The organism is Brevundimonas sp., from assembly GCF_041688735.1.
In the GTDB taxonomy this organism is placed as follows: domain Bacteria; phylum Pseudomonadota; class Alphaproteobacteria; order Caulobacterales; family Caulobacteraceae; genus Brevundimonas.
In genome coordinates this window covers 1-56,409 of the sequence record NZ_JBDNHO010000054.1, presented here as the reverse complement: position 1 = coordinate 56,409, position 56,409 = coordinate 1, and the positions used below count along the sequence as shown (strand labels likewise).

The 56,409-nt window shown below is 66.2% G+C and carries 55 protein-coding genes, 1 tRNA gene and 1 pseudogene; 12 read left to right on the top strand and 45 right to left on the bottom strand.

What is annotated here, in order from left to right:
- Positions 1-256 precede the first annotated feature (256 nt).
- The 5 genes from ACESMO_RS06145 to tpiA form a co-directional block, all read right to left on the bottom strand.
- A complete protein-coding gene (locus ACESMO_RS06145; RefSeq protein ID WP_372707283.1) occupies positions 257-1,390 on the bottom strand; it encodes an alpha/beta hydrolase family protein in 1,134 nt (377 codons plus the stop codon).
- 463 nt (positions 1,391-1,853) lie between these two features.
- Positions 1,854-3,278 carry an aldehyde dehydrogenase family protein gene (locus tag ACESMO_RS06140; protein ID WP_372707289.1) on the bottom strand — a complete coding sequence of 475 codons (1,425 nt, stop codon included), beginning with the start codon at positions 3,276-3,278 and terminating at the stop codon, positions 1,854-1,856.
- A 402-nt stretch (positions 3,279-3,680) separates the two neighbouring features.
- A complete protein-coding gene (locus ACESMO_RS06135) occupies positions 3,681-5,333 on the bottom strand; it encodes a CTP synthase (protein ID WP_372707282.1) in 1,653 nt (550 codons plus the stop codon).
- Between the two features lie 89 nt (positions 5,334-5,422).
- A complete protein-coding gene (secG, locus tag ACESMO_RS06130; RefSeq protein ID WP_372707281.1) occupies positions 5,423-5,842 on the bottom strand; it encodes a preprotein translocase subunit SecG in 420 nt (139 codons plus the stop codon).
- Positions 5,843-5,967: 125 nt separating this feature from the next.
- A complete protein-coding gene (gene tpiA / locus ACESMO_RS06125) occupies positions 5,968-6,720 on the bottom strand; it encodes a triose-phosphate isomerase (RefSeq protein ID WP_372707280.1) in 753 nt (250 codons plus the stop codon).
- Between the two features lie 141 nt (positions 6,721-6,861).
- Between tpiA and ACESMO_RS06120 the strand changes: the two genes are divergently transcribed.
- Together ACESMO_RS06120 and trpE are read left to right on the top strand one after the other, a co-directional pair.
- Positions 6,862-8,805: a peptidyl-prolyl cis-trans isomerase gene (locus ACESMO_RS06120; RefSeq protein ID WP_372707279.1), complete on the top strand. Its 1,944-nt coding sequence runs from the start codon at positions 6,862-6,864 to the stop codon at positions 8,803-8,805.
- The gene (trpE, locus tag ACESMO_RS06115; protein WP_372707278.1) at positions 8,802-10,319 is read left to right on the top strand and encodes an anthranilate synthase component I; all 1,518 of its coding nucleotides are present in this window, start codon (positions 8,802-8,804) and stop codon (positions 10,317-10,319) included. The genes ACESMO_RS06120 and trpE overlap by 4 nt, the downstream gene beginning before the upstream one ends.
- A gap of 62 nt (positions 10,320-10,381) precedes the next feature.
- Here trpE and ACESMO_RS06110 read toward each other — a convergent pair whose 3' ends face one another.
- On the bottom strand, positions 10,382-10,567 hold the full coding sequence (locus ACESMO_RS06110) for a hypothetical protein (RefSeq protein WP_372707277.1): 186 nt from the start codon (positions 10,565-10,567) through the stop codon (positions 10,382-10,384).
- A gap of 104 nt (positions 10,568-10,671) precedes the next feature.
- Here ACESMO_RS06110 and ACESMO_RS06105 point away from each other — a divergent pair, with 104 nt between their 5' ends.
- The 4 genes from ACESMO_RS06105 to lexA all read left to right on the top strand — a co-directional run bounded on the left by ACESMO_RS06105 (position 10,672) and on the right by lexA (position 14,205).
- Positions 10,672-11,262 (top strand): aminodeoxychorismate/anthranilate synthase component II, encoded by a 591-nt coding sequence (locus ACESMO_RS06105; RefSeq protein WP_372707276.1) that lies wholly within the window; start codon positions 10,672-10,674, stop codon positions 11,260-11,262.
- Between the two features lie 184 nt (positions 11,263-11,446).
- Positions 11,447-12,481 carry an anthranilate phosphoribosyltransferase gene (trpD, locus tag ACESMO_RS06100; protein WP_372707275.1) on the top strand — a complete coding sequence of 345 codons (1,035 nt, stop codon included), beginning with the start codon at positions 11,447-11,449 and terminating at the stop codon, positions 12,479-12,481.
- Positions 12,478-13,266, top strand: a complete 789-nt coding sequence (trpC, locus tag ACESMO_RS06095; RefSeq protein WP_372707274.1) for an indole-3-glycerol phosphate synthase TrpC — start codon at positions 12,478-12,480, stop codon at positions 13,264-13,266. The genes trpD and trpC overlap by 4 nt, the downstream gene beginning before the upstream one ends.
- Positions 13,267-13,512: 246 nt before the next feature.
- Entirely contained in the window at positions 13,513-14,205 is a 693-nt protein-coding gene (lexA, locus tag ACESMO_RS06090; protein WP_372707273.1) for a transcriptional repressor LexA, read from the top strand.
- A 65-nt stretch (positions 14,206-14,270) separates the two neighbouring features.
- Here the strand turns inward: lexA and ACESMO_RS06085 are convergent, their stop codons facing one another.
- Together ACESMO_RS06085 and ACESMO_RS06080 are read right to left on the bottom strand one after the other, a co-directional pair.
- A complete protein-coding gene (locus ACESMO_RS06085) occupies positions 14,271-15,083 on the bottom strand; it encodes a ComEC/Rec2 family competence protein (protein WP_372707272.1) in 813 nt (270 codons plus the stop codon).
- The gene (locus ACESMO_RS06080) at positions 15,008-16,408 is read right to left on the bottom strand and encodes a ComEC/Rec2 family competence protein (RefSeq protein ID WP_372707271.1); all 1,401 of its coding nucleotides are present in this window, start codon (positions 16,406-16,408) and stop codon (positions 15,008-15,010) included. The genes ACESMO_RS06085 and ACESMO_RS06080 overlap by 76 nt, the downstream gene beginning before the upstream one ends.
- Between ACESMO_RS06080 and gltX the strand changes: the two genes are divergently transcribed.
- The 3 genes from gltX (at position 16,407) to ACESMO_RS06065 (ending at position 21,798) form a co-directional block, all read left to right on the top strand.
- Positions 16,407-17,831 (top strand): glutamate--tRNA ligase, encoded by a 1,425-nt coding sequence (gene gltX / locus ACESMO_RS06075; protein ID WP_372707270.1) that lies wholly within the window; start codon positions 16,407-16,409, stop codon positions 17,829-17,831. The two genes, ACESMO_RS06080 and gltX, sit on opposite strands and share 2 nt — an antisense overlap.
- Positions 17,832-17,891: 60 nt before the next feature.
- Positions 17,892-19,193, top strand: coding sequence for a citrate synthase (gene gltA, locus ACESMO_RS06070; RefSeq protein ID WP_372707269.1), 1,302 nt, complete (start codon positions 17,892-17,894; stop codon positions 19,191-19,193).
- Positions 19,194-19,347: 154 nt separating this feature from the next.
- The gene (locus ACESMO_RS06065; protein WP_372707268.1) at positions 19,348-21,798 is read left to right on the top strand and encodes a DUF305 domain-containing protein; all 2,451 of its coding nucleotides are present in this window, start codon (positions 19,348-19,350) and stop codon (positions 21,796-21,798) included.
- Positions 21,799-21,842: 44 nt separating this feature from the next.
- On the opposite strand, the gene lpxB is transcribed toward ACESMO_RS06065, so the two are convergent.
- The 36 genes from lpxB to ACESMO_RS05885 form a co-directional block, all read right to left on the bottom strand.
- Positions 21,843-23,009 (bottom strand): lipid-A-disaccharide synthase, encoded by a 1,167-nt coding sequence (gene lpxB, locus ACESMO_RS06060; protein WP_372707267.1) that lies wholly within the window; start codon positions 23,007-23,009, stop codon positions 21,843-21,845.
- Positions 23,006-23,836 (bottom strand): LpxI family protein, encoded by an 831-nt coding sequence (locus ACESMO_RS06055; RefSeq protein WP_372707266.1) that lies wholly within the window; start codon positions 23,834-23,836, stop codon positions 23,006-23,008. Before ACESMO_RS06055 ends, lpxB begins: the two co-directional genes overlap by 4 nt.
- Entirely contained in the window at positions 23,833-24,618 is a 786-nt protein-coding gene (lpxA, locus tag ACESMO_RS06050; protein WP_372707265.1) for an acyl-ACP--UDP-N-acetylglucosamine O-acyltransferase, read from the bottom strand. Before lpxA ends, ACESMO_RS06055 begins: the two co-directional genes overlap by 4 nt.
- Positions 24,618-25,094 (bottom strand): 3-hydroxyacyl-ACP dehydratase FabZ, encoded by a 477-nt coding sequence (gene fabZ, locus ACESMO_RS06045; protein ID WP_372707264.1) that lies wholly within the window; start codon positions 25,092-25,094, stop codon positions 24,618-24,620. The genes lpxA and fabZ overlap by 1 nt, the downstream gene beginning before the upstream one ends.
- Positions 25,091-26,110 carry a UDP-3-O-(3-hydroxymyristoyl)glucosamine N-acyltransferase gene (gene lpxD / locus ACESMO_RS06040; protein WP_372707263.1) on the bottom strand — a complete coding sequence of 340 codons (1,020 nt, stop codon included), beginning with the start codon at positions 26,108-26,110 and terminating at the stop codon, positions 25,091-25,093. Before lpxD ends, fabZ begins: the two co-directional genes overlap by 4 nt.
- 3 nt (positions 26,111-26,113) lie before the next feature.
- Complete coding sequence (locus tag ACESMO_RS06035; protein ID WP_372707262.1) at positions 26,114-26,692, bottom strand: OmpH family outer membrane protein; 579 nt, start codon at positions 26,690-26,692, stop codon at positions 26,114-26,116.
- Between the two features lie 35 nt (positions 26,693-26,727).
- Positions 26,728-29,151, bottom strand: a complete 2,424-nt coding sequence (gene bamA / locus ACESMO_RS06030; RefSeq protein WP_372707261.1) for an outer membrane protein assembly factor BamA — start codon at positions 29,149-29,151, stop codon at positions 26,728-26,730.
- A 32-nt stretch (positions 29,152-29,183) separates the two neighbouring features.
- Complete coding sequence (locus ACESMO_RS06025; protein WP_372707260.1) at positions 29,184-30,398, bottom strand: RIP metalloprotease; 1,215 nt, start codon at positions 30,396-30,398, stop codon at positions 29,184-29,186.
- A gap of 21 nt (positions 30,399-30,419) precedes the next feature.
- A complete protein-coding gene (gene dxr / locus ACESMO_RS06020; RefSeq protein WP_372707259.1) occupies positions 30,420-31,616 on the bottom strand; it encodes a 1-deoxy-D-xylulose-5-phosphate reductoisomerase in 1,197 nt (398 codons plus the stop codon).
- A complete protein-coding gene (locus ACESMO_RS06015; RefSeq protein ID WP_372707258.1) occupies positions 31,613-32,428 on the bottom strand; it encodes a phosphatidate cytidylyltransferase in 816 nt (271 codons plus the stop codon). Before ACESMO_RS06015 ends, dxr begins: the two co-directional genes overlap by 4 nt.
- The gene (uppS, locus tag ACESMO_RS06010) at positions 32,428-33,186 is read right to left on the bottom strand and encodes a polyprenyl diphosphate synthase (RefSeq protein ID WP_372707257.1); all 759 of its coding nucleotides are present in this window, start codon (positions 33,184-33,186) and stop codon (positions 32,428-32,430) included. The genes ACESMO_RS06015 and uppS overlap by 1 nt, the downstream gene beginning before the upstream one ends.
- 32 nt (positions 33,187-33,218) lie before the next feature.
- The gene (gene frr / locus ACESMO_RS06005; protein WP_372707256.1) at positions 33,219-33,776 is read right to left on the bottom strand and encodes a ribosome recycling factor; all 558 of its coding nucleotides are present in this window, start codon (positions 33,774-33,776) and stop codon (positions 33,219-33,221) included.
- Positions 33,777-33,806: 30 nt separating this feature from the next.
- Complete coding sequence (pyrH, locus tag ACESMO_RS06000; protein ID WP_372707255.1) at positions 33,807-34,550, bottom strand: UMP kinase; 744 nt, start codon at positions 34,548-34,550, stop codon at positions 33,807-33,809.
- A gap of 60 nt (positions 34,551-34,610) precedes the next feature.
- Positions 34,611-35,537 carry a hypothetical protein gene (locus tag ACESMO_RS05995; RefSeq protein WP_372707254.1) on the bottom strand — a complete coding sequence of 309 codons (927 nt, stop codon included), beginning with the start codon at positions 35,535-35,537 and terminating at the stop codon, positions 34,611-34,613.
- A gap of 17 nt (positions 35,538-35,554) precedes the next feature.
- The gene (locus ACESMO_RS05990) at positions 35,555-37,228 is read right to left on the bottom strand and encodes a ribonuclease J (protein WP_372707253.1); all 1,674 of its coding nucleotides are present in this window, start codon (positions 37,226-37,228) and stop codon (positions 35,555-35,557) included.
- Positions 37,225-38,007 carry a type III pantothenate kinase gene (locus ACESMO_RS05985; RefSeq protein WP_372707252.1) on the bottom strand — a complete coding sequence of 261 codons (783 nt, stop codon included), beginning with the start codon at positions 38,005-38,007 and terminating at the stop codon, positions 37,225-37,227. Before ACESMO_RS05985 ends, ACESMO_RS05990 begins: the two co-directional genes overlap by 4 nt.
- Positions 38,004-38,753 carry a biotin--[acetyl-CoA-carboxylase] ligase gene (locus tag ACESMO_RS05980; protein ID WP_372707251.1) on the bottom strand — a complete coding sequence of 250 codons (750 nt, stop codon included), beginning with the start codon at positions 38,751-38,753 and terminating at the stop codon, positions 38,004-38,006. Before ACESMO_RS05980 ends, ACESMO_RS05985 begins: the two co-directional genes overlap by 4 nt.
- Before the next feature lie 7 nt (positions 38,754-38,760).
- Entirely contained in the window at positions 38,761-40,206 is a 1,446-nt protein-coding gene (nuoN, locus tag ACESMO_RS05975) for an NADH-quinone oxidoreductase subunit NuoN (protein ID WP_372707250.1), read from the bottom strand.
- A 7-nt stretch (positions 40,207-40,213) separates the two neighbouring features.
- Complete coding sequence (locus ACESMO_RS05970; protein WP_372707288.1) at positions 40,214-41,692, bottom strand: NADH-quinone oxidoreductase subunit M; 1,479 nt, start codon at positions 41,690-41,692, stop codon at positions 40,214-40,216.
- A gap of 11 nt (positions 41,693-41,703) precedes the next feature.
- The gene (gene nuoL, locus ACESMO_RS05965) at positions 41,704-43,794 is read right to left on the bottom strand and encodes an NADH-quinone oxidoreductase subunit L (protein WP_372707287.1); all 2,091 of its coding nucleotides are present in this window, start codon (positions 43,792-43,794) and stop codon (positions 41,704-41,706) included.
- Between the two features lie 8 nt (positions 43,795-43,802).
- On the bottom strand, positions 43,803-44,111 hold the full coding sequence (gene nuoK / locus ACESMO_RS05960; protein ID WP_372707249.1) for an NADH-quinone oxidoreductase subunit NuoK: 309 nt from the start codon (positions 44,109-44,111) through the stop codon (positions 43,803-43,805).
- Positions 44,111-44,737 (bottom strand): NADH-quinone oxidoreductase subunit J, encoded by a 627-nt coding sequence (locus tag ACESMO_RS05955; RefSeq protein ID WP_372707248.1) that lies wholly within the window; start codon positions 44,735-44,737, stop codon positions 44,111-44,113. Before ACESMO_RS05955 ends, nuoK begins: the two co-directional genes overlap by 1 nt.
- Before the next feature lie 73 nt (positions 44,738-44,810).
- Positions 44,811-45,302 (bottom strand): NADH-quinone oxidoreductase subunit NuoI, encoded by a 492-nt coding sequence (gene nuoI / locus ACESMO_RS05950; protein ID WP_372707247.1) that lies wholly within the window; start codon positions 45,300-45,302, stop codon positions 44,811-44,813.
- Positions 45,302-45,517, bottom strand: a complete 216-nt coding sequence (locus ACESMO_RS05945) for a hypothetical protein (protein WP_372707246.1) — start codon at positions 45,515-45,517, stop codon at positions 45,302-45,304. The genes nuoI and ACESMO_RS05945 overlap by 1 nt, the downstream gene beginning before the upstream one ends.
- The gene (gene nuoH, locus ACESMO_RS05940) at positions 45,514-46,584 is read right to left on the bottom strand and encodes an NADH-quinone oxidoreductase subunit NuoH (RefSeq protein ID WP_372707286.1); all 1,071 of its coding nucleotides are present in this window, start codon (positions 46,582-46,584) and stop codon (positions 45,514-45,516) included. Before nuoH ends, ACESMO_RS05945 begins: the two co-directional genes overlap by 4 nt.
- 118 nt (positions 46,585-46,702) lie before the next feature.
- Positions 46,703-48,748, bottom strand: coding sequence for an NADH-quinone oxidoreductase subunit NuoG (gene nuoG, locus ACESMO_RS05935; protein ID WP_372707245.1), 2,046 nt, complete (start codon positions 48,746-48,748; stop codon positions 46,703-46,705).
- On the bottom strand, positions 48,748-49,245 hold the full coding sequence (locus ACESMO_RS05930; RefSeq protein ID WP_372707244.1) for a hypothetical protein: 498 nt from the start codon (positions 49,243-49,245) through the stop codon (positions 48,748-48,750). The genes nuoG and ACESMO_RS05930 overlap by 1 nt, the downstream gene beginning before the upstream one ends.
- Positions 49,246-49,247: 2 nt before the next feature.
- Positions 49,248-50,561, bottom strand: a complete 1,314-nt coding sequence (gene nuoF / locus ACESMO_RS05925; RefSeq protein ID WP_372707243.1) for an NADH-quinone oxidoreductase subunit NuoF — start codon at positions 50,559-50,561, stop codon at positions 49,248-49,250.
- Between the two features lie 3 nt (positions 50,562-50,564).
- Complete coding sequence (locus ACESMO_RS05920; protein ID WP_372707242.1) at positions 50,565-50,831, bottom strand: hypothetical protein; 267 nt, start codon at positions 50,829-50,831, stop codon at positions 50,565-50,567.
- A complete protein-coding gene (gene nuoE / locus ACESMO_RS05915; RefSeq protein ID WP_372707241.1) occupies positions 50,828-51,490 on the bottom strand; it encodes an NADH-quinone oxidoreductase subunit NuoE in 663 nt (220 codons plus the stop codon). The genes ACESMO_RS05920 and nuoE overlap by 4 nt, the downstream gene beginning before the upstream one ends.
- Entirely contained in the window at positions 51,487-51,861 is a 375-nt protein-coding gene (locus ACESMO_RS05910; protein ID WP_372707240.1) for a hypothetical protein, read from the bottom strand. Before ACESMO_RS05910 ends, nuoE begins: the two co-directional genes overlap by 4 nt.
- The gene (locus tag ACESMO_RS05905; RefSeq protein WP_372707239.1) at positions 51,861-52,049 is read right to left on the bottom strand and encodes a hypothetical protein; all 189 of its coding nucleotides are present in this window, start codon (positions 52,047-52,049) and stop codon (positions 51,861-51,863) included. The genes ACESMO_RS05910 and ACESMO_RS05905 overlap by 1 nt, the downstream gene beginning before the upstream one ends.
- On the bottom strand, positions 52,046-53,305 hold the full coding sequence (locus ACESMO_RS05900) for an NADH-quinone oxidoreductase subunit D (protein WP_372707238.1): 1,260 nt from the start codon (positions 53,303-53,305) through the stop codon (positions 52,046-52,048). The genes ACESMO_RS05905 and ACESMO_RS05900 overlap by 4 nt, the downstream gene beginning before the upstream one ends.
- Positions 53,305-53,919 carry an NADH-quinone oxidoreductase subunit C gene (locus tag ACESMO_RS05895; protein ID WP_372707285.1) on the bottom strand — a complete coding sequence of 205 codons (615 nt, stop codon included), beginning with the start codon at positions 53,917-53,919 and terminating at the stop codon, positions 53,305-53,307. Before ACESMO_RS05895 ends, ACESMO_RS05900 begins: the two co-directional genes overlap by 1 nt.
- A 38-nt stretch (positions 53,920-53,957) precedes the next feature.
- Positions 53,958-54,515, bottom strand: coding sequence for an NADH-quinone oxidoreductase subunit B family protein (locus ACESMO_RS05890; protein ID WP_372707284.1), 558 nt, complete (start codon positions 54,513-54,515; stop codon positions 53,958-53,960).
- An 86-nt stretch (positions 54,516-54,601) separates the two neighbouring features.
- Positions 54,602-54,979: an NADH-quinone oxidoreductase subunit A gene (locus ACESMO_RS05885; protein WP_372707237.1), complete on the bottom strand. Its 378-nt coding sequence runs from the start codon at positions 54,977-54,979 to the stop codon at positions 54,602-54,604.
- Positions 54,980-55,145: 166 nt separating this feature from the next.
- On the opposite strand from ACESMO_RS05885, the pseudogene ACESMO_RS05880 reads away from it, so the two are divergent.
- The 3 genes and pseudogenes from ACESMO_RS05880 to ACESMO_RS05870 all read left to right on the top strand — a co-directional run bounded on the left by ACESMO_RS05880 (position 55,146) and on the right by ACESMO_RS05870 (position 56,174).
- Positions 55,146-55,745 (top strand): annotated as a pseudogene (locus ACESMO_RS05880) (AbgT family transporter).
- A complete protein-coding gene (locus ACESMO_RS05875; RefSeq protein WP_372707236.1) occupies positions 55,685-56,002 on the top strand; it encodes an AbgT family transporter in 318 nt (105 codons plus the stop codon). Before ACESMO_RS05880 ends, ACESMO_RS05875 begins: the two are co-directional and overlap by 61 nt.
- Before the next feature lie 95 nt (positions 56,003-56,097).
- A tRNA-Asp gene (locus ACESMO_RS05870) sits at positions 56,098-56,174 on the top strand.
- A gap of 117 nt (positions 56,175-56,291) precedes the next feature.
- Here the strand turns inward: ACESMO_RS05870 and ACESMO_RS05865 are convergent.
- On the bottom strand, positions 56,292-56,409 hold a 118-nt coding region (locus ACESMO_RS05865; RefSeq protein WP_372707189.1), incomplete at its 5' end, for a transposase.

Here is a 56,409-nt window from a genome sequence, read left to right as displayed (position 1 = left end):
CTAGAAGCCAGAAATGTCGGTTCCGAACCCATTCCTCGGGTGTCCAGCGCCGGATTACCGAGGTGGCGCCGGAGTTTCGGACAGCAGGCTAAGGTGGGCTCTACCTTTTTGAAGGACGGACCTCATGACTGGGAAGCGGAACCGATGACGCTTGAACTTGACCGGATTCACCTCGCCTCCTGGCCATCAGGCCCAAACCGGAGACGATTTAGAGTTTGCCTGACAGCACCGCCATCGTTCTGAATAAGGGGGGTCTTTATTTCGGGGGTCGCCCCCGTATCGACGCGCCGGTCAAGACCGCGTTACCATACGCCCCCGCGACCAGCGGGCGATCGAGGGCGAAATCCAGAATCATCGGGAAGTAGCCCGACGCATAGCCGGTCTGAACGCGCTCGCCTTTGGCCCCGGGACGAAAGGTGATGATGCCATGGTCCGTTTCGGGGAAGTCGGCCAGGGTGATGCGGCGGCCCTCGCTAATCAAGCGGGTGAGGAGCCCGCGCGTCGTCGCCGGCGGCGCCGACCGATCGGCCCCCGCAAGCATCCATAACAGCGGCACCTCAAGCGCCCTCAGCGGCGGTTCTGACTGGTGGTCCCAACTCGTTCCGACATCGCGCGATGGTCCAAAAATGCGGAGGACCCACGGGGGATAGCGGACCAATTCGCCTGTGAACTCGCCCTTTACATGGGCGAACCACGGTTCATCGCCATACCGGCGCTTGAGTCGGCCCAGTTCCGCATAACCGGATCGATAGCGGGACGCGATCACCACGCCTGCGGCGTCTGCCAGTTCTCCGGCCTTGCGCTGGGCTTCCGCGTCGAACCCGGCCTCGGCGACGTCCTGTATGGTTTCGGCCCGGTTCTCCTCGAGAGGGCTCTCGGTCAGGCCGAAGCCGACGATCACGAATTCGACTGGCGTGAGGCCCGCCGCCAAGGGCGCGACCCAGCCGCCCTGACTGCCCGCGTGCAGCCCCACTCGTCCCGCCCGCCTTCCCGCCAAGCGGCGCGCCTCGTGCACCGCCGCCGCCGCGTCGTCGGCCAGCACCGAAAAATCCTGCGTGTATTCGCCTGTCGAGCCACCCGTACCACGCTTGTCGTAGACGAAGACCCCGACGCCGGAGGCCGGTCCGAGCTGCTGCATGGCGTTGTAGGTCAGGGCGCTGCTCCGCTCGGAGCCATGAACCTCGACCAGAATCGGCACGGCCAGACCGCCGCGTGGCAGGACGAGCCGACCGGCCAGGGTTTCCCCGGCACTTTCGAACCGTGTTTCGACGATGTCGAGTTCCAGCCGGGTCGCGCTTTGCCGGTCGAAGCTGACGAGTCCGCGCGCGCCGTCGCCGAACGTCAACGGCGTGGCGTCGGCCTCGGCGGTCCAGCCGCTGGTCGCGGTCACGGAGCCGCCGTCACCTTCCAGACGCGCAGTCCGGCCATCCAGGGGTCGCCAGCGCAGGGTTCCTTCGGAGGACGGCGAGATCGCCACGATCCGCCCGTCCGCGAGTGACCATGCGCCGGTTCTGGGTCCGAAGGGCGGCTGCTGAGATCCGGGCGCGGCACAGGCCGTGAGACATAGACCAATCGCCAGTGACAGCGCCGCCAGACCTGTATGATTCAGACCCATTGCACCTCCCAAAGCCCACTGAATTTGGCGAACTACCCTGTGTCGGGAGCGGGGATTCGTCAAACGAGGGAGCATCCTGACCAAACCGGCTTCCGGCTCGCGAAGCTGCGGGGACTGGCCGCGAATGACGATGTCCGGTCAATGTCCTTTTCAGCCCGAACGGCTTGCACCGCCGATCGGGGCGGATAACTTGGACGGATGGCGAGATCCGGTAACCCGTTGCACGCTCCACCGCCAATCAGCCCACGTAGCCCGTCTTGACCGTCGTGTAGAACTCGCGGGCGTACGAACCCTGCTCGCGCGGGCCGAAGCTGGAGGCCTTGCGTCCACCAAACGGGGCGTGGGCGTCGACCCCGGCCGTCGGCAGATTGACCATGACCATGCCCGCCTCGGCGTGCCGCAGGAAGTGGCGGGCCTTCGTCAGGCTTTCGGTGCAGATGCCTGCGGACAGGCCGAATTCGGTGGCGTTCGCCACGGCCAGAGCCTCTTCGTAGTCAGCGACGCGGATGACGCCCGCGACGGGACCGAAGACCTCTTCCCGGTTGATCCGCATCTCCGGCGTGGTGTCCAGCACCAGAGCCGGGGCCAGGAACAGTCCCCTGGTGTCGGCGGTCACGACCTCGCCGCCGATCACGCGCCCGCCTTCCTCGGCCGCGATCCGGATATAGTCGCGGTCCTTGTCGAACTGGGCCTGATCGGCGACCGGGCCGATCTGGCTGGTGGGGTCGAGCGCAGGACCGACTTTCAGCGCCTTCATGGCGTCCGTCAGGGCGGCGACGAAGCGATCGTGGACTCCCGCGGTCACGATCAGGCGCGACGAGGCGGTGCAGCGCTGGCCGGTCGAGAAGAAACTACCGTTCAAGGCGGCGTTGACCGCCTTGCCCAGGTCCGCGTCATCAAGGACGACCAGCGGGTTCTTGCCCCCCATCTCGCACTGCACCCGCTTGCCCAGCGCCGCGCATTTCGAGGCCACCGCGCGGCCGGTCGCCACGGATCCCGTGAAGCTGACGCCGTCAACGCCGGGATGGTCGACGAGGGCGTCGCCGATCACTCTGCCGGGTCCCATGACCAAATTGAACACCCCTGCGGGCACGCCCGCTTCGGCCAGGATCTCGGCCAGGGCCCAGGCGCAGCCTGGTGTGGCATCCGCCGGCTTGAGGATGACGACGTTGCCGAACGCCATGGCGGGCGCCGCCTTCCAGGCTGGAATGGCGATCGGGAAATTCCAGGGCGTGATCAGGGCGAAGACCCCGACGGGCTCGCGCGTGATCTCGATGTCCACCCCGACGCGGGTCGAGGCCATCCGCTCGCCGGTCAGCCGCAACGCCTCCCCGGCCATGAATTTGAAGATGTGGCCCGCACGAACCACCTCGCCGACGGCTTCGGGCAGAATCTTGCCCTCCTCGCTCGCCAGCAAGCGTCCCAGCGCCTCGCGACGTTCCAGGATCAAGGTCCCCGCGCGGTCCAGGATGTCCGCGCGATCCTGCGGACTCCGCATAGCCCAAGCCGGAAACGCCGCGCGCGCGGCGTCCACGGCCAGAGCGGCCTGAGCGGCGTCGCCTCGCGCATACTCCCCGACGGCATTGTCCAGATCGGAAGGATTCAGGTTAACGGCGCCGCCGGACCCATGCATCCATTCCCCGCCAATGAAGTTCAGATGCATGCCGCTCACGTCCGCGCTCTTTTTTATGACTGGTGAAACCTATGCCACTCGCGCGCCTTCAGTCCCAACAAGAGTTCTTTGGACCTTGGCGAGAATGGTAGCTTCCAGAACAGTCGTCAGCCGCGTCATGCCTGCTTTTTGACCGCACAAAGGTCAATTAGCTTGATTACCAACGCCTGATCGAACACTGTTATCGGGTCCGGGGGGCTGAAGATGTTTGAAGGTCTGCGCTGCAAACACAAGGGTCATTTGTTCGTGGACAGCCGAAGCATACCCGGTACGACGGTATGCTTGCGCTGTCGGCACAGACAGTCCTTCGACGGCGCGACGATCACGCCGCCCCAAAAGACCGACACGTCCAGCTTCAGGGCGATCGATCTCTCGCCCGAGCGTTGAACGACCTCAAACCAGCCGGCTCTGCACAACCGCCGCCTCGATAAAGCCCGCGAACAGCGGATGCGGCTTGAACGGACGGCTCTTCAACTCCGGGTGATACTGCACGCCGATAAACCAGGGATGGTCATCGCGCTCGACCGTCTCAGGCAGGACGCCGTCGGGAGACAGGCCGGCGAACATCAGTCCGCCCTTCTGCTCGATGGCGTCGCGATAGTTGATGTTGACCTCGTAGCGGTGGCGATGCCGCTCGCTGATGGTGGTCGAGCCGTACATTTCGGCAATCCGTGACCCCGGCTTCAACGCCGAGTCATAGGCACCCAGCCGCATGGTGCCGCCCATATCGCCGCCTTGCTGCCGCAGGACCCTTTCGTTGCCCTGGGTCCATTCCGTCATCAGGCCGACGACGGGCTCGGTCGTGGGGCCAAACTCCGTCGATGAGGCCTTGGGATAGCCGGCCAGGTTCCTGGCCGCCTCGATCACTGCCATCTGCATGCCGAAACAGATGCCGAAATAGGGTATCTTGCGCTCGCGGGCGAAGCGGGCCGCCTCGATCTTGCCCTCCGAGCCCCGCTCCCCGAAGCCGCCGGGCACCAGGATGGCGTGGGCCGACTGCAGACGATCGTCGCAGGCCTCGCGGTCTCCCTCGAAGGTCTCGGCCTCGACCCAGTCGATGTTGACCTTGACGTTGTTGGCCACCCCGCCGTGATGCAGGGCCTCGATCAGGGATTTATAGGCGTCCTTCAGCACCGTATATTTGCCGACCACGGCCACGGTGACCTCGCCGTCTGGATGAAGCCGCCGGCGGGCGATTTCCTGCCACATCGACAGATCGGGCGCCGGGGCGTCGGTCATGCCAAAATGGGCCAGCACCTCGGCGTCCAGCCCCTCGCGGTGATAGTCCAGCGGCACGGCGTAGATGTCGTCCGAGTCCATCGCCTGGATCACGCCCGTCGCGCGGACATTGCAGAACAGGCCGATCTTGCGCTTCTCCTCGGCTGGAATCGGAAATTCGCATCGGCAGAGCAGAATGTCTGGCTGGATGCCGATCGAGCGCAGCTCCTTGACCGAATGCTGCGTCGGCTTGGTTTTCATCTCGCCGGCGGTCTTGATGAACGGCAGCAAAGTCAGGTGCACGAAGCAGGACTGGCCGCGCGGCAGGTCCTGACCCAGCTGGCGGATAGCCTCGAAGAAGGGCAGCCCCTCGATGTCGCCCACCGTGCCTCCGATCTCGACCAGCACGAAGTCCACCTCTGCGCCGTCGTCGGTCAGGGCCGGGGTCAGGCAGAACGATTTGATCTGGTCGGTGACGTGCGGGATCACCTGCACCGTCGCGCCCAGATAGTCGCCTCGGCGTTCCTTCTCGAGGATCGTCGAATAGATGCGGCCCGTCGTGATGTTGTCGGACTTGGCCGCCGACACGCCCGTGAACCGTTCGTAGTGGCCCAGGTCGAGGTCGGTCTCGGCCCCGTCGTCGGTCACGAAGACTTCGCCGTGCTGGTAAGGGCTCATCGTACCCGGATCGACGTTCAGATAGGGGTCGAGCTTACGCAGGCGCACCTTGTAGCCGCGCGCCTGTAAAAGCGCGCCGAGAGCGGCGGAGGCGAGGCCTTTTCCCAATGAGGAGACCACGCCGCCGGTGATGAACACGTAACGGGCCATGGGAGGTTACCTTACCGCCGATTCGGCGGCAGCAGACTGGAGACTTTGAGGGCGGGAGCGGAAGGCGGGGATAAGGTCCCCGCTCATCCTTACTGGGCCGGGGCGGGCTGGGCCGGCGCCGGCGCGGCGGTCGTGCCGCCGGACAGGCTCGACTCGAGGTCTTGCAGCGACGGACCGGTTGTCTGGGCCGGCGTCTCCGGCGTGGCGGCCGCGGGCGTCTGGCCGGGAGGCGGCGTGGCCAGTTCGCCGATGGCGTCCACATCCACGATCGACCGGTCGGCGCGGCTGACGTTGCCCGAGATGGTCAAGCCGACCGCGCACAGGAAGAACAGGATGCCCAGGATCGACGTCGTCCGGGTCAGCAGGTTACCGGCGCCGCGCGCCGTCATGAAGCCCGACGGGCCTCCGCCCATGCCCAGCGCGCCGCCTTCGGAGCGCTGGAGCAGGATCACGGCGGCGAGCGCGACCGAGATGATGATCATGGCGACGAGGAGAATGGTCTGGAGCATGGCAGCCGATATGTGTGGCGCGAGGCCGCGCCGATCAAGCGGCGGCGTCTAACATTGATGACGGGTGGGAGCAAACGGAGGGTGGTGTCAGGTGAGTTCCGCCCAGCCACCCATCACCAGCCAGCTCATGACGCCCTGCGGATGATCCCCAGAAAATCCGCCGCGATCAGCGACGCCCCGCCCACCAACGCCCCGCCGACTTCGGGCACGGCCAGGATCTCGGCGGCGTTGTCCGGCTTGACCGAGCCGCCGTACAGGATGGGCATCCAGCCGGCGGGCAGCCCCAGCCGCTCGATCATCGCCGCTCGCACGGCGCGGTGGACCTCCTCGATCTGCTCCAGGGTCGGCGTCAGGCCCGTGCCGATGGCCCAGACAGGCTCATAGGCGACGGCGAAAGGCGTCGCGGCCAGAACCAGCGGAAGGGATTGCATAACCTGCGTCCGAACCACGTCGACCGCTTGCCCCGCTTGGCGTTGCGCCAGCGTCTCGCCGACGCAGACAATGGGCGATAGTCCCGTCTCGACGGCCGCCACGGCCTTGGCGGCGACAAGGGCGTCGCTCTCGCGGAATTCCTGACGGCGCTCGGAGTGGCCGAGGATGACCAGCGTCGCCCCGGCATCCCGCGCCATCGCGGCGGAAACGCTGCCGGTGAAAGCGCCTGAAGTTTCGGCGCGACAATCCTGTGCGCCCACTTCGATCGCGCTGTGCGCGACCGTTTGCGCCAGCCGGTGGATCAGCGTCGCGGGCGGACACAGGGCGACGCGACACGCGGCAGGTTCCTCGGCCAGCCGGGATTTCAGCGTTTCGACCTCGGCCAGGCTCGCCGCCAGGCCGTTCATTTTCCAGTTGCCGGCGATCAGTTTCACGGATTGTTTCATGCCGCCTGTCTAGGCAAAGCCACCCTCCAAGCCAAGACGCGCCGAACGCACGTTCGTCGCCACCGTCTTGCCGCGTGGGGGCGTCTCCCCCTATAGGCCGAAGAGACCCTCGTCGCCGCTCATCCGCCAGGACCGACCCGAATGATCACCCTGTTCCGCAATTTCGCCAAGTCGAAGTGGGCGATCGGCCTTTTGGCCCTACTGGCGCTCAGCTTGATCATTACCGGCGGCACCCAGATGGACGTGCTGGGCGCCCTGCGTCCGCCGCAGGTTATCGCCGCAGGCGACCGCAGCCTGGACCAGACCGAGTTCCGCCAGATGGTCGAACAGATCCGGTTCCAGAACCAACAGCGCTCCGGCCAGGCCATGACGGTCGAGCAACTGGCCTCCGACCCCAGCTTCGCCCCGGCGTTCGGTCAGCGCGCGCAGGAGCTGGGCTTCCTCGCCTGGGCCTCGGACGCCGGCATTCGCCCTGGCAAGGAGTTGGTCCTTCGCCAGATCCGCGAGATCGAAGCCTTCTTCGATCCGGTAACCCAGAAGTTCGACGAGACCGCCTATCAGGCCCGTCTGGCCGACGCCAAGATGACTCCGGCCATGCTCGAGCAACAGTTCCGCGACGAATATATCCAGACGCACTACGGCTCGGCCGTCGCCGCCGGCGCGCGCATGCCCCGCATCTACGGCGCCGTGATCGCCAATCAGACCCAGCAGGCCCGCGGCGGAAGCTGGTTCGTGGTCACCCCGGCAATGGCCGGTTCGGCCGCCGCCCCGACCGACGCCCAGCTGACGACGTTCATGGGCCAGAACCGGGCCGCCCTGACCAGCCCCGAGTTCCGCACCGCCTCGCTGGTGATCTTCAATGACTCCGCCGGAGGCGACGTCGCGATCAGCGAAGAGAAGATTCAGGCCCGGTTCAACTTCCGCAAGGACGCCCTGTCCCTGTCCGAGCGTCGGACCTTCACCACCCTGACCGCCCCCAATCGCGCTGCGGCTGACCGGATCGCGGCCGCCCTGCGCGCCGGCCAGACGCCGTCGGCTGTCGGCCGGGCCAACAATCTGCAGCCGGCCGCCTACGCCGACACGCCACGCAGCGCGATCAGCGACCCGGCCGTCTCCGCCGCCGTCTTCGGCCTGGCCGCCAATCAGGTTTCGGCCCCGATTCAGGCTCGCATAGGCTTCGTCGTGGCCAGCGTCGCCTCCGTGACGCCGGGCCGCGAGGTCACCCTCGCTGACGTCCGAAGCCAGATCGTCGAAGAGCTTCGCGGCCAGGAAGTTCGCGCCCAGGTGTCCACCCGCGTAGAGGCCTATGAGTTGGCCCGCAGCGAGGGCAAGAGCCTGGAGCAGGCCGTCGCCCAGGTCGGCGCCCGCATCATTGCGGTCCCGGCCGTCACGCAGGACGGCAAGAACCGCGCGGGCCAGCAGGTCAATGCTCCGGCCGAGCTTCTTGAAGCGATGTGGAAGGTGACCAAGGGCCGCGCCAGCGAAGTCGTCTCGGCCGGCGAGGGCCAATACTTTGTCGTGCGCGTCGATGACGTCGTCCCCGCAGGCCTGCCGGCTCTGGATTCGGTCCGTCCGCAGCTGACCCAGGCCTGGACGGCCGGCGAGAACGCGCGCCTGCTGTCTGCCCGCGCCGATGCCCTGTCCGCTCGCCTGCGTCGCGGCGAAGACATCAACGCCGTCGCCGCCTCGGTCGGCGCCACTGTGACGACCCGCGCCAGCGTCCGCCAGAACCAGGAAACGCTCGCCGAGCTCGGCCAGGGCGTGCTCGGCGGTCTGTTCAACGCCGAACGCGGCCAGCCCTTCTCGCAGCAGCAACAGGACGGCGGTATCGCTCTGGGCCGTGTGGACCGGATCACAGCCCCCTCGCCCGCCCTCGCCGCACCAGAGGCCCAGCAGTGGCGTCAGCGACTGGCAGGCAACGTCGCCGAGTCCTTCCTGCGCAGCACGGTCGATTCCGCCGCCATGCGGGTCAAGGCCGGGTTTGACGAGGATGCGGCCCGCGTCGCTCTGGGCGTGCAGGCCATGCCGGCGGCCGCCACTCCGGAAGCTGCCACGCCTGCTCCCGCCCGCCCCGCCGGCCAATGACCGGACGGGACGACGCCACGTCGTCTTGGACCGCCTTCGCTGATGGATGGGCCACGGGTCGACCCCAGGTCGTCGTCCGTCGGCTGGTCGATGATCTGGAGACGCCCGTCTCGGCCTTCCTGAAGGTCGGGCATGGGCGGCGATACGCCTTCCTGCTCGAATCCGTCGAAGGCGGCACCGTCAACGGCCGCTATTCGATTATCACGCGCGAACCGGATGTCGTCTGGCGCTGCCGCGACGGCCGGGCCGAGCTCGCGCGCGGACCGGCCGTCGAGAGCGACGGATTCGTCCCGGAAGGCGCGGATGCCCTGGCCTCCCTGCGCGGCCTGATGGCGGCGTCGCGCTTCGCCCTGCCCGACGGCCTGCCGCCCATGGCCGCGGGACTGTTTGGAGTTTTTGGCTATGACATGGTGCGGCTGCTCGAGCCGCTGGGCCCCGCGAATCCGGATCCTCTGGACCTGCCGGACGCCGTCCTGACCCGGCCGACGCTGGTCGCCATCTTCGATTCGGTGCGGCACGAGATCGTGCTGGTATCGGCCACCTATCCCGACGACGGCGCGTCGGCCCGACAGGCCTTCGACGTCGCCGCCGCCCGTCTGGATCAATTCGAAGCCGAATTGCGCGCGCCCTTGCCCGCGATTCCGACGCCGACCCCGGTCGCGGCCCCCGACTTTGCGTCGCCCGTCGACGAGCTGGCCTTCGCCACCATGGTCGCAAGGGCCAAGACCTATATCGCCGCCGGCGACGTCTTCCAGGTCGTGCTCAGCCACCGTTTCTCGGCCGCCTGGTCCGAAGATCCCTTCGCCTTCTACCGCTCGCTGCGTCGCCAGAACCCGTCGCCGTATCTGTTCTTCCTCGATTTCGGGGACTTCCAGCTCGCCGGATCGAGTCCGGAAATTCTGGTTCGGCTGAAGGACGGGCGCGTCACCATCCGGCCTCTGGCCGGCACGCGTCCCCGGGGCGAGACGCCCGAGGCGGACCGCGCTCTGGAGGCCGAACTTCTGGCTGACCCGAAAGAACTGGCCGAACACCTCATGCTCCTAGATCTGGGCCGAAACGATGTTGGGCGTGTATCGACACCGGGTACGGTCGAGGTCACCGAAAGCTTCAAGGTCGAGCGTTACAGCTCTGTGATGCATATTGTTTCTGATGTTCAGGGCCAGGCCGATCCTAGCCTCGACGCCGTCGATACGCTTCTTGCGGCCCTGCCCGCAGGCACGCTGTCGGGCGCGCCCAAGGTACGGGCAATGGCGATCATCGACGAGCTGGAGAGCCACAAGCGCGGGGTCGGCTACGGCGGGGGTGTCGGCTACATCTCAGCGAACGGCGAGGCTGACATCTGCATCGTCCTTCGCACCGCGCTGTTCGCCGACGGCCAGATCCTGGTCCAGGCCGGCGCCGGCGTGGTGGCCGACAGCGACCCCGCCAGCGAATATGCCGAGACGAAAGCCAAGGCTCACGCGCCGATGCGGGCCGCCGCCGACGCCTGGCGCTATCCGTTCGGCAATCGCTAAAGCGCAATCGGTTTGGACGTGATCGCGTCCAAACCGATTAGGCTCCAGGATCAGGCTCTGGATCACTGCGGCGTCGAAACGGTGCCGGGCTCCTCGAACCGCACCCCCGGTCCCAGCACCATCACCCCAGCCATCAGCAAGGCGGCCGTAGCTGCGAGGGCCGCGGCGGCGAGCGCCGAATAGGGGTTGGCCGGTCGAGCCACAGGGGCCAGCAGGGTCCGCGCTTTGGCGATGGTGTCGTCGGCCATGGGAACGCTCCGCTGAACCCCGACACTTCAGCGGGATTTGGTTAACGCGACCTTAGCGCCGCAGCGGCTTGGCGTGGCCGTCGCCAGACCCTAGAAGCCGGACCATGATCCTCGTCGTCGATAACTACGACAGCTTTACCTACAACCTCGTCCATTACCTCGCGGAACTGGGCGCGGAGACGCGCGTCGTGCGCAATGACGACCTGACCGCCGCCGAGGCCTTCGCCCTGAAGCCAGAGGCGATCCTGCTGTCGCCCGGCCCTTGTACGCCGAATGAGGCTGGAATCTGCCTGTCGTTGATCGACACGGCACCGCTGGACATGCCGATCTTCGGCGTTTGCCTTGGTCATCAGGCCATGGGGCAGGCGTTCGGCGGCGAGGTGATTCGCGCCAAGAGCCTGATGCACGGCAAGACCTCGCCGATTGAACACAAGGGCAAGAGCGTGTTTCGCGGCCTGCCCTCGCCCTTCACCGCCACCCGCTATCACAGCCTCGCCGTCCGCCGCGAAACCCTTCCGGCCGCGCTGGAGGTGACCGCCTGGACCGCCGACGGCGAAATCATGGGCCTGGCCCACAAGACCCGGCCGATCCACGGCGTCCAGTTCCATCCCGAGTCGATCGCCACCGAACACGGTCACGACCTGCTGGCCAACTTTCTCGACCTCGCGAACATCAAGCGCCGGGCGATGGTCTGATGGCCGCCCTCCCTCTCCCTCACCGCTCATCCCCGCGAAAGCGGGGACCCAGTCCTTTTGTAGCGCACTTCGTCTTGGACCACCGGCGGAACGAAACCGTCGGCACCGGTCGCCCAAACCACTGGGTCCCCGCTTTCGCGGGGATGAGCGGGAGTTCGAGAGTCTATAGGTTGGACTTCCGCTGATGGCTGACGGCTTCAAGCCCCTTCTGGCGAAGCTGGTCGAGGGCCGCGTCCTGTCGAGCGACGAGGCGCGCGACTTCTTCGCCGCCTGCCTGCGCGGCGAACCCACCCCCGCTCAGGTCGCCGCCGCCTTGACGGCGCTGCGCATTCGCGGCGAGACGGTGGACGAGATCGCCGCCTTCGCCGGGGCGATGCGAGACGCGGCGCTGACGCTGGATCACCCCCATGACGTCATCGACACCTGCGGCACCGGCGGCGACGGCCAGCATACCTTCAACATCTCCACGGCGGCGGCGCTGGTGCTGGCCGGAGCGGGCCTCAAGGTCGCCAAACACGGCAATCGCGCCCTGAGTTCGAAGTCCGGCTCTTCGGACGTGCTGGCCGCCCTCGGCGTCAACCTCGTCGCCACGCCCGCCCAGCAGCGCCGCTCGCTGGACGATGCCGGCATCGCCTTCCTGTTCGCCCCCGCGTACCACGGGGCCATGCGCCACGTCGGGCCGGTAAGGGCCGAGATAGGATTCCGTACTGTTTTCAATCTTCTGGGACCTCTATCTAATCCTGCTGGTGCGAAGCGTCAAGTGATGGGCGTCTATGACCCGCGCCTGCTGGAGCCTCTGGCGGAGGTGCTGGGTCGGCTCGGCGCCACCCGCGCCTGGACCGTCCATGGACAGGGCCTCGACGAACTGACCACCACGGGCGAGACCGAGGTGGCGGAATGGAAGGACGGCACCGTCCGGCGCTTCACCGTGACGCCCGAGGATGCCGGCCTGCCCCGCGCCTCAATCGCTGACCTGCGCGGAGGCGACGCCGAAGAGAATGCCCGCGCCCTGAGCGCCATGCTCGCTGGCGAGCGCGGCGCCTATCGCGACATCGTCCTGCTCAACGCCGCCGCCGCCCTGGTCGTGGCCGACCGCGCCTCCGATCTGGCCGAGGGCGCGAGACTGGCCGCCGCCGTCATAGACGACGGTAGTGCAGCCAAGGCCCTGGCCGATCTGGTCGAAGCCACCAATACCGTCATCGAAGAAGACCCCGCGTGAGCGACGTTCTGGCCGGCATCGCCGCCTACAAGCGTATCGACGTGGCCGCACGAAAGGCCGCGACCTCGCAGGACGCCGTCGAGGCGTTGGCGCGTCAGGCCTCCGCCCCGCGCAGCTTCCGCGCCGCCCTCGAACGCCGCGCCGCGCCCGGCCGCCCCGCCCTGATCGCCGAGATCAAGAAGGCCAGCCCCTCCAAGGGCCTGATCCGTGCCGATTTCGATCCGCTCGCCATCGCGCTGGCCTATGAGCGGGGCGGCGCGGCCTGCCTGTCGGTCCTGACCGACGGCCCCAGCTTCCAGGGCGACGACGCCTTCCTCGTCGCCGCCCGCGCCGCGACCACCCTGCCCTGCCTGCGCAAGGATTTCCTCGTCGATCCGTGGCAGGTGGCCGAAAGCCGCGCGCTGGGCGCCGACTGCATCCTGATCATCCTCGCAATGATCGACGACGCCCTCGCCGCCGACCTGCTGGCCGAGGCCCGCCGCCTCGGCATGGACGCCCTGATCGAGACCCACGACGAGGCCGAGATGGCCCGCGCCTGCAAGCTGGGCGGCGATCTGGTGGGAATCAACAACCGCTCGCTCCGCACCTTCGAGGTCGACCTGGCCGTCACCGAACGGCTGGCCGCGCAGAGCCCCGTCGGCGCTCTGCTGGTGGCCGAGAGCGGCATCTTTACCCCGGACGACGTGGCGCGGGTGTCCGTCGCCCAAACCCAAGCCATCCTCGTCGGCGAGAGCCTGATGCGACAGTTCGACGTCGAGGCGGAAACGCGTAAGCTGCTGTCATAAGTCCTTCTCCCGTTGGGAGAAGATGGCGCGCAGCGCCGGATGAGGGTCGGCTGTCGAAGCGGCAAAGCCGCCCCCGGTCGGAAGCCCCTCACTCTTGGGCGCGAGAACGACGGCTGCGCCGCGGTACGCTTAATCCCTCTCCCACCGGAATAAGGCCCAACCCCTCCCCCGTTAAGTTGACATTAGGTAAGAACACTTACAGAACATCGGCAACGGTTCACGCCTTGTTCTGGACGATTCGACGCCATGCTCACACGCAAACAGCACGAACTCCTGATGTTCATCCATGAGCGCATCAAGGAGACCGGCGTGTCTCCCTCGTTCGACGAGATGAAGGAGGCGCTGGATCTGGCGTCCAAATCGGGCATTCACCGGCTGATCACGGCCCTGGAGGAACGCGGCTTTATCCGCCGCCTTGCCCACCGCGCCCGGGCGCTGGAAGTCACCAAACTGCCCGAACAGGCCACAGCCGGCTCGCCGCGTGGGCGATCGGGCTTCACGCCCGGCGTCATCGAGGGCGGTGGCCGCGCCTTCGCCGCCGAACCCGCCAACGACACCCGCGAGCTGTCCCTGATGGGCAAGATCGCCGCCGGCACGCCGATCGCCGCCATCGAGCACGAGACCGCCCGCTATCCCGTCCCCGAGGCCATGCTGGGCGCGGGCGAGCACTACATGCTCGAGATCGAGGGCGACTCCATGATCGAAGCGGGCATCCTCGACGGCGATCTGGTGATCATCAAATCCGTCGACACCGCCTCGTCGGGCGAGATCGTCGTGGCCCTGGTCGAAGGCGAGGAAGCCACCCTGAAGCGTCTGCGCAAGAAGGGCGGCTCGATCGCGCTGGAACCCGCCAACCGCAACTACGAAACCCGCATCTTCGGCCCGGATCAGGTCGAGGTACAGGGCAAGCTGGTCGGCCTCATCCGCCGCTATCACTGACCCCCTCCCGGCTCGAGGCCGGGATAACAACAGGATGCCTTGTCATACCGGAAACGGCGCAGTCGTTATCCGGTACCGCTCCACGGCCGATCGCCCCGGACATCCGCGGACCAGACGGCGCGCCAGGCTCGCGGTCCTCTTTCCGGGGCGCGCCACAGCTCGACCGCCCCACCCCGCGCATAGTCGGTCCCGTCCAGAACCAGCCGCGCGTCGCACGAAGACGGCAGGCGTCCAGCCACCGCGCGCACGCTGACGATCTCCGCCGAGCGGCACAGGACGTCGAGCTGCTCGGCTGACGGCGCGGCCTTACCCCACCACAGCAAGACGGGCGCGACCGTGGGCGCGTTCGGCGCACACGAAAACCGGCCGCACGTCCAGCCCTCGATCGGCCGCTCGACCGCCACGACGCCCCGCCGTCGCGACCAGACGTCGACCGCGAATTGGCGCACGCCGGGCCTCGCCACGGTCGCTTGACGCCCCTCGACCCAGGCGGCGTTCGTCCCTCCATCCCCGATCCAGACGTCGGGCGTCGGCGCGCGCGGCCACAGCATGACCGAAGCGGCCAGCGGCAGGCCAATCCATCGCAGCGGGCCTCTCCACAGGCAGCAGACCAGCACGCCGATGAAGGCGATCGGCAGGACGAAGTCCGGAGCGCTCGCCACCGTCTTCACCGCGCCGGGCAGTCCCGCGACCCATTCGCCGATTGCCAGCATCACGCCGATCCCCTGCCCCGCCACCCACAGGAAGGGCGCGCCCAAGCCGATTGGCTCAAGCAGGGCCCCCAAGGCCAGGGCGGGCATCATCACGAAGTCGGACAGCGGCGCGGTCGCCAGGTTCGCCAGCAATCCATACATGGCCGTCCGGTTGAAATGCTGCATTGCGAACGGCCCCGTCGCGGCCCGGCCACCAGACTGGCCAGCACCGCCACCATCAGCCAGTGGCCGACCCGCTGCACCGCCAGGATGGCCCAGGGCGCCGATATCTCGCGCGGGCGCCGAGGCCACGCCTCGACCAGCGCCACCAGCGCCGCCGTCGCCGCGAACGACATCTGAAAGCCCGGCGTGACGATGGCTTCCGGCTGTGTCGCCAGGACGACGAAGGCCGCCACCGCCAGCGCATGCATGGTGATCGCCTGCCGATCCAGCAGAATGGCCAGAAAGGCGATGGCCGCCGTGATCGCCGCGCGCTCGGCAGGCGCCGGCGACCCGGACACGATCAGATAGACTCCGACCGCGAGCAGACCACCCACGGCGGCGACCTTCTTGCCGGACACGCGTAGCGCCAGCCACGGCCACAACGCCACCAGCAGCCGTACGAGGAAGAAGGCGAAGCCGCCGACCACGGCCATGTGCAGCCCCGAGATAGACAAGATGTGCGCCAGACCAGAATCCCGCATCACGTCTACCAGTGCGGGATCCAGCCACGCCTCGTGCCCAGTCGTCATGGCCGCCGCCACCCCGCCGGTGCGCTCGCCCAGCCGCGCGACGATTCGGCGGGCGAGCTCGAAGCGCGTCCCGTTGACCCACATGGCGACCCGCAGCCGCCAAGGTGGGGGTCCGAGATATGCCGGACGCGCCTCCCCCAGCCCGAACGCCACCCCGCCCATGCCGTGGAAGAAGGCGTTCCGGCCGAAGTCATAGGCGCCGGGGCTGGCGGGCGCGGGCGGCGGGTTGAGGACGGCGAACAGGCGCACGGCCTGTCCGGGTTCGGGGGCTTCGCCGCGCACGGTCGCGCGCAGCCTCTCCGGGGTCGCTTCCGGGGCGAGGCCCCTGATCCTGACCGGCGCGATGATCACGCGCGGACCCGCCGCGCCGGGACTGTCGACGTCGACGACCCATCCTTCGATGACCGTCGGTTCCGCGAGGGACGGCGCGATCGGCGCCGCCACCGCATCGGTGCGCCACTTGGCTATGGCCAGACCCAGGGCGAAACAGGCCAGCAGCATCAGCGGCAAGGTCACGACCCGTACGGCACCCAATCGCACCGCGCCCAGCCAGGCGACTGCGCTCAGCGCCGCCGCCACCGACAGGGGCCACGCTGCGGGTTCGGATTTCAGCACGAAGTAGACCGCGCAACCCGCGCCCAGGGCCACCGGTGCCCACAGCCGCCAGCGCAAGGTCTGCGCCACCACCTGCGCCGTCAGGAACCGGCCGAGCCTTCCGGCTCTAGGCACGGGCGAAGCGGGGGCTATAACGCCCGCCATGACCTCCCCGTTCGAACCGATGCCTGCCGTCGTCACCCGCTTCGCCCCCTCGCCGACCGGCTCGCTGCACATCGGCGGCGCCCGAACGGCCCTATTCAACTATTTGTATGCCAGGGGACGCAACGGGAAGTTTCTTGTCCGGGTCGAGGACACCGACCGCGAACGCTCCACAGACGCCGCCGTGAAGGCTATTTTCGACGGCCTTAGCTGGCTGGAGCTTTTCGCCGACGAGGAACCGGTGTTCCAGCACAGCCGCGCCGACCGTCACCGCGAGGTCGTCTACGACCTGCTGGAACGCGGCGCCGCCTACCGGGATTTCACTTCGGCGGAAGAGACCGGCCGGCTGCGCGACCTGGCCAAGGCCGAACGGGGCACATTCGAATCACCGTGGCGCGATCGCCAGCCGACCGTCGACGACCTGTCGCAACCTCATGTGGTCCGCTTTAGGCGTCCCCTGCCCGGCAACGTCACTGTCGAGGATGAGGTGCAAGGCGTCGTCAGCTGGGCCAATGACGATCTGGACGACCTGGTCCTGCTGCGCTCCGACGGCGCGCCGACCTACAACCTCGCCGTCGTGGTGGACGACCACGACATGGGCGTGACCCATGTGATCCGCGGCGACGACCACCTGAACAACGCCGCCCGCCAGAGCCTGATCTATGACGCCTTGGGCTGGGCCAGGCCTCGCTTCGCCCACATCCCGCTGATCCACGGCCCGGATGGCGCCAAACTGTCCAAGCGGCACGGGGCGCAGGCGGTGCACGAATACGCCGATATGGGCTATCTGCCCGAGGCCATGCGCAACTATCTCGCCCGACTGGGCTGGGCCCATGGCGACCAAGAATTGTTCGGCGACGCGCAGGCCACGGCCTGGTTCGACCTGACTGGCGTGGGCAAGGCCCCGGCGCGGCTGGACTTCGACAAGCTGGCCCACGTCAATTCGCACTGGATACGACTGGCCGACGACGACCGGCTGGCCAAGATGACCCTCGACGTCCATCTGGGGCGTGGTCACGCCCTCGGCCCCGACGACGAGGCGCGCCTGCTCAAGGCCATGCCCTTCATCAAGGATCGCGCCAGGACCACGCTGGAGCTGGCGGACCAGACCGCCTTCGTCCTGCGCTCCCGCCCCCTCAGCATCTATGAAAAGGGCCTGCCTCTGCTCGCCGGCGAATTGGGCGAGCGGATCAGGCGGCTGCGCGACCGGCTGGCCCTGTTCGCCAGCTGGGACGTGTTCGCGCTGGAGGCGGAGCTCAAGGTCTTCGCCGAGGAAGAGGCCGTCGGCTTCGGCAAGATCGGCCCGGCCGTCCGCGCCGCATTGACCGGAGACGGTGTTTCACCCGACATCGCCAAGACTCTCGCGGCGCTCGGGCGAGAAGAAAGCCTCGGTCGCTTGGATGATGCGCTGCAACAGACTATCTGATCGTCCACACCTATTCGCGACCCGGCGCCAGACGTGGGCGTCGCCACCTCAGGGGCCGAGATGACTGAACACGCCAAACCCGCCCGCACGGCCAAGCTCACCTACGGCGACAAGGCCGTCGATCTGCCCATTCTCTCGGGTTCGACCGGCCCAGACGTAATCGACATCCGCAAGCTTTACGGCGCGACGGATGCCTTTACCTACGATCCGGGCTTCACCTCGACAGCGGCGTGCGAGAGCGCGATCACCTTCATCGATGGCGACGTCGGCACCCTTTTGCACCGCGGCTATCCGATCGACCAACTGGCCTCGCAGTCGAACTTCGTCGAGGTCTGCCACCTGCTGCTGCACGGCGAACTGCCGACCGCATCGGAATACGAAGCCTTCGAACGCAGCGTCACCATGCACACCATGCTGCATGCCCAGTTCGACCGCTTCTTCGAGGGTTTCCGCCGCGACGCCCACCCGATGTCGATCATGGTCGGTACGGTCGGGGCCCTGTCGGCTTTCTATCATGACAGCCTGGACATCCACGACCCTGTCCAGCGCAACATCTCGGCCATCCGGCTGATCGCCAAAATGCCGACGATCGCGGCCCGGGCCTACAAATACCACGTCGGCCAGCCCTTCGTTTCGCCCCGAAACGAACTGAACTACGCCGAGAATTTCCTGCGTATGTGTTTCGCGGTCCCGGCCGAGGACTATGTGGTCAATCCAGTGCTGGCCAAGGCCATGGACCGCATCTTCATCCTGCACGCCGACCACGAGCAGAACGCCTCGACCTCGACCGTCCGCCTGGCCGGCTCGTCAGGCGCGAATCCGTTCGCCTGTATCGCCGCCGGCATCGCCTGCCTGTGGGGCCCGTCGCATGGCGGCGCCAACGAGGAAGCGCTCAACATGCTCAAGGAGATCGGCACTCCTGACAAGATCCCGGAGTTCATCGAGGGTGTGAAGGCCAAGAAATACAAGCTGATGGGCTTCGGCCACCGCGTGTACAAGAACTACGACCCGCGCGCCAAGGTGATGAAGGAGAGCGCCGACGAGGTGCTGGCCGCCGTCGGCGACTCCAACGACCCCCTGTTCCAGGTCGCCAAGGCGCTGGAAGAAATCGCGCTGAACGATGAGTATTTCATTGAACGCAAATTGTTCCCCAACGTCGACTTCTATTCGGGCATCACCCTGTCGGCGATGGGCTTCCCGACGTCGATGTTCACCGTTCTGTTCTCGCTCGCCCGCACCGTCGGCTGGATCGCCCAGTGGCAGGAAATGATGGCCGACCCCGGCCAGAAGATCGGCCGCCCGCGCCAGCTGTACACCGGACCGACAGAACGGGATTACGTGCCGATCCAGTCGCGGGGCTGATCGGTTTCACGTTCGCTCGCCAACGCCGGGACTTGCGTCCCGGCGTTTTCGTTTGTGCCCGCTCGATCTCGAAACCGAGGGTTTCTGTGACGGTTTTCCATGCTACGTCTGACCTCATCGTCTCTCGGGAGTGAAGTCGTTGCGCATAGCCGGTTTGTCCGTTCGTAAGTTGCTGGGGTGCTCCGCCGCCGCCGGCGTTCTGATCTTCGCCACCGGTGCCACGGCGCAGCAGGCGCCCATCATCCAGCCGGGCGCGCCCGGCCAGGCCAGTCGGACGCTGGAGGGCCGCGACGCCTCGCGCATCGCCGACAACCGCTATTCCGCCGACGACGTAAAATTCATGCAGGACATGATCCTGCACCATGCCCAGGCGGTCGAGATGGCCGCCTTGGTGGCCGATCGCACCAACACACCGACCGTCATCGACATCGCCGGGCGTATCAACGCCTCCCAGGCCGACGAGATCGCGTTCATGCAAGGCTGGCTGCGCGAGCGCGGTGAGACGGCTCCGGAGCCGGGCCAGGGCCACGCTATGGCGGGGATGGACCATTCGACCCACGGCGCCCAGGCCATGGCGGACCATTCCGCCCACGTCGGTATGCCGGGGATGGCCACCGCCGAGCAGATGGCTGCCCTGGCGGCCGCGCAGGGTCCGGCGTTCGATGGCCTGTTCCTGCAACGGATGATCGGCCACCACGAGGGGGCCGTGAAGATGGTGGCCGACCTGCTCGCCCGGTCAGGCTCGGCTTACGATCCTGTCCTGTATCGCTTTGCCACTGACGTGACGAACGAACAGCAGGCCGAGATCAAACGCATGACCGCCCTGTCGCGGGAGAGCTCGCCGGACCCGCGGACCAATTTGCGCGCCGGCTTCCGCGACGCCGGACAGGCGGCCAGCAACATGGAGCTGATCGCCAGCCTGCCCAAGCCCCCCGGCTTCTTCGACCCGTCCAACCCGGAAGGCCAACCGCCCCGTGTGCCGCCCGCGAGCGAAGGCGGAGACGCCCGCCGCGGCACCGCCGAGCAGGCCGGCGGCCGCTCGCCCTTCCTGAGCTTTTCCAACACCGACATGGCGTTCTCCGGCGATCTTCTGGCGACCGGCAACTATCATGGCGTCAACCTTTATCGCCTCGGCGAGGGCGCGGAGCCCCGACTGATCAGTTCGATCGTTTGCCCCGGCGGCCAGGGAGACGTGTCTATCGTCGGTGACCTGATGTTGATGTCGGTGGAGTCCACCAACGGCCGCGTCGATTGTGGCCGCGAAGGAGTCGGGCCGGACCCCAGCCCCGAGCGTTTCCGCGGCGTCCGCATCTTCGACATCTCAGACGTGACGCGCCCGGTTCAGGTCGGCCAGGTCCAGACCTGCCGCGGCTCGCACACCCATTCGGTGGTGGCCGCAGACGAGCGCCGACTGATCGTCTACAACTCCGGCACCGCGGGCATTCGCGACGGGCGCGAGTTGGCCGGCTGCGTCGTCGGCACCACGGGGAATCCGCGCACGGCCCTGTTCCGGGTCGACGTGATCGAAATCCCGTTGGCCGATCCGTCCCAATCCCGGATCATCGACAGTCCGACCGTCTTCGCCGACCAGACGACCGGCGAAATCGCCAGCCTGTGGCGCGGCGGCGATCACGGGGCAGGCACCCAGACGACGAACCGCACAGACCACTGCCACGACATCACCCTGTTCCCGTCGAAGAACATCGCGGGCGGGGCCTGTTCAGGCAACGGCATCCTGTTCGACATCTCCGACCCGCGCGCGCCAAAACGGATCGACGCCGTCGTAGATGAAGGCTTCGCCTACTGGCACTCGGCGACGTTCAACAATGACGGCACCAAGGTGGTCTTCACCGACGAGTGGGGCGGAGGCGGGCGGCCGCGTTGCCGCGTTCAGGATCCGCAGACCTGGGGTGCCAACGCCATCTATGACATCGTCGATGGCCAGCTGGTGTTCCGCAGCTACTACAAGCTGCCCGCCGCCCAGACGGACCTGGAGAATTGCGTCGCCCACAACGGCTCGCTCGTTCCCATCCCCGGCCGCGACGTGTTCGTGCAGGCCTGGTACCAGGGCGGCATCTCGATCAGCGACTTCACGGACTCGTCCAATGTGCGCGAGATCGCCTATTTCGACCGTGGCCCGGTCAACGCCGACAGAGCCAGCCAGGGCGGCTACTGGTCCGTCTACTGGTACAACGGCCGCATCTACGGCACGGAGATCGCGCGCGGCCTGGACATCTTCACCCTCCAGCCCAGCGAGCACCTGACCGGAAACGAGATCGCCGCCGCCATGATGGCCGAACAGGGCGAGACGGTGAACCCGCAGCAGCAGTTGCCCGTCACCTGGCCCGCCCACCCGGTCGTGGCCCGGGCCTATCTGGACCAGATGGCTCGCGACAACGCCATGCCGACCGAGATGATGGGTCGCATCACCGCCGTGCTGGATCAGGCGACCCCGCTGATTGAGGACGGCGGCCGCGACGCCGCGGTCGCGCGTTCACTTCGGGCCTTGGCCGGCGAGGTCCAGGCCTCGGGCGACGACCAGACGGCCAAGCGCATGGCGGGCCTGAAGCAAACCCTGACAGGGATTGCGGCCCGCGTGGGGTGACGATGGTCGAAGGACGGAAGGCTCTCGCCGCCCGGCGGTGAGCCTCACCGCCGTTTCGTCGCGATCACCCGCAGCACCGCCTCCGCCGCGATCTCGGACGGGTCGCGCCCCTCCCGGCCCATCAGGTCCAGCGCCGCTGTCTGCCTCGCGGCCTGATCGGCCCGCGCCTCCGGATCGGCCAACAATCGCCCGACCTCACTCGCCACCGTCTGCGGCGTAGCGTCGTTCTGGATCAATTCGCGCGCGATTTCCGCGTCTGCCGCGTGGTTGAACAAGGTCGCGTATTTGCCCGTGAAGAACGGCTTCATGATCGCATAGCTGAGCGGCTGGAAGCGGTAGGCGATGACCATGGGCGCGCCAGCCAGGGCCAGTTCCGTCGACACCGTGCCGCTGGTGGCCAGGGCCACGGTCGCGGCGCGCATCGCGTCGTATTTCTCGGCCTCGGCCACCAGATTCACGCGGAAGGGCCAGCCCGCCACGCGCGCGGTCACGTCCCCGGCCACCGTCCCCGCAGCGACGACCGCCACCTCCAACATGGGATCGCCCCGCTTCAGCCGCGCCACCGCGTCTTCGTACACGGGCGTCATCAGCCGGATTTCCGACGGACGGCTGCCCGGCAGGACCAGCAACAGCGGCGCGTCCGGCGCAATGCCCCGCGCCGCCCTGAACCCGGCCGGATCGGCCCCGCTCATGTCCACGTGAAGAGCCTGCGACCCCACCACAGTCGTCGGCAGGCCTTCTGTCTCAAACCAGGGCGCGTCGAAGGCATAGAGGGCGAGCAGATGATCCACCGACGACGCCAGCGTCTTCGCCCGGCCCGGCCGCGAGGCCCAGACCTGCGGCCCGACATATTTTATCAGCGGCACGCCCGGCAGCGCGACCTTCAGCGCCTTGGCGACACGAATTGTGAAGCCCCAGCTGTCGATCAGCACCACGGCGTCCGGCCGCTCGCGAACCGCCAGGGCCACCGTGTCCGCGACACGGCGCCTGACCACGCCATAGGCCTTCAATCCCTCCAGCCAGCCCAGCACGGACAGGTCGGCGATGTTGAACGGGCTGGCCACGCCCTCGGTCGCCATGCGCGGTCCACCGACGCCGACGAAGGCGACGTCGGACCCCAGCGTGTTTCGCAAGGCCCGTGCCAGTCCCGCGCCGAGCGCATCCCCGGACGCCTCGGCCGCCACCAGCATGATCTTCAGCGGTCGGCTCACCGCGTTTCACCCCAGACGTACAGACCCAGCCGATTGGCCGCCTCGATCACCGCGCCGCGGTCGATCAGGATCAGCTTGCCTGCGATCCCACCGACCCCGGCCAGACCGGCGGCCGCCGCCATCTCGACCGTCCGCTCGCCCATGACGGGCATGTCCACGCGCAGATCCTGGATCGGCTTGGGCGCCTTGCCCAGCGCGCCCATCCGCGCGGTCGCGGTCCCGCGCAGGTCGCCCGGCAGTCCCGCGACGCGAGCCAACATGGCGTCCGTGCCCTCTTGCGCCTCGACGGCCAGCACCAGTCCGTCGCAAACGACCGCGCCCTGCCCAATGTCAAGTTCACCAGCCTTTTCAGCGATGTGAAGCGCCTTCCTAAGATCGCAAAGCTGATACTCAGTCGGCTGGACCGCGCCCAGAGCGCCTGACGGCAACGTCTCCCCGCCCAGAATGTCGTCGGCGCCCTCGATGGCGTAGCCCTCGTCTTCAAACACCGACAATATCTTGCGCAGCAGGGCGTCGTCGCCTTGGGTCGCCGCCTTGATGATGCCGGGCAGCAGGATGGCCCCTTTCAGGTCGGGCTTCAGCGTCTTGAAGTCGGGCCGCGACACCGTCCCGGCGAAGGTGACCGCACCGCAGCCGGCCTTTTCCAGAGCCGACAGTATCTTGCCGATCTCGGCCAGACCGACGTCAATGCCGGGATAGCGCGCCAGATGGGGATCGGCGAACCCGTTCAGACGAACCAGGAACACCGGACGTCCCTCGGCCTCGCACCGCGCGGCGACGGAAATGGGCAGCGCCCCGCCCCCCGCGATCAGCCCCAGCTTGCTCATTCGCCTGGCAAGCAAAGCGGCCGCCTGCCGGCATCGCGGATGAAGGCGACGATTTCCATGATCTCCGGCAGGTCGGCATAGGTCGCCTCGACTCGATCGACGCGGTCCGCGAAAGTTCCCGCGCCTTCGAACATCTCGCGATAGGCGGCCAGCCGACGACGAATGGCGTCCTTGCCGTAGCCCTTGCGCTTCAGGCCGATCAGGTTCAGCCCGTGCAGCCGCGCATGATTGCCCCAGGCCGAGCCGTAGGGGATGACGTCGCGCGTCACCGCCGCCAGCCCGCCGACGATCGCGCCCTGCCCGACCCGCCCAAACTGATGCACGGCAGACAGGCCACCCAGAAAAACCTTGTCGCCTACGCGCGCATGCCCGCCCAGCGTCGCGTGGTTGGCCATGGTGACGTTGTCGCCGACCACGGCGTCATGGCCCACATGCGCCCCCGTCATGAACAGGCCGTTGGAGCCGATGGTGGTCAGCTTGCGGTCGCCCGGCGTGCCGCGATTAAAGGTGCAGTGCTCGCGGATCACGTTGTCCGCGCCGATCTCCAGCCGCACCGGCTCGCCCTTGTAGCCACCGTGCTGGGGGTCCCCGCCGATGACGCAGAACGGATGGATGACAGTGCGCGCGCCCACCGTCGTGTCCTGCTGGACCACGACGTGGCTGAGCAGCCGCGCGCCGTCGCCCAGCACGACGCCCGCCCCCACGATGGACCACGCGCCAACCTCGACCCCGTCGGCCAGTTCCGCGCCGGCGTCGATCCGAGCTGTGGGGTGGATGGCCATCAGGCGACCGGCTTGTCCACGGTCGCGACCATGGCCATAAACTCCGCCTCGGCCGCCAGCCTGCCCTCGATGAAGGTCTCGCCGCGGAATTTAAAGGTCTCGCCCCGCGTGCGGGTCACCTTGACCTCCATGCGCAGCTGATCACCCGGCCGCGCGGGCTTTCTGAAGCGCACCCCGTCGATCGACATGAACATGATGATCTTGCCCTCGACCGAGACGTCCATGGTCTTGGACATCAGCAGGGCGCCCGTCTGGGCCATGGCCTCGACGATCATCACCCCAGGCATGACCGGATCGATCGGGAAATGGCCCGGGAAATAGGGTTCGTTGTGGCTGACGTTCTTGATGCCCGTGATCGAGGTCCCGGCGACGAAGTCTTCGGCCTTGTCGATCAGCAGAAAGGGGTAGCGGTGCGGCAGACGCCGCATCACCTCGGCGTAGTCGATCCTGGCCCCGTTCGAGGTTTCGTCGCTCATCCGTCCGTCTTTCCTGCGCGCGCCTTTCCGGACGCCTGTTTGGCGAGCCAGATCGTTTCACGCAAGAACTGACGCAGAGGTTTGGCCGGATAGCCCGACCAGGTCTCGCCGGCGGGAATGTCGGCCAGAACGCCGGCGCCGGCCGCAACGCGCGCACCTTCCCCGATCTTGATGTGATCGCCGATCCCCGCCTTGCCACCGAAGATGACGTTGTCGCCGACGATCACCGAGCCCGATATGCCCGTGTTCGCCGCTATCAGGCAGTTACGGCCGATGACGCAGTTGTGGGCGATCATGACCAGATTATCGATCTTGGTGTTCTCGCCGATTACAGTGTCGGCATAGGCGCCTCGATCGACGCAGCTGTTGGCGCCGATGGTCACGCCGTCCTGCAGGATGACGCGGCCCAACTGGGGCACTTCGACCGGCCCGGCGGACGACTGGGCCACACCGAACCCAGCCTCGCCGATCCTGGTGCCCGACATGAGACGAACGCGGTCGCCGATCAGGGCGAAGCCGACGCTGACGTTCGCGCCGATCACGCAGTCCCGGCCGATCTGGACGCCCGGGCCTATGACGCTGTTGGCACCGATGCGCGTGCCCCGCCCGATGGCTGACCCCATGCCCAGCACGACACCGGGCTCAAGAGCGACAGTCTCGTCTTCGACCACGTCGTGCGGATCAGCTGAAACAGTCAGGGCGACGGGAAGATGAAGCAGCAGCGACGCTCGCGCCCACGCGGCCTGCGGCTCGCGGGAGACGATCACGGCGACGTCAGGCGGCGCATGCTCTATGGCCGAGGCGGGCGCGATTACGCACCCGGCCCTGGTTTCCGACAGCGCCTGAACGAAGCGTCGGTCGCCCAAGAAGACGACCTCCGTCTGGCCGGCGTCGGCCAGAGGCGCGACGGCGGAGATCTTTCGATCTCCGCCGCGCAGACATTCGCCACCGATGCGGCCCGCGAGTTCGTCGACGCTCAGGGGCGTCAGCGATTCGAAGAACCGCGCGTCAGGCATGCCCTATTGGGCCTGCTGGCCGGCCGGAACGGTCATGCGGGTGAACGACAGGGTCGGCAGGGCCGCGTTGACGCGCTGAACGGCGGCTTCCGTGATGTCCATCGCAGGATTGACCCTCAGGACGCCGTCACGCGAGATCAGGATGCCGCAGCCCCGCTCGGTGTAAAGCGCCATAATCACGGGGTCGGCCGCTTGGGCGATGGCCTGCAACTGCAGGCCCTGGGTATAGCGCAGCTCGTTTTGGAGGACTTGGGCGCGTTGCTGGCCTTCCTGATAACGCACTTCCAGGGCCTGGGCGCGGGTCTGGAAATCAGCTTGCGGGATCGTGCCCTGACCCTGTTGAAGCGCCTGACGCTCCGTGACGACGAACTGCTGATACGGCAGCAGCTCTACGTCCACTTCCTGACCGAGGCGCTGCATGCCGGCCTGAACGGCCTGGCCTGCGGTCGACTGGGCCAGCAGACGGTCATGATGGTAAACGCACACGCCGGGCAGGGCGGGCCCGAAAGACGCGTCCTGGGCCGAAGCCGAGGTGGCGGCGAGAGCGGCGAGGGCGAAGGTGCCGAAAGCAAGGAGTTTCATGTTCAAAAGCCTTTGAGCGGGCGATAGCCCGTCGGTTAGAACTGGGTTGAGGTCGAGAAGCGGAAAGTCTCGGTCTTGTCGAACTCTTCTTGGCCGAGGATGTGGCTGAGGTCGAACCGGATCGGGCCCATGGGCGAACGCCAGTGGATGCTGACGCCGGCCGAGGCCCGCAGTGCGAGTTCGTCGACGATCGAGGCGTCGGGCAAGCCCGTAGCCGTCACCTTGTAGCGGTCATCCAGAGCGCCCAGCGTACCCACGTCGGTGAACAGCGAGGTGCGAATGCCGTATTCTTCCGGTAGGCCGTTGGGCACGGTGAGTTCCAGCGTGCCGATGGCGTAGAAATTCCCGCCAAGGGCGTCCGTGGTGTTGAGGGCGCGCGGCCCGATGCCGGCGGTCTCGAATCCGCGGAAGCTGTTGCCACCCTTGAAGAAGCGGTCGTTGATCCGGATCGGATCTCCGCCCCACCCGGTGACATAGCCCGCTGACGTGGTTGCGGTGACAATCCAGCTCGGGGTGATGCCCCAATAGGCGGACATGTCCGCCTCGGTCTTCACATAGTTCACATCCCCGCCGATGCCGGCGAAGTCCTGGCGCAGCGAGCCGGTCCAGCCGCGGGTCGGGCGGACCGGGTCGTTGCGACGATCAACGAACAGGGTGTAGCCGGCCGACGAGTTCAGGAAGGAACCGACCTGGTCGCACAGCGCGTTCGAGCCTTGACCCAGACTGCTGCAAAAGTCGGTCGGGACGATGATCTCGTCCAGTTTCAGGAAATAGCGGGCGCTGAGAAGCGTGTTGGCGTTCAGCGGATAGGTCAGGCGCAGTCCGCCCCCGGTCGAGCGATAGTCATATGACGAAAATTCGCTGAGGTCGTAGCGCGAGTGGAAGGCGTCGAAGCCGGCCCGCAGGTCGCGTCCGAGGAATTTCGGCTCGGTGAAGCGGAAGTCGATCTGCTGACGCAGCGAACCCCATTCAACGCGGGCCACGACGTTCTGGCCCCGCCCGCGGAAGTTCCGCTCGGTGATGCCCAGATTGACCACGAAGGAGTCGACGGAGCTGAAGCCCGCGCCGACCGACAGTTCTCCGGTGGGCTGTTCCTCGACGAGGACGTTCACGACCGACCGGTCCGGCGCGGATCCGCGGCCCTCCTCGACCGTCACGCCCTTGAAGAAGCCCAGGCCTCTCAGGTTGTTGCGCGAACGCTCCAGCAGCGTGCGGTTGAATGCGTCGCCCTCAGTCAGCACCATCTCGCGGCGGATGACATTGTCCAGCGTGCGGGTGTTGCCGATGATGTTGATGCGATCGACGTAGACCCGCTGACCTTCCTTGACGTTGAAGGTGATGTCGACGGTGTCGGTCTCGGGGTTGGCTCGGAACGAGGGTTCGATCTCGACGAAGGCGTAGCCGGCGGAACCCGCCGCGAAGGTCAGGGCGTCGACGGCCGACTCGATCTTGTCGCTCTCGTACAGGTCGCCGGAACGAATCGGCAGCAGCAGCTTAAGGAAATCGGGGTTCAGGCGGTCGTTCTCGGTGACGATCTCGACTTCTCCGAAGTTGTAGCGGTCGCCCTCGTCGACGGTCAGGGTGATGCCGAAGTTACCGTCGTCGGGGGTCAGCTCGGCCACGGCCGAGATGACGCGGAAATCATAGTAGCCACGGTTGGTATAGAATTTCCGCAGCTGCTCACGGTCAAAGTCCAGGCGGTTCGGATCATAGTTATCATTTGAGCTGAACAGCCGCCACCACTGCGACTGCTTGGTCACCATGACCTCGCGCAACTCGTTGTCCGGGTATGCGCTGTTGCCCAGGAAGGTGATGGCCTGAACGCCCGTTTCCGGGCCTTCGTCGATTTCGAAGACGACGTCGACGCGATTCTGTTCAAGCTGCACCAGCTTGGGGGTCACGGTGGCCGAGATACGGCCCGACAGACGATATAGCTCGACGATCTTGCCGACATCTTCCTGGACGCGGGCGCGGGTATAGATGCCGCGCGGCTTCAGCGTCACTTCCTCGGTCAGCTTGTCCTCGCTGATCGCGCCGTTCCCCTCGAAAACGACCTGGTTGATGATCGGATTCTCGACGATCTCGACGATCAGGTCCCCGTTCGGCTGCACGCCCAGCTGGACGTTGGCGAACAGCTGGGTGCGGGTCAGGGTGCGGACCGCGACGTCCAGAACCACGGCGTCCACCGTGTCGCCCGCCTGGATCGGCAGGTAGGACAGGACCGTCGTCTGGTCGATGCGCTGGTTGCCTCGCACGACGATGCGGTTGACGACGACGCGCTGTTCCGGAATGGGCGCGGTCTGCGGCTCGGCGGGGGCGTTGATCGGCGCGCCTGGCTGGATGCCCGGGGTCGTCTGTGCCAGCGCCGGACCCGCCAGGCCGGCGGCCACGGCGAGCGCCACGAGGCTCGGGGACAGGCCCCGGGCGAAACGGAAGGCGGACGCGTCTTGTCGGATCATGCGGTGAACCATCGGGGGCTGGCGTAGGCTCGTCATGCGAGTCCGCCGAGGAATGTGAACAGGCCGTTTTTCTGCAGGTCGTTCCAGGTGGCGAACAACATCAATCCGGCGAGCAAAGCAAGACCGACGCGGAAGCCGAGATCCTGAACGCGCGCGGGAACTGGCCTGCGCGCCACAGCCTCATAGGCGTAGAAGAGCAGGTGACCCCCGTCGAGGACCGGAATCGGCAACAGGTTTAGAAAGCCAATTCCAATCGAAACTATGGCGGCGAACTGAACCAGTGTGACGACGACATTCGCCGCCTGCAAACCCGGGTCGTCGGTCGCTGCCGCGGCCTGTTTGGTGATCCCGCCAGCGGCTTGGGCGATGCCGATGGGGCCGCTCAGCATGTCTCCGGACTCCTTGCCCGTGAAGATGCGACCCAGATAGGTCAGCGTGGTGCCCAGAACCTCGCCGCTCATGGTCACGCCACGGCCGACGGCCTCGACAGGATTGTAGCGGACCGTGCGGACCTCGGAAGGGTCGGAGCGCAGACCCAGGCCGATGCGGCCGATGCTGACCCTGCCTGAAATGGCGTCGGTTTCGACCCGTCGAACCGGCGTCGCGATCAGGTTCACCTCGCGCCCGGCGCGATCAACGGTGAAGGTCAGGGGATCGCCGGCGCTCAGGGCCACCTTTCGGGTGACTTCCTGGCTGTCGCGAATAATGCGTCCGTTGACGGCGGTGATCAGGTCTCCGGGCTGGAAGCCCGCGGCGGCGGCCGGCGACGCCGCGCTGACGGACTCGACCCGCGCCGGCACCAGCGTCGAGCCGAACGCCCCGAAGATTATGGCGAACAGGCTGACGGACAGGATGAAGTTGGCGAACGGCCCGGCCGCCACGATCAGCGCCCGCTGCCAAATCGGCTTGAAATGGAAATAGTCCCTCTCGGCGTCGGCGCCGTCCGCGGCGATGACGCGCTGGCGCAGCTCGGCCAGCCCGGCCTGATCCGGCACGCTGGATGCGTCCATGTCGCCGGAGAATTTGACGTAGCCACCCAGAGGCAGCCAGCCCAGCCGCCATTCGGTGCCATGGCGGTCTGTGCGGCTGAGCAGGGGCCGTCCGAAGCCGATCGAGAACCGATCGACCTTCACGCCAAAGGCGCGCGCGACGAGGAAATGACCCAGTTCATGGACCGTGACGATGACCGTCAACACCAGCAGAAACGGCACCGTGTAAAACAATAGCTGGCCGATAAAGCCCGTCATGCGATGTAGATCCCTCCGCCGTCAGGCTGCCGCAGCCAGGTCCCGGATGATTCCGTTCGCCGCACGCCGGGCCTGCGCGTCCACGGCCAAGGCCGCGTCGCAGGCGCCGTCGGAACCGGAATCCACCCCCGGGGCCGTCACGCTGGACAAGGTGTCGGCGACGACTGAGGCAATATTGAGAAAGCTCAGCCGACGATCGAGAAAGGCCAGCGCCGCCACCTCATTGGCCGCATTGAACACGATCGGCGCCGCCCCACCCGCCACCAACGCCTGACGCGCGAGTTTCAGGGCAGGGAAACGCTCTTCATCGGGCGCTTCGAACGTTAGGCGCCCCAGGGCGGCGAGGTCCAGCCTGGGCGCGGGCCATGCCAGACGGTCCGGCCAGGCCAGGGCGCAGGCGATCGGCGTCTTCATGTCCGGCGGTCCCATCTGGGCCAGCGTCGAGCCGTCGACGTATTCGACCAGACTGTGAATGATCGACTCGGGATGAACCACGATGTCGATCCGCTGTGCCGGCACATCGAACAGATAGGCCGCCTCGATGGCCTCCAGCCCCTTGTTGGCCATGGTTGCACTATCGACCGAGATCTTGGCGCCCATACTCCAGTTGGGGTGTGCCACGGCTTGTTCCGGTGTGATGCCCGCCATCTCGGCGCGCGTCGCCCGACGAAACGGCCCGCCGGACGCGGTCAACACCAGTCTGGCCACCTGCTCCGGCGCGTCATGAGGGAAGACCTGGAAGATGGCGGAATGCTCCGAATCCACCGGGATCACCCGCCCGCCCGACCGTTTGACCCGCTCGAGCAGGGCCGGGCCGCAGCACACCAGGCTTTCCTTGTTTGCAAGGGCCAGCGTCGCGCCCGTCGCCGCCGCCGCCCAAGCCGAACGCAGGCCCGCAGAGCCGACGATGGCGGCCATGATCCAGTCCACGGAACGAGTGGCCGCCTCGACGATGGCCGCCTCCCCCGCCGCCGCCTCGACGCCGGTTCCGGCCAGGGCGTCGCGCAACTCCGACAGTTGCGCCTCATCGGCGATCACCGCCAGGCGTGGCTTCCAGCGCCGCGCTTGCTCGACCAGCCTGGCGACGTTCGCGCCGCCAGTCAGGACCTCAACCTCGAAGGCGCCGCTTCCGGCCGTTTCCGCCTGATCCATCAGGTCCAGCGTCGAACAGCCGACCGAGCCGGTCGAACCCAGAATCGTCACCCGCCGCCGGATCATGCGCCACGCTCCATCAGCAGCACGATCAGACGTCCGCAGGCCACCACCACCACGGCGAACATCAATCCGTCGACCCGATCCATCAACCCGCCATGACCCGGGATCAGCGTGCCGGCGTCCTTGACGCCGTAGCGACGCTTCAGCGCCGATTCCCACAGGTCGCCGCCCATGGTCGCCAATGCCGCCGCCAGTCCGAGGACTGCGCCCCACACCGGTCCGATGCTCATCCCTTGCCACACCGCCAGCAGGGCTCCGGCGATGGTGCCGGCGACCAAGGCGCCGACGAAGCCGGACCAGGTCTTGTTGGGCGAGAACCGCGGCCACAGCTTAGGCCCGCCGACCTGGCTGCCGACCAGATAGGCCATGCTGTCCGAAGTCCAGGCGATCACGAAGGCGAATACGGTCCATGACAGGCCCTCACTGGTGTCGACGTCGCGCAGCCAGATGATCAGCACCGCCGGCCAGCCGAGGTAGAGGACGCCATAGGCGGCATCCAGTGCTTCCTGACCCCGGTTGCGGGCGAACAGGCCGGCGGACACCGCGCCGAACACCAGCATGACCAGCGCCAGCGACAATTCCCCCGCATGGGCGGCCACCACCCCAGCCACCAGCCCGAAGGCCACCGCGCCGGCCATCACCCGCCAGGCTCCGGCCGCGCTCATCATTGCCCATTCCACCGCCAGCAGGGCGCAGGCCAGCAGCATCATTGCCAGGAACCACAGCCCACCGGCCCAGATCGCCAGCACGGCCGCCGTGGCCAGCACGATTCCAGATGCGGCCCTGAGGCCGATCTCGCCGGCCTTGACCGCCATCAGCCGGCCGCGAGCGCGGGCGTGGCCGCCGCCCGGCCGCCGAACCGTCGATCCCGGTTGCGATACTGATCGACGACGTCGGCCAGGGCGTCGGGCCCGTAATCCGGCCACAGCACGTTCTGGTAGACCAGCTCTGCATAGGCGGCCTCCCACAGCAGGAAGTTCGACAGCCGCTGCTCTCCCGAGGTGCGGACGATGACGTCCACTGGCGGCCCGCCGGCTGTCGACAGGCCCGTGCCGAACGTCTCCTCGTCCAGTGGACCCGTCGCCTCCCCGGCCAGGACCCTGTCGACATGACGCTGGGCCGCGTCGACGATGTCGGCGCGTCCGCCGTAATTGAAGGCGACCTGCAGGATGAATTTGTCGTTGTGGGCAGTCGTGGCCTCGACCCGCTCGACGATCTCGGCGATGTCGGCGGGCAGGCCGGCGCGGCGGCCCAGAACGAGCACCCGCACGCCCTCCTTCTCCAGTCGCTTCAGGTCGCTGACCACGTAGGAACGCACCAGACCCATCAGGTCGGTCACTTCCTCGACCGGGCGTCTCCAATTCTCGGTCGAAAAGCCGAATACCGTCAGGCAGTGGATGCCCAGCGCCGGAGCCGCCTGCACGGTGCGCTTCAGGGCCTGCACGCCCTCGCGATGTCCGATGGCCCGCGGCACGCCGCGTCGCTCCGCCCAGCGGCCGTTGCCGTCCATGATCAGGGCGACGTGGCGCGGCCCGTCTGCTGCGGGCGGGGCATGAAGGGGATCAACAGGCATCGTCGGCGCTTATCCTACGGTAATTTCCGCCATCAAACCTGCATGATCTCAACTTCCTTGGCTCTCAACGTATCGTCGATGCGCTTGATGGCCGCGTCCGTATCCTTCTGGACCTCAACCTCCATCTTTTTCTGCTCGTCCTGGCTGATCTCGGACGCCTTCTCGGCCTTCTTCAGGTCGTCGTTGGCGTCGCGCCGCACATTGCGCACGGAGATCTTCTGCTGCTCAGCGTATTTCCCGGCCAGCTTGGCCAGGTCCTTGCGGCGCTCTTCGGTCAGAGGCGGGACCGGAATGCGCAGGGTCTGTCCGTCGACGATGGGGTTCAGGCCAAGGCCGGCGGCGCGGATGGCCTTCTCGACCGCGACCACCATGGTCTTGTCCCAGACGTTGACCGAGATCATGCGCGGCTCGGGCACGCTGATCGCGGCCACGGCGTTGAGCGGCGAGGTCGAGCCATAGGCCTCCACCTGCACCGGCTCCAGGATTCCCGCGTTGGCGCGGCCGGTCCGCAGGCCGGAGAACTCTTCCCTCAAGGCGCCGACCGCCTTGTCCATGCGGTCGCGGTAGGTCTTCAGGTCAGGTTTGGCCATGGTCGTTTCTCTCGTCTTTTGATGGCGCTGTCAGGCGGGCTTGCTGGCCGATGTGATGACGGTGAACGTGCCCTCGCCCGTCAGGGTCCGTCGCAGCGAATTGTCTTCGCGGATCGAGAAGACCACGATCGGAATGCCCGAGTCACGCATCAAGGCGATGGCCGAGGCGTCCATGACCTTGAGATCCTTGGCCAGCACATCGTGATAGGTCAGGGTATCATAGCGGGTCGCCGTCGGGTCCTTCTTGGGATCGGCCGTATAGACGCCGTCCACGCTGGTGCCCTTCAGCAAGGCGTCACAGCCCATTTCGGCGGCCCGCAGCGCGGCCCCGGAATCCGTCGTGAAGAAGGGCGCGCCGACGCCTGCGGCGAAGATCACCACCCGCCCCTTTTCGAGATGACGCAGGGCCCGGCGGCGCACATAGGGCTCGGCCACGGCGTTCATGGTCAGGGCGCTCTGCACCCGTGTCTGGACGCCGATCTTTTCCAGCGCCGCCTGCATGGCCAAGGCGTTCATCACCGTGGCCAGCATGCCCATATAGTCGGCCGTGGCCCGGTCCATATCCCCGGCCGCCTTCGACAGCCCCCGGAAGATGTTGCCGCCGCCGATGACGAGACAGATTTCCACGCCCTCGCGCGCCACCTGGGCCACGGACTGGGCCACGTTCGCCACGGTCTTCATGTCGATGCCGTAGGCCTGATCGCCCATCAGCACCTCGCCCGAGACCTTCAGGAGGACGCGCTTGTAGCGAAATTCAGACGAGGCATCGGGCATGGAGGGTCCTGGGTGGCGGATTCGGCTCCTTATAGTTAGGCCCCGCCCGGGATTCAAAGACTACCAGCAGTCCGCGCCGATTCCCGGCGCTCGGACCGCCAGCAGGATGCGGCTGCGCTGCCGACGGCTGATCTCACCAGAAGCCTCGAGGATACAGCCGACCACTGTGTTCGAGTTCGGTGCCAGCAGGCCGTAGCGCAGGCCGCTGGCGTCCAGCTCCGCGCGTGCCCGCTCCAGCGCCGCCCGGGCTGCGGCCACCCGCGCCGGGTCGTCGGTGATCAAGGTCATCTCATGCAGCGCCTGACCTGAACGCGGGAAGTCGTAGGCCCGGTGGTCAAACACCGCCATCCGCGCGCCGAGGCGATCGCCCTCCGGCAGGTCGGAATCGAATTTGGCGTTCTGACTGGCGGAGAACACAACGGCCGGACCGGACTCGGGAACCACCAGAATATAGGCGTGCCGCGGAAACATCAGATAGTAGGCGGGCCATTTGGTCACCCGCACCCATGGATCGCCGTCCGGCCCCAGCGCATGGGCCCCGACGTAGATGCCGGAAGGCAAGGTGCGGCTGTCGATCCGTCCGAAGCGGCGCAGGATGTGGTCCACCATCACGTGATCTAACAGGAACACGCCGCGCTCCGCCTTGCGGGCGAAGTGCGCGCGTATGGCCTCCGCAGGGGGTCGGTGACCCAGGTGCCTGCCGTGAACAGCGGCGAAGGCCCCAGGCGACACCGGATGGCCCTCGGCGGCGCTGAACCAAAGGCCGCGAACCTCATGAACCATGCGATCGACGGGGTCGTCGCCTCGAAAGGTCGTCAGGCTCAGCGTCAGGTTGGCGGAGGCGAAAAGAAGCATGAGGCCGAGCATGGCCTGGCCCAAAGTGAGCGCCCATTTCCGCCAGCCCTTCAGAGGATGGCGGGCGTGCCGGACGTGCTCCAGCGCCGCCCGACTTCTGGCCTTCAGCTGCTTGCGAACGCCCTGGCCCATCCGCGCAGTCCCGTAACCTAAAGCCTGAGAATGACCGTCTCGACGATGGGCCGTCTATCCCAGATCTGCTGGCTGGCTTTTTTCAACGCGCGCGAAACGGCCTGTTCGATGACCATCTCGTCCTCCAGTGCCGCGCCCTTCAGCTTGCCGACGGCCTGCTCGACCCGTTCGGCCAGATCGTCGAGCGAGTCTCCCAGAGGCGATTCCGCGTCGCCGGGCAGGCCGATGGCCCGTACGTCGATGTCGCTGACGATCTGCCCGCGCTTGTCCATGGCGAAGCTGACCACCAGCACGCCGTTGGTCGAGGCATGGCGACGCTCGTGTAGCGCCTCGCCCTGTTCGGTGACCAGACGGCCGCCGTCGACATAGAGCCGGCCGTTGGGGACCTCGTCGATGATCACCGCAGGACCGGGGGCCAGACGTACCATGTCGCCGTTGCGCGGCGTGACCGTTTCCGGCACGCCCATGTCCTTGGCTAGGTTGGCGTGTTCGGCCAGGTGGCGGCGCATGCCGTGGGTTGGTACGGCGATCTTCGGCCGCGCCCATTGGTACATCTGCTTCAACTCATCCCGGCAGGGATGGCCGGACACGTGGATGCCCGGGTGGTCCTTCTCGGTGTATAGCCGCACGCCCCGGTCCGCGAGCTTGTCCTGCAGCCGTCCGACCGACAGTTCGTTGCCGGGGATGACCCGCGATGAGAAGATGCAGTGGTCGCCCTTGCTCAGCTTGATGTACGGGTGCGTGCCCTCGGCCACGCGCGACAAGGCCGCCCGGACCTCGCCCTGACTGCCGGTGCACAGATACAGGATCTGGTCGGCTGGCCAGACGCGCGCTTCTTCGTCCGACAGGAAGGGCTTGATGTCCTTCAGCATGCCGACATGCTTGGCGGCGGCGGTGATGCGATGCATCGAGCGGCCCGCCAGCGACACCCGGCGCCCGGCCTTCCCGGCGGCTCGAATCACGCTGTCCATCCGTGCGACGTTCGACGCGAAACAGCCGACCGCGATCCGGCCCTTCAGGCTGCCGATGAGATCAGCCAGCTTCTCGCGAACCATGCCTTCGGAGCCGGCGACGCCGTCCACGAAGACGTTTGTGGAATCGCAGACCATGGCCAGAATGCCCTCGTCGCCAAGACTCGTGATCGCCTTGGCGTCGGTGACGCCGCCGATGATCGGGTCGTCGTCGATCTTCCAGTCGCCGGTGTGCAACACAGTGCCCAGCGGCGTACGGATCGCCAGACCGTTTGGCTCGGCGATCGAGTGGGCCATGGTGACCATGGTCACCTGGAACGGGCCGAGGTCGATCGTGCCGCCCAGCGGCACCTCGATGATCTGCACATCCTTCAGTATGCCGGCCTCGCGCAGCTTCTCGCGGATCAGATAGGCGGTGAAGGGCGTGGCGTAGAGCGGGGCCTTAATGCGCGGCCACAGCCAGCCCAGGGCACCGATGTGGTCCTCATGCGCGTGGGTCAGCACGATGCCGCGGATGGTCTCGCCCTGCAGGAATTCCGGATCGGGCACGATCACGTCCACGCCGGGCGTCGACAGGTCGCCGAAGGTCACGCCCACGTCGACGACCAGCCACTCGCGGTTCGTTTCGGGGCCGTAGCCGTACACATTCAGATTCATTCCGATCTCGCCCGACCCGCCGAGCGGCAGGAAGACGAGTTCGTCGTTGGTTGTTTTTTTCATGCGTCCTTGATGTGGGTATTCCGCCGCCAGATTTCGAGGAGGCCGCGGATGGTCAGGTCCGGATCGAACCGGTCGATGGATGTGGTGGCCCCTTCAAACAATGAAGCGACGCCGCCGGTGCCGATGACGGTCATGGGGCTGCCCCACTCCGTCTTGATGCGCACGACCAGGCCCTCGATCAGGGCGACATAGCCCCAAAAGACCCCGGACTGCATATTGGAAACGGTGTCCTTGCCGATCACCTTGTCGGGGCGCTGGATAGCGATGCGCGGCAGCATGGCAGCCGCCTCGTGCAGCGCCTGCAGAGACAGATTGATGCCGGGCGCGATGACCCCACCCTCGAAGGCGCCGTCGGCCGCCACCACGTCAAACGTCGTGGCCGTGCCGCTGTCGATCACGATCAGGTCGCCGGGGTACACCATGTGCGCGCCGATGGCGTTGACCAGCCTGTCCGCTCCCGCCTCGCTCGGCTTGGTGATCCGCGCCGTCATGCCCAGCTCGACGTTCTCGCCGATTACCAGCGGCTCGACCGACAGATAGCGCCGGGCCAGATTGCGCAGGTTGAAGATCGACTGCGGCACGACGCTGGAGATGATGCAGCCGTCCAGTTGCCCGATCGCCAGCCCACGCATGGCCAGCAACTGGCTCAGCCAGACGGCGTATTCGTCCGCCGTGCGGTTGGCGTGGGTGGCAGTGCGCCACTGGGCGACCCAGTCCGACCCGTCATGGACGGCGAACAACGTGTTGGTGTTGCCCTGCTCGATCGCCAGCAGCATCACGCAGCCTCCCCGAAGAAAACGTCGCCGGCCGAGATCAGCCGCAGCGAACCGTCCGCCAGCCTGAGTTTCAACGCGCCGTCGGCTGCCACGCCCTCGGCACGGCCCTCAACCGTCTCATGGCCCAGCCGAGCGACAGCCGGTCCGTCCAGACCCGGCGTCCGCGTCCGCCAAGCGTCGAGGATGGGCTGGAACCCCATCGTCTCCCAACGCTCCTGCCAGACCGCGAAGGCCACGGCTAGTCGCTGGCAGGCGATCTCGACGGACGGGGGTATGGTCGCACCGACCGCCAGATGATGCGCCAGGGCCGTCGCGGGACGCTCCGTCCCCGTGGGAGCATGCGTCAGATTCACGCCAATTCCGACGGCCAGCCATAGATCGCCGTTGGGATGCGGTCCGGATTCGACCAGAATGCCCGCTACCTTTTCCCCGGCCAGCATCACGTCATTGGGCCATTTGATCGTGACCAGGGACGGCGGAGCCCAGCCGTCCAGCAGATCGGCGACGGCCAGCGCCGCGATGAAAGTGACCTGCGCCGCCTCCGCAGGTGCCTTCTGCGTCACGAACAGCAGGGTCGCGGCCAGATTCCCCGTTTCACTTTGCCAATTGCGACCGCGACGCCCGCGCCCCGCCGTCTGGTGGCGCGCAGCGACCCAAAGCGGTCCCGTTTCCCCGACTTCGGCTCGTCGACGGGCCTCCGCATTGGTGGAGTCGGTCTGGTCGAACAGCAGGATGGGCGCGGCGGACATGATCGCCCTACCCGGCTCCAAAGCTTGTCGCGGCGGCCCGGGTCAGCGGCTCAAGCCAGGTCAGGCCGACGATCACCAGCGGGAAGGCGAAGGCCGCCGACGTCCAGGCGATGACCTTGGTTTCGACCGGCGCGGGGTCGGTCGCGACCGTGCCCTCGGGCACCGGATCGAACCACATCAGTTTGATGATCCGCAGATAGTAGAAGCCCGCCACGACCGAGGCGACCAGACCGGCCGCACCGACCATCCAGTAGCCGGCGTCGGCGGCCGCTCCGAAGACATAATATTTACCCCAAAAGCCCGACAACGGCGGCATCCCGAGAACCGACAGCGACAGCACCGTCAGGGCGATGGTGGTGACCGGCTTGTCCTTACGCAGGCCCGCCAGATCGGCGATCTTGCGGATCGGGCGACCGCCGCGCGACAGTGACAGCAGGATGGCGAAGAAGCCCAGTTGGTCGATGACGTACAGCGTCATGAACATCAGCATGGCCTGCAGCCCCGCCTCGGTCCCGACCGCGATGCCCAGCAGGGCGTAGCCGATGTTGGCGATGGACGAATAGGCCAGCAGCCGCTGGATGTCCTTTTGCGCCAGGCCGCCGAAGGCGCCGACGGCGAAACTGATCAGCGAAATCAGAATCAGCACCTGGGCCCACTGCTCCTGCGATCCGGCGAAGCCGTCGCCCAGCGCGCGGGCGAACAGGACCATGGCGGCCATCTTCGGCGCGGTGGCGAACAGGGCCACGACCGGCGTTGGTGCCCCCTCATAGACGTCCGGCGTCCACATGTGGAACGGCGCGGCCGAGACCTTGAACGCCAGGCCGCAGATCAGGAAGACCAGGCCGAAGATCAGGCCGGGAGAGTCGTTGGTCGCCGCATAGGCCGCGATCTCGTCGAAGCGCATCGAGCCGGTGAAGCCGTAGATCAGGCTGGCGCCGTAGAGCAGCAGACCGGACGACAGGGCACCGAGCACGAAATACTTCAGGCCCGCCTCGGACGCCTTCAGATCGTCGCGATGAAAGGCGGCCAGCACATAGAGCGCCAGCGAATGCAGCTCGATGCCGACATAGAGCGAGATCAGATCGCCCGACGACGCCATCATCCCCATGCCGGCCGAGGCCAGCACGATCAGGATCGGATATTCGAACCGCGCGATTCGCGTCCGGTGCATCCAGCCGTTACCCAGCACGATGGCCACGGCGCTGGACAGGAAGATCACCGCCTTGCCGAAGACGGCCAACGGGTCGGCGACGTAGGCCCCGTTGAACGCCTCGCCAAGCGGACCGGTCACGGCCACACCCGTCGCGACGACCAGCAGGCCGACGGACAGTGTGGAGATCAGGCGCGCGCTCTTGTCGCCCATAAAGGCGCCGAGCATCAGCAACGCGAGGCCGCCAACCGCAAGCGTGATCTCGGGAGCCGAAAGATGAAGGGCGGAAATCAGATCAGGCATGTCGGTCTCACCCGCCGATCGCGGCACGATAGGTGGTCGTCAGGGCCTCGACCGAGGCGGCGGTATAGTCGAGCACCAGGCCTGGCTGCACGCCCAGCCAGATGGTGCCGACGATCAGGGGCACGAAGATCAGCAGCTCGCGCTTGTCGATGTCCGTGATGGTCTTCAGGGCCGGGTTGGTGATCTCGCCGAACATGACGTTGCGATACAGCGTCAGGGCATAGACCGCCGAGAAGATTACCCCCGAGGCCGCGAACAGGGCTGTCCAGGTCGATACCTGATAAACGCCAGTCATGGTCAGGATCTCACCGATGAAGCCCGAGGTGCCCGGCAGCCCGACGTTGGCCATGGTGAACAGCAGGAAGATGGCCGCGAACCACGGCATCCGGCTGGTCAGGCCGCCGTAGAAGGCGATCTCGCGTGTGTGCATCCGGTCATAGACCACGCCGACGCAGAGGAAGAGCGCGGCCGAGATCAGGCCATGACTCAACATCTGGAACACCGCGCCCTGCACGCCCAGATCGTTGCCGGCGAAGATGCCCATGGTGACGAAGCCCATGTGCGCCACCGACGAATAGGCGATCAGCTTCTTCATGTCCGTCTGCCGGAAGGCGACCAGCGAGGTATAGACCACGGCGATGGCCGACAGGGCGAACACCAGCGGCGCGAACATCTGCGACGCCTGCGGGAACATCGGCAGGTTGAACAGAATGAAGCCGTAGCCGCCAAGCTTCAACAGGATGCCCGCCAGGATCACCGACCCCGCCGTGGGGGCCTGCACGTGGGCGTCGGGCAACCAGGTGTGCACCGGCCACATCGGCATCTTCACCGCGAACGAGGCGAAGAAGGCCAGCCACAACAACGGCTGCGCCTCAGGCGCGAATGCGAATTCCTTGAGCGCCGGAATGCTGGTCGTGCCAGCCTCGGCCGCCATCCACAGCATGGCCAGCAGCATCAGCACCGAACCCAGCAGGGTGTAGAGGAAGAATTTGTAGGCGGCGTAGATCCGGTTCGCCCCGCCCCACACGCCGATGATGATGAACATCGGCACCAGGGTGCCTTCGAAGAAAATGTAGAACAGGAAGAGGTCCAGCGAGGTGAACACCCCGATGACCAGTGTCTCCAGCACCAAGAACGCGATCATGTAGTCGACCACCCGGTCCTTGATTGTCGCCCAGCTGGCCAGGATGCAGATCGGCATCAGGAACGCCGTCAGCAGCACGAACAGGATCGAAATCCCGTCCACCCCCATGTGGTACTGCGCCCCGGCGAACCATTCATAGCGCTCGACGAACTGGTAAGCCGCGCTCGACGGATCGAACGCGGCGATCAGCACGGCCGAAACGGCCAGGGTCACGACGGTGGTCAGCAGAGCGATCCAGCGCGCCGAGGCATCAGCCCCACCCTTGTTGAGCAGGCGGGCCAGCAGGATCAGTCCCGCCCCGACCAGCGGCAGGAAGGTGACGACGCTCAGGATGTAGGGGATCTGGGGCAAGATCAGCCTCCCCACGCGATGATCGCGAAGGCGAGGAATCCAGCCAGGCCGAGCAACATCACGAAGGCGTAGAAGTATACGTAGCCGGACTGGAACCGGGCCAAACCGCCAGCAAACATGCGCGACACCCAAGCCATGCCGTTCGGACCGCCGCCGTCGATGATCTTCATGTCGCCGACCTTCCAGAACAGGTCGCCGACCGCCTTGGCGCCACGCACGAAGACGACGTCGTAGAGCTCGTCGAAATACCATTTATTGTAGAGGAAGGCGTGGACCACACTGCCCCGCTCGGCCATCCGGCGCGCCATGCCGTCCTTGAGGATATAGAGCCAGAAGGCCGCGAAGGTGCCGATCAGCGTCAGGACCAGCGGCGACCACTTCACCCAGGTCGGAACATAGTGGCTCTCGTGGAGGACGTGGTTGTCCGGCCCGGTGAAGATCGCGCCGCGCCAGAATTCATGCTCGAAATCACCGATGAAGTACGGCGCGAAGGCGACGCCTGCCGCGACGGCTCCGACCGACAGCAGGATCAGGGGAACCAGCATCACCCAAGGGCTCTCGTGCGGCTTCAGCGGGCCGTGGTGCGCATGGTCATCGTGGACATGCCCGTCGCCGTCATGGGTGTCGACGATCGGCTCGAAGTGCGTCTCCAACCGGGTGTGCGAGGCGTGGTCGTCCTGAGCGTGATCATCCTGATGCGCGTCCTTCCACACCGGCTTGTTGTGGAAGGTCATGAACACCAGCCGCCACGAGTAATAGGCGGTCAGGCCAGCGGCCAGGATGCCGACCATGAAGGCGAACAGTCCCATCGCACTGTGGCCTTCGGTAAACGAGGCGAAGGCGCTCTCGATGATCGAATCTTTCGAGTAGAAGCCCGCGAAACCGCCGACGCCGGGGATGCCCAGTCCGGTGATGGCGATGGTGCCGATCGTCATCACCGCATAGGTGACGGGCAAGAGCTTCCACAGCCCGCCCATCTTCCGCATATCCTGCTCGTGATGCATCCCGTGGATCACCGAGCCGGCGCCGAGGAACAGCAGGGCCTTGAAGAAGGCGTGGGTGAACAGGTGGAACATGGCGGCTTGATAGGCGCCGACGCCCGCCGCGAAGAACATGTAGCCCAGCTGCGAACAGGTCGAATAGGCGATGACCCGCTTGATGTCGTTCTGGGCCAGGCCGACCGTCGCGGCGAAAAGGGCCGTCACTGCGCCGATGATGGCTACGACGGACGACGCCACCGGGGCGTATTCGAAGATCGGGCTCAGAAGGCAGACCATGTAGACGCCCGCGGTGACCATGGTCGCCGCGTGGATCAGCGCCGATACAGGGGTAGGGCCCTCCATGGCGTCCGGCAGCCAGGTGTGCAGGAAGAACTGCGCCGACTTGCCCATGGCGCCGATGAACAGCAGCACCGCCGCCAGATCCAGCGCCGACCACGTGTGGCCGAGGAAGTCCCATCCGGTGTTCTCGCGCGTCGCTATCATGGGGAACAGTTCGGCGAACTGGATCGTGCCGAACATCCAGAACACCGTGAAGATGCCCAGGGCGAAACCGAAGTCGCCGACGCGGTTGACCACGAAGGCCTTGATCGCGGCGGCGCTGGCGGTGGGCTTCTTGTACCAGAAGCCGATAAGCAGATAGGACGCCAGCCCCACCCCCTCCCAGCCGAAGAAAAGCTGCATGAAGTCGGCGGCGGTCACCAGCGCCAGCATGGCGAAGGTGAACAGTGACAGATAGGCGAAGAACCGCGGCTTGTCGGGATCCTCCGCCATATAGCCCCAGGAATACAGGTGCACGAGCGACGACACCGTCGTCACCACCACCAGCATGACCGCCGACAGGGCATCCACGCGGATGGCCCAGTTCGACTGGAAGTCGCCGACGTTGATGAAAGGCGCGATCTGAACCGTGAAGGCTTCCAGATGGCCCCAGGTCCACTGACCGAAGACGATCCACGAGACCAGGCACGAGAAGAACAGCAGACCGGTCGTGATGGCGAGCGACGGCGTGTTCCCGAGGCGACGTCCACTCAGGCCGACGATGATCGCACCGAGCAGCGGGGCGAAGACGCCGAGGGTGACGAGGGTCTCGATATTCACGGTCAGCCCTTCATCACCGAGGCGTCGTCAACCGCGATGTCGCCGCGGTTGCGGAAGAAGGTCACCAGAATGGCCAGGCCGACGGCGGCCTCGGCGGCGGCTACGGTCAGGACGAACATGGCCATGATCTGCCCCTGCACGTCGTTGAGATAGGCCGAGAAGGCGACGAAATTGATGTTCACGGCCAGCAGGATCAGCTCGATCGACATCAGGATGACGATGACGTTCTTGCGGTTCACGAAAATGCCAAACACCCCGATGGTGAACAGGATCGCGCCCACCGCCAGATAGTGCTGCAGGGTGATTTCCATCAGAGCAGATCCTCGGGAGCGATGCCGGCACCGGTGGTCACGGACTTGACCTCCATGGCCGTCTTCGCGTCGCGACCAACCTGGCGGGCGACGTTCTGGCGTTTGACGTTGGGCTTGTGGCGCAGGGTCAGGACGATGGCCCCTATCATGGCGATCAGCAGGATGATCCCCGACGCCTGGAAGATGTAGACATAGTCCGTGTACAGAACGCGCCCGATAGCCTCGACGTTGGTCTGGTCTGCGGTCGCCGCGACGGGCCCGACGGAGTCAGCAGCGGCGCCGCCGCTCACGACAACCAGCGAGATCATCACCATCTCGGCCAGCAACACGCCCGCCACGATCATCGCCAGCGGGAGGTAACGGGCATAGCCCCCGCGCAGCTTCACGAAGTCGACGTCCAGCATCATGACGACGAACAGGAACAACACCGCCACGGCGCCGACGTAGACGACGACCAGCAGCATCGCCAGGAACTCGGCGCCCAGCAGCACGAACAGGCCCGCCGACGAGAAAAATGTGAGGATCAGCCACAGCACGCTGTGCACGGGATTTTTGGCCGTCACGACCATCAGGCCGCCCAGCACGGCCACAGCGGCCAGCAGATAAAAGGCAATGCCTTGCAACATCGGAGGCCTTCGCCCCTTTCGGACTGTGGGCTGCGGTCCCTGCTGGAATCGCGGCCCGGTGAGGGACTGCGCCTTACCGGTAAGGCGCGTCGAGTTCCAGATTCTTCGCGATCAGCCGTTCCCAGCGGTCGCCGTTCGCGAGCAGCCGGTCCTTGTCGTACAACAGCTCTTCGCGGGTCTCGGTCGTGAACTCCGAGTTCGGCCCTTCGACGATGGCATCCACCGGGCAGGACTCCTCACAGAGACCGCAATAGATGCATTTGACCATATCGATGTCGTATCGGGTCGTCCGGCGGCTGCCGTCGGCGCGGGGCTCGGATTCGATGGTGATAGCCTGGGCCGGGCAGATGGCCTCGCACAGCTTGCAGGCGATGCAGCGTTCCTCACCGTTGGCGTAGCGCCGCAAGGCGTGCTCGCCCCGAAAGCGCGGCGACTGCGGATTGCGCTCAAACGGATAGTTCACCGTGGCCTTGGGCCGGGCCATGTATTTCAGCGACAGGCCGATCGCGCCGAAGGCGTCGATCAGAAGGGCGCCCTTCGCGGCCTGGACGAGACGGTTCAGCATTACGGTCTGACTCCGGAAACGCCGCGGCAAAGCTCTTGCTTGCGCGGATCGTCTTCCTTGGTGATGCGGCACAGCCGCTCGCGTTCGGCCTGCTGGCGCAGGATCGCCTCCTGCCGGCGTTCCCACTGGACCGGCGAGGTCGGCTCGGCCTCATAGGTCGGGAGGGCGCAAGCAGTGGTCGCCAGGGCCAGCGTCAGGATCAGCAACCGGTTCATGCGCCCACCGCGAACACGCGCCAGGCCGCCACGACCACAACGGCCACAAGCGACGTCGGCAGGAAGATCTTCCACCCCAGCCGCATCAGCTGGTCGTAGCGATAACGGGGCACGAAGGCCTTCACCAGGGCGATCATGAAGAACCAGAAGACGATCTTGCCGAAGAAGACGAGGAACAGCAGGAAATTGACCAGGAACTCCGGCCAGTCGGCCGCGAAGTCGATGGGGAAGCCCGGATTCCAGCCGCCGAAGAACAGCAGGCTGATCATGGCGCACATGAAGACGATGTTGGCGTATTCGCCGATCATGAACAGCAGGTACGGCGTCGAGCTGTATTCCACCTGATAGCCGGCCACGAGCTCGGACTCGGCCTCGGGCAGGTCGAACGGCGGACGATTGGTCTCGGCCAAGGCCGAGATGAAGAAGATGATCGCCATCGGGAACATGACGATGATTGTCGGCCACGTCCCCGCCCCCCCGCCGAACGCGTTCCAGTTCCAGATCCAGCCTTCCTGCTGAATCACGATCGAGGTCAGGTTCATCGTCCCGGCAAGCAGGATGACGTTGATGATCACCAGGCCGATGGAGACCTCATAGGACACCATCTGCGCGGCGGACCGCAGCGAGCCGAGGAACGGATATTTAGAGTTCGAAGCCCAGCCGCCCATGATGATGCCGTACACACCGAGGCTCGAGATCGCGAAGATGTACAGGATGCCGACGTTCAGGTCCGAAATGACCCAGCCCGGCGCGAACGGAATGGCCGCCCAGGCGATGAAGGCCAGGATAAAGGTCAGCAGCGGAGCCAGCAGGAACACCACCTTGTCGGCACCGGCCGGGACGATGACTTCCTTCAGCACGAACTTTAAAAAGTCGGCGAACGACTGAAGCAGGCCGAAGGGCCCGACGACATTGGGCCCCTTGCGCATCTGCACGCTGGCCCAGACCTTGCGGTCCATCAGCAGCAGGAAGGCCAGCGAGATCAGGATCCCGACGGTGACCAGCAGGATGCCGCCCACGGTGATCAGCAGCCATCCGGCAGGGCTCGTCCAGAACGAGGGCGGAATTCGACCCCAGAGCCAAACGACGCCGAACGCCAAGCCAGCGGCGACAGCCAGCCCGACCAGCGTCAGGAAAATCGTCGCCATCGGATTTGAACGGCGAACAATAACTTCGGTCATCGCCCTACTCCGCCGCCATCGCGATCGGAGCGATCCGCAGGGCGGACAGCTCGGCCATGGTCGCGCTGGCGCGCGTGATCGGGTTGTTCAGATAGGGGTCGCGGACCGCCGAGACGAAGGCGACGTCGCCCAGGTCGCCCTTCCGACCCAGCGCCGCGACGTCGAAGCTCGCGGGCGGAGCCAGATAGTCGATCCGGCCGAAGGTCGAATGGTCGGCCATCAGTCTGGAGCGCAACGCAGCCAGCGTGTCGTATGGCAGGGTCTGGCCGACCATGGCCGACAGGGCGCGAAGGATGGCCCAGTCCTCTTTCGCCAGCCCCTTGGGGAAGACGACGCGTTCGGCCATCTGCGCCCGGCCTTCGGTATTGACGTACAGGCCCGACTTCTCGGTATAGGCGGCACCCGGCAGGATCACGTCCGCGCCGTGCGCGCCGCGGTCGCCGTGGCTGCCCAGATAGACGCGGAAAGCCTTGGACTTCGACAGGTCGATCTCGTCAGCGCCCAGCAGGAACAGCACGTCCAGCCCGCTCTTGGCGGTCATCTGCGCCGCCGTGAGGCCGCCCTCGCCGGGCACGAAGCCCATGTCGAGGCCAGCCACCCGCGAGGCGGCGGAATGAAGGACATTGAACCCGTTCCAGCCTTCCGCGATCACGCCGATCTTCTTCGCCAGCGCACCTAGCGCGTTCAGCACGGCCGGACCGTTTTCGCCCGACACGGCACCCGCGCCGACGATGATCGCCGGACGCTCGGCCTTGGTCAGGAGGTCCATCGCCGCCTTGGGCAGCTTGGACAGAGTCTTTGAACCCGCGCCCAACCATCTGTAATTGAACGTCAGATCAGCCTGCTCGCCGATCAGTCCGATCTCGGTCTTGCCGGCCAGCCACGCCTTGCGAAGGCGGGTGTTGAGCAACGGCGCCTCGACGCGCGGATTGGTGCCGACGATCAGTACGGCGTCGGCAGCCTCAATCCCGGCGATGCCGGAGTTAAACAGCCAACTCTCGCGCGGGCCGTATCCCAGCGCCGACCCATCCTGACGGCAGTCGGTGTTGGCCGAGCCCAGGGCGCGGAACAGGTCCAGCGCCGCCTTCATCGATTCCGCGTCCTGCAGGTCTCCGGCTATGACACCGATCTTTTCGGGCTTCGCCGCGTTCAGCTTCGCCGCCACCAGGCCGAGCGCCTCGTCCCATGAGGCCGCGCGCAACCTGCCGTTCTCGCGCACCCAGGGCTTGTCCAGACGTCGGCTTTGCAGGCCGTCGACGGCATAGCGGCTGACGTCGGACAGCCACTCCTCGTTGATGCCCTCGTTGACGCGCGGCAGGATGCGCATCACCTCGGCCCCCTTGGCGTCGGCGCGGATGTTCGAGCCCAAGGCGTCCATGACGTCGATGGTCTCGGTCTTCTTCAGCTCCCACGGGCGATAGTGGAACTGCCACGGCCTGTGGGTCAGGGCACCGACGGGGCACAGGTCGTTGACGTTGCCCGACAGCTCGCTGTCGACCGCCTTCTCCAGATAGGTGGTGATCTCCGCGTCCTCGCCGCGCGAGATCATGCCGATGTCCGGCACCCCCGCCACCTCCGTCACGAACCGCACGCAGCGGGTGCACTGGATGCACCGCGTCATGAAGGTCTTGATGGTCGGACCCATGTTCTTTTCTTCGACCGCGCGCTTGTTCTCCGCATAGCGCGAGCCGTCGCGGCCATAGCCCATGGCCTGGTCCTGCAGGTCGCACTCGCCACCCTGGTCGCAGATCGGGCAGTCCAGCGGGTGGTTGATGAGCAGGAACTCCATCACCCCTTCGCGCGCCTTCTTGACCATCGGCGTGTCGGTGAAGATTTCCTGACCCTCGGCGGCCGGAAGGGCGCACGACGCCTGCGGCTTGGGCGGTCCGGGCTTCACCTCGACCAGGCACATGCGGCAGTTGCCGGCGATCGACAGCCGCTCGTGATAGCAGAAGCGCGGGATCTCGTGCCCGGCGCGCTCGGCGACCTGCAGCACAGTCATGCCGGGCTCGAACTCGGTGTCTACGCCATTGACCTTGGCGGCGGGCATCAGCGGGCCTCTTGCTCAGCAGCCACGGAATGGGTTTCCGTGGCGGTCGTCCCATCCGGGAGCGTCGTGTTGATGGTGATGGCGTCGCCGTCAAGCGCGAACCGCGCCACCGGGTCGCCGGACTGGTTCATCCAGCGGTCCTGTTCGGGAGTGGTCACGCCGACCGGCTTCCAGGTGACGATGTCGCCGTCGACCCGGCACTGCGCCCGGCGGCGTCCGCCGTCGACCGGCGCGCGCCACGAGGCGTTGACGACCCGGCCCTCGAGCCCGTCGATCTGGATATCCGTCACGCCCTGGCCATGGATCGCCGCGAGGCCGGCCTGACAGACCCGGCGCAGGTTGGCGGCGGAAAGCACCGCCGACACGCCGGCCTCGGCGTCCGCAGCGGGGTTCACGGCCGAGACCTTTTCCGCCGGCGTCGGCGCAACCTTCTCGGCCTCGGCGCCACAGGCGCCGAGGGTAAGAGCGGTCACCACAATGACGGCGGTTGCGCGCATCCCTACTCCGCCGCGATCGCGTGGCCGGCGAAATTCGCGCGGCGGCTGCGGTAGGAGGAGATGCGCTCCTCAATCTCGTGCCGGAAATGCCGGATCAGGCCCTGCACCGGCCAGGCGGCGGCGTCACCCAGGGCGCAGATGGTGTGGCCCTCGATCTGGGTCGAGACGTCCAGCAGCAGGTCGATCTCGGACGGGTCGGCCTCGCCGATCGCCATCCGTTCCAGCACCCGCCACATCCAGCCCGTGCCCTCGCGGCAGGGCGTGCACTGGCCGCAGCTCTCATGCTTGTAGAAATAGCTGATGCGGGCGATGGCGCGGACCAGATCGGTCGACTGGTCCATGACGATCACCGCAGCCGTGCCGAGACCCGACTTCATGTCGCGTAAGGAGTCGAAATCCATCAGGGCGACTTCGGACATTTCCCGCGTGATCAGCGGCACCGAGGAGCCGCCCGGGATGATGGCCTTCAGATTGTCCCAGCCGCCGCGCACGCCGCCGCAATGGTCTTCCAGCAGCTGACGCAGCGGGATCGACATCGCCTCTTCGACATTGCATGGCCGGTTCACATGGCCGCTGATCGACATGATCTTGGTGCCGGTGTTGTTGGCCCGGCCGAAGCCCGCGAACCATTCGGCCCCACGGCGCAGGATGGTGCCCACCACCGCGATCGACTCGACGTTGTTGACCGTGGTCGGGCAGCCGTACAGGCCGGCCCCGGCGGGGAACGGCGGCTTGAGCCGGGGCTGGCCCTTCTTGCCCTCCAGGCTCTCCAGCAGCGCCGTCTCCTCGCCGCAGATATAGGCCCCCGCGCCGTGGTGGATATAGACGTCGAAATCCCAGCCGTGGACGTTGTTCTTGCCGATCAGCCTGGCCTCGTAGGCCTGTTTTACCGCCGCCTCCATGCGCTCGCGTTCCAGCACATACTCGCCGCGCAGATAGATGTAACAGGCGTGGGCCTGCATCGCGAAGCTGGCGATCAGGCAGCCCTCGATCAGCAGTTGGGGATCATGGCGCATGATCTCCCGGTCCTTACAGGTCCCCGGCTCGGACTCATCGGCGTTGACCACCAGATAGTGCGGCCGGTCCTTCAGTTCCTTGGGCATGAAGGACCATTTCAGGCCCGTGCCGAAGCCGGCGCCGCCGCGTCCGCGCAGACCCGAGTTCTTGACGTTGGCGATGATCCAGTCGCGACCGAGGTCGAGCATGTCCTTGGTCGCGTTCCACGCGCCGCGGCTCTTCGCCCCCTCCAGCGTCCAGTCATGAAAGCCGTACAGGTTGGTGAAGATGCGGTCCTTGTCTTGGAGGATTCCGACCATGGTTCAGTTCATCTCGCGCATGCGGCGGCGGTGATAGCGGGTACGAAGAAAGATGGCCGACAGCATAAGGGCCCAGCCGAAGGCCAAGGCGGCGTAACCGCCCCACTCGATCGCCTCGGCGGCTCTTCCCGCCTGGCCCGAAAAATACACGGCAATCGCGCCCAGAATGACCAGGCCGAACCCGACCAGCCGCGGGGTGCGTCCGACGACGCGCAGTTCTGCCCGGTACTGGGCGACCTTGGCGTCATCCGACAGATCGGGCCGGGTCATGCCGTCACCGGTTCGCTGTGGGGCAGTTTTTTGATCTTCTTCGCCGCCGAGCCGTCATAGAGCGCCGGATCGGTCAGGGTCGGGGCCCCGCCTTCCGGCTCTGAACTGTGGCGACCGATGCGCGACCCCGGCTTCGGCTTCTTGCCCGCCGCGAAGTCGTCGATGATCTGGGCCATCGTGTCGGCCGTCAGGTCCTCGAAATAATAGTCGTTGATCTGGGCCATCGGCGCATTGGCGCAAGCGCCCAGGCATTCGACTTCCTGCCAGGTGAAGCGGCCGTCGGCGCTCAGCGTATCCTTCGGTCCGATCTTGTCCTTGCAAACCTTCATCAGCTCGCCCGAGCCGCGCAGCAGGCAGGGCGTCGTGCCGCACACCTGGATGAGCGCGACCGAGCCGACCGGGGCCAGCATGAACATGGTGTAGAAGGTCGCCACCTCCAGCACCCGGATATAGGGCATGTCCAGCAGCTCCCCGACGGCACGCAGCGCCGGCTCCGGGCACCCGCCCTCCTGCTTCTGCACCAGCCACAGGATCGGGATCACCGCCGACGCCTTGCGGCCCTCCGGATATTTGGCGATCCACCAGTCGCATTTGGCCTTCGTCGCCCTGGCGAAGGCGAAGCTGTCCGGCTGGATCTTGGCGAGACGACGAACGCTCATGACTTGCCTGCACTCTCGAACGGATTTCGCTTGTAGCCCAGCCAGCTCCGAACCGGCGCTATCGCCACCAAGGCGAAGAATACGACCAGGCCCGAAGACAGGCCGATGCCGAAGCCCAATAGCCCGGGCGAGTCAAAGCCCTGTGCCTCCGCCCCGCGCTCGACCGCGTCACTGATGATCTGGAACGGAATCCAGATGCTCGCGTAGAGAACGAAATTCGGCAGAAACCGGCGGACCATCGGACGGCGATCCCCGCCCTTGATCACGTCCCGGTCGCGCAGGAACACGCCGAACACGACCGCCATGATCAGTGGAAACACCCACACAGCGGCCCAGTCCTCAAGCGCGAAAATGGGAATCGGGAACGCCATCAGACTTCCATTTCGGAGGCGACGACGCCCTCGCCCAGCATCTTCTTGCGCAGCGTCAGGATGCGGTGCTGTCCCTGCCGGGTCAGCAGCACATTGTGATGCCAGGTCTCCCCGCTGCTGTCGGTCACTGAATAGGCCACGACCGACCAGCCCTGCCGCACCAGATCGCTCAGGGGTTTCTCGATCACCGGTCCACCTCCCCGAACACGATGTCCAGCGACCCAAGGATGGCAGAGACGTCCGCCAGCATGTGGCCGCGGTTCATCCAGTCCATGGCCTGCAGCGAGCGGAAGCCCGGGGCCGATATCTTGACGCGGTACGGCCTGTTGGTGCCGTCCGAGACCAGATAGATGCCGAACTCGCCCTTGGGGGCCTCGACCGAGGCATAGACCTCGCCCTCCGGCGTGCGGAAGCCCTCGGTGTAGAGTTTGAAATGCTGTATCAGCGCCTCCATCGAGCGCTTCATCTCGCCGCGCTTGGGCGGGACGATCTTGTTGTCCTCGACCATCACCGGCTCGCCGGGGCAGTTGCGCAGCTTGTGGATGCACTGCTCCATGATCCGCACCGACTGCTTCATCTCCTCGATGCGGCATAGGTAGCGGTCCCAGCAGTCGCCGTTCTTGCCGACAGGAATGTCGAACTCCATCTCGGCGTAGCATTCGTACGGCTGTGACTTGCGCAGGTCCCACGCAATGTCCGAACCGCGCAGCATCACTCCGGTGAAGCCCCAGTCCAGCGCCTGCTGTTTCGACACCACGCCGATGTCGACGTTGCGCTGTTTGAAGATACGGTTCTCGGTGACGAGGGACTCAATGTCCTTCAGCGCCGCCGGAAACTCGTGACACCAGCGGCCGATATCGTCGATCAGGGCGTTGGGCAGGTCCTGATGCACGCCGCCGGGCCGGAAATAGTTGGCGTGCAGACGGGCACCCGAAGCGCGCTCGTAGAACACCATCAGCTTCTCGCGTTCCTCAAAGCCCCAGAGCGGTGGCGTCAGGGCCCCCACGTCCATGGCCTGGGTCGTCACGTTCAGCAGGTGCGACAGGATGCGGCCGATCTCGGAATACAGCACCCGGATCAGCTGGGCCCGGTATGGGATATCGAGCCCCAGCAGCTTCTCGATGGCGAGGCAGAAGGCGTGCTCCTGGTTCATCGGCGCGACGTAATCGAGCCGATCCAGATACGGCACGTTCTGCAGGTAGGTCCGCGCCTCCATCAGCTTTTCGGTGCCGCGGTGCAGCAGGCCGATGTGTGGATCGACACGGGTCACCAGCTCGCCGTCCAGCTCCAGCACCAGACGCAGCACCCCGTGCGCGGCCGGATGCTGCGGGCCGAAATTGATCGTGAATTTGCGGTCGTCCAGCGCGCGCGCGTGGTCGGTCAGGCCGTCGTCGAAGATGTCGGTCGCGCCGATCGGCAGGGGCTTGTTCTGTCCATCGGCCATCAGGGCTTGCTCCCCGTCAGGCCTTGGGCCTTCTCGTCGCCGTGCAGGACGGTGGTCGCGTATTCCGCGCCCTCCCAGGGCGACATGAAGTCGAAATTGCGGAACTCCTGGGTCAGTTTGACGGGCTCGTACACAACCCGCTTCTGTTCCTCGTCGTACCGAACCTCGACATAACCGGTCATGGGGAAGTCCTTGCGCAGCGGATGCCCTTGGAAGCCGTAGTCGGTCAGCAGCCGGCGCAGGTCCGGATGACCCTCGAACAGCATGCCGTACATGTCGAACGCCTCGCGCTCGAACCAGTCGGCACAGGGGAAGACGCCGACGGCGCTGGGCACGGGCTTGACCTCATCGGTCGTCAGCTTGACCCGCACGCGCGCGTTCCGGGTCATCGACAGCAGGTGATAGACCACCTCGAACCGCTCGGCCCGGTCCGGGAAGTCTACCCCGCACAGGTCCAGCAACTGCTGGAAGCCGAACCGCGCCTTCAGCGCCGTCAGCACCGACAGGATGTTGTCCCGCGTGGCGATCAGCGTCAGCTCGCCGAACGCGATCTGCGCCTCGACGCCCAGCTCCCCGACCATCTCGGCACCCAGCGGCGTCAGCGCGGTCTCGATCTCTTCAATCCGGGCCAGATGAGTGGAAGCAGGCGCGCTCATCGGTCGATAGTCCCCGTGCGCCGGATCTTCTTCTGTAGCTGTAGCAAGCCGTACAGCAGCGCCTCCGCCGTCGGCGGGCACCCCGGAACATAGACATCCACAGGTACAATTCGGTCGCAGCCACGGACTACACTGTAACTGTAGTGATAATAACCGCCGCCGTTGGCGCACGAACCCATTGAAAGCACGTAACGTGGATCCGGCATCTGATCGTATACTTTACGAAGTGCCGGAGCCATCTTGTTGGTCAAGGTGCCGGCCACAATCATCAGGTCCGACTGACGCGGACTGGCTCGCGGGGCCATACCGAACCGCTCCATATCGAAGCGCGGCATCGACGCCTGCATCATCTCCACGGCGCAGCAGGCCAGACCGAACGTCATCCACATCAGCGAGCCGGTCCGGGCCCAGTTGATGACGTCGTCCAGCGAGGTGGTGATAAAGCCACGCTCTCCCAGTTCAGCGTTCACCGACTCGAAGAACTTGTCGTGGATGGCGGGGTCATAGCCCTCGACCGACGACCGGGCACCGGTGCCGAACATGGTCGTGCTCATCGGCGTGGCCAGCCGTGACGCCGCCGGCGGCCCCACGGACGAACTGCCCTGGGCACCGACGCCGATCAGCGGCGTGGTGTTGGTCGTCACTCCCATTCGAGCGCGCCCTTCTTCCATTCGTAGATGAAGCCGACGGTCAGCACGCCCAGGAAGACCATCATCGACCAGAAGGCGAACACCATCCCCTCGCGCGACAAGTCAAACATCGACACCGCCCAAGGGAACAGGAAGGCCACTTCCAGATCGAAAATGATGAACAGGATCGACACCAGATAGAAGCGGACGTCGAACTTCATCCGCGCATCGTCGAAGGCGTTGAACCCGCACTCATAGGCCGACAGCTTTTCGCTATCGGGGTTACTGGGTGCCAGCGTCCATGCCGCCAGCATGAAGCCGAGGCCGATCACCGCCGCGATCCCGGTGAAGATCACGATCGGCAGATATTCGAGCAGATATCCATTCATCGGGGGGAATCCTGGTCCGCCCCGGGGGGAGGGCGGAATCGGGGCTTTCTAGACCCAAGCTCGCTGCGGTTCAAACCCGTGTGACGAATGGTTTTTTCTTGAGAACGGTTCGCACGAATTGTCGCAAGAGGGGGGGGGTTGCCCTCTTCGGTGCCTATCTGACCTTATGCAGCTTTGCTCGACCGCAAAGCACACGCCTATCCATGAGCGACGTCACCCCCGGCAGCCTGCCGCCCGCGAAGGGCTTCCTCGGATTCGTCGAACGGACCGGCAACCGGTTGCCAGATCCGGTCTTCCTGTCCTGTGGCTTATACTGGGACTGGTCGGTCTCAGCGTCTTGGACGCGAACCTGGGATGGACGGCGGTCAACCCGGTGACGGGCGAAGCCTTCGCCGCCCAGAGCTTGCTCTCGCCGGAAAACCTCGAGAAGCTTATCATCGGCATGCCCAAGACGCTCACGGACTTTCCACCGCTGGGGACCGTCATCACCATCATCTATGGCGCTGCCGTCGCAGAACGCACCGGCCTGTTCGCAGGCGCCATCCGTGCCGCCCTGCTGAACGCGCCGAAATCGTTGCTGACCCCGGTCCTCGTCATCACGGGCATGGTGTCTCACCACGCCTCGAACGCCGCCTAGGTTGTTGTGATTCCGTTGGCTGCCGTCATGTTCGCGGTCGCTGGTCGTCATCCGCTGGCAGGCTTGGCATGCTGCTGGGCATCAGTCCGGAGATGGCCACCGCCGCCTATCGGATGGGAGATTCGGTGACCAATATCGCCACCCCGCTGATGAGCTACTTCCCGCTGATTCTGACCTTCGCCCAGCGATGGGATCCGAGATTCGGCCTCGGCTCGCTCCTATCGACCATGATACCCTATGCCGGGGCCTTCCTCGTGGCAGGTCTGATCATGGTGGCGCTGTGGGTCGCGCTGGACCTGCCAGTGGGCCCCGGCGTCGGCGTCTACTACGACTTGCCGCCGCGCGAGGCCGCCGCCGTGGCGGGGCCGGGGGGTGTGGCGCGATGATCGTCGTTTTCCTCTCTGGACGCGCTTGACAGTGCGAGCCCCCCCCGCCTAAACGACGCCCCTCGCCGCAGAGCACCGCTTCGCGTCGGGGATACGCGGGTGTAGCTCAGTTGGTTAGAGTGCCGGCCTGTCACGCCGGAGGTCGCGGGTTCGAGTCCCGTCACTCGCGCCATTCCCCTTGACTTCACAGTCGGGGAGTGGCGCGCCACCCGTCTTCAGAACAAGACTGAACGGGCCAGACGCCCTACTTTGCATGTCGTCTTGGCAACTAGGCTCAGGACTCATTGCGTCATAGCCAGAAGATGACGGTTGCGGCGATGGCGATGGCGGACATGAAGGTGTGTGCGCATCGGTCGTAGCGGGTATGGATGCGTCGCCAGTCCTTGAGCCTGCCGAACATGTTCTCG

Excerpts from the sequence above, each read along its gene's own strand:
- ACESMO_RS05875 (WP_372707236.1), top strand. The coding sequence starts at position 55,685 with ATGCTGCTGGGCATCAGTCCGGAGATGGCCACCGCCGCCTATCGGATG.
- ACESMO_RS05990 (WP_372707253.1), bottom strand. The coding sequence starts at position 37,228 with ATGAAAAAAACAACCAACGACGAACTCGTCTTCCTGCCGCTCGGCGGG.
- ACESMO_RS06085 (WP_372707272.1), bottom strand. The coding sequence starts at position 15,083 with ATGCAGCATTTCAACCGGACGGCCATGTATGGATTGCTGGCGAACCTG.
- dxr (WP_372707259.1), bottom strand. The coding sequence starts at position 31,616 with ATGATCCGGCGGCGGGTGACGATTCTGGGTTCGACCGGCTCGGTCGGC.
- bamA (WP_372707261.1), bottom strand. The coding sequence starts at position 29,151 with ATGATCCGACAAGACGCGTCCGCCTTCCGTTTCGCCCGGGGCCTGTCC.
- uppS (WP_372707257.1), bottom strand. The coding sequence starts at position 33,186 with ATGCCTGTTGATCCCCTTCATGCCCCGCCCGCAGCAGACGGGCCGCGC.
- nuoG (WP_372707245.1), bottom strand. The coding sequence starts at position 48,748 with ATGCCCGCCGCCAAGGTCAATGGCGTAGACACCGAGTTCGAGCCCGGC.
- ACESMO_RS05900 (WP_372707238.1), bottom strand. The coding sequence starts at position 53,305 with ATGGCCGATGGACAGAACAAGCCCCTGCCGATCGGCGCGACCGACATC.
- frr (WP_372707256.1), bottom strand. The coding sequence starts at position 33,776 with ATGGCCAAACCTGACCTGAAGACCTACCGCGACCGCATGGACAAGGCG.
- ACESMO_RS06055 (WP_372707266.1), bottom strand. The coding sequence starts at position 23,836 with ATGAGCAAGCTGGGGCTGATCGCGGGGGGCGGGGCGCTGCCCATTTCC.
- ACESMO_RS05885 (WP_372707237.1), bottom strand. The coding sequence starts at position 54,979 with ATGAATGGATATCTGCTCGAATATCTGCCGATCGTGATCTTCACCGGG.
- ACESMO_RS05920 (WP_372707242.1), bottom strand. The coding sequence starts at position 50,831 with ATGACCCGGCCCGATCTGTCGGATGACGCCAAGGTCGCCCAGTACCGG.
- ACESMO_RS06025 (WP_372707260.1), bottom strand. The coding sequence starts at position 30,398 with ATGACGGGCTTTATCGGCCAGCTATTGTTTTACACGGTGCCGTTTCTG.
- nuoI (WP_372707247.1), bottom strand. The coding sequence starts at position 45,302 with ATGCTGAACCGTCTCGTCCAGGCCGCGAAGGGCGCCCTTCTGATCGAC.
- fabZ (WP_372707264.1), bottom strand. The coding sequence starts at position 25,094 with ATGAGCGACGAAACCTCGAACGGGGCCAGGATCGACTACGCCGAGGTG.
- nuoF (WP_372707243.1), bottom strand. The coding sequence starts at position 50,561 with ATGGTCGGAATCCTCCAAGACAAGGACCGCATCTTCACCAACCTGTAC.
- ACESMO_RS06110 (WP_372707277.1), bottom strand. The coding sequence starts at position 10,567 with ATGGCCGACGACACCATCGCCAAAGCGCGGACCCTGCTGGCCCCTGTG.
- trpE (WP_372707278.1), top strand. The coding sequence starts at position 8,802 with ATGACCGGACGGGACGACGCCACGTCGTCTTGGACCGCCTTCGCTGAT.
- lpxA (WP_372707265.1), bottom strand. The coding sequence starts at position 24,618 with ATGGCCATCCACCCCACAGCTCGGATCGACGCCGGCGCGGAACTGGCC.
- ACESMO_RS05955 (WP_372707248.1), bottom strand. The coding sequence starts at position 44,737 with ATGTTGCAAGGCATTGCCTTTTATCTGCTGGCCGCTGTGGCCGTGCTG.
- ACESMO_RS05890 (WP_372707284.1), bottom strand. The coding sequence starts at position 54,515 with ATGAGCACGACCATGTTCGGCACCGGTGCCCGGTCGTCGGTCGAGGGC.
- ACESMO_RS05930 (WP_372707244.1), bottom strand. The coding sequence starts at position 49,245 with ATGCGCGCAACCGCCGTCATTGTGGTGACCGCTCTTACCCTCGGCGCC.
- secG (WP_372707281.1), bottom strand. The coding sequence starts at position 5,842 with ATGCTCCAGACCATTCTCCTCGTCGCCATGATCATCATCTCGGTCGCG.
- ACESMO_RS05945 (WP_372707246.1), bottom strand. The coding sequence starts at position 45,517 with ATGAACCGGTTGCTGATCCTGACGCTGGCCCTGGCGACCACTGCTTGC.
- lexA (WP_372707273.1), top strand. The coding sequence starts at position 13,513 with ATGCTCACACGCAAACAGCACGAACTCCTGATGTTCATCCATGAGCGC.
- ACESMO_RS06080 (WP_372707271.1), bottom strand. The coding sequence starts at position 16,408 with ATGGCGGGCGTTATAGCCCCCGCTTCGCCCGTGCCTAGAGCCGGAAGG.
- ACESMO_RS06120 (WP_372707279.1), top strand. The coding sequence starts at position 6,862 with ATGATCACCCTGTTCCGCAATTTCGCCAAGTCGAAGTGGGCGATCGGC.
- nuoE (WP_372707241.1), bottom strand. The coding sequence starts at position 51,490 with ATGAGCGTTCGTCGTCTCGCCAAGATCCAGCCGGACAGCTTCGCCTTC.
- ACESMO_RS06015 (WP_372707258.1), bottom strand. The coding sequence starts at position 32,428 with ATGGCGGTCAAGGCCGGCGAGATCGGCCTCAGGGCCGCATCTGGAATC.
- lpxD (WP_372707263.1), bottom strand. The coding sequence starts at position 26,110 with ATGCCTGACGCGCGGTTCTTCGAATCGCTGACGCCCCTGAGCGTCGAC.
- ACESMO_RS06140 (WP_372707289.1), bottom strand. The coding sequence starts at position 3,278 with ATGCATCTGAACTTCATTGGCGGGGAATGGATGCATGGGTCCGGCGGC.
- ACESMO_RS05910 (WP_372707240.1), bottom strand. The coding sequence starts at position 51,861 with ATGGCGTTCCCGATTCCCATTTTCGCGCTTGAGGACTGGGCCGCTGTG.
- ACESMO_RS05980 (WP_372707251.1), bottom strand. The coding sequence starts at position 38,753 with ATGTCCGCCGCGCCCATCCTGCTGTTCGACCAGACCGACTCCACCAAT.
- ACESMO_RS05995 (WP_372707254.1), bottom strand. The coding sequence starts at position 35,537 with ATGGGCCAGGGCGTTCGCAAGCAGCTGAAGGCCAGAAGTCGGGCGGCG.
- ACESMO_RS06105 (WP_372707276.1), top strand. The coding sequence starts at position 10,672 with ATGATCCTCGTCGTCGATAACTACGACAGCTTTACCTACAACCTCGTC.
- gltA (WP_372707269.1), top strand. The coding sequence starts at position 17,892 with ATGACTGAACACGCCAAACCCGCCCGCACGGCCAAGCTCACCTACGGC.
- trpD (WP_372707275.1), top strand. The coding sequence starts at position 11,447 with ATGGCTGACGGCTTCAAGCCCCTTCTGGCGAAGCTGGTCGAGGGCCGC.
- gltX (WP_372707270.1), top strand. The coding sequence starts at position 16,407 with ATGACCTCCCCGTTCGAACCGATGCCTGCCGTCGTCACCCGCTTCGCC.
- ACESMO_RS06035 (WP_372707262.1), bottom strand. The coding sequence starts at position 26,692 with ATGAAACTCCTTGCTTTCGGCACCTTCGCCCTCGCCGCTCTCGCCGCC.
- tpiA (WP_372707280.1), bottom strand. The coding sequence starts at position 6,720 with ATGAAACAATCCGTGAAACTGATCGCCGGCAACTGGAAAATGAACGGC.
- nuoK (WP_372707249.1), bottom strand. The coding sequence starts at position 44,111 with ATGGAAATCACCCTGCAGCACTATCTGGCGGTGGGCGCGATCCTGTTC.
- pyrH (WP_372707255.1), bottom strand. The coding sequence starts at position 34,550 with ATGCCCGATGCCTCGTCTGAATTTCGCTACAAGCGCGTCCTCCTGAAG.
- nuoN (WP_372707250.1), bottom strand. The coding sequence starts at position 40,206 with ATGCCTGATCTGATTTCCGCCCTTCATCTTTCGGCTCCCGAGATCACG.
- ACESMO_RS06135 (WP_372707282.1), bottom strand. The coding sequence starts at position 5,333 with ATGGCCCGTTACGTGTTCATCACCGGCGGCGTGGTCTCCTCATTGGGA.